The sequence below is a fragment of the Flavobacterium sp. N1719 genome (assembly GCF_025947045.1).
Classification (GTDB): Bacteria; Bacteroidota; Bacteroidia; order Flavobacteriales; family Flavobacteriaceae; genus Flavobacterium; species Flavobacterium stagni.
The window spans coordinates 2,191,514-2,249,184 of the sequence record NZ_CP109993.1 but is presented as its reverse complement, the minus strand read 5'-3'; the positions used below and the strand labels follow the sequence as shown (position 1 = coordinate 2,249,184).

Annotated in this window: 47 protein-coding genes (2 of these 47 running past the window's edge); 27 read left to right on the top strand and 20 right to left on the bottom strand. The window is 39.1% G+C overall.

The features are described from left to right. Positions 1 to 2,398 carry the 3' portion of an outer membrane beta-barrel family protein gene (locus OLM45_RS09550; RefSeq protein WP_264509736.1) on the top strand. The gene continues 89 nt to the left of window position 1, outside the view, so the window shows 2,398 of its 2,487 coding nt (coding positions 90-2,487); its start codon lies beyond the left edge, outside the window; the stop codon is at positions 2,396 to 2,398. Positions 2,399 to 2,464: 66 nt separating this feature from the next. On the opposite strand, the gene OLM45_RS09545 is transcribed toward OLM45_RS09550, so the two are convergent. Further along, entirely contained in the window at positions 2,465 to 2,632 is a 168-nt protein-coding gene (locus tag OLM45_RS09545; RefSeq protein WP_164974904.1) for a hypothetical protein, read from the bottom strand. Between the two features lie 96 nt (positions 2,633 to 2,728). Then, a complete protein-coding gene (gene corA / locus OLM45_RS09540; RefSeq protein WP_264509735.1) occupies positions 2,729 to 3,799 on the bottom strand; it encodes a magnesium/cobalt transporter CorA in 1,071 nt (356 codons plus the stop codon). A gap of 69 nt (positions 3,800 to 3,868) precedes the next feature. Between corA and hutI the strand changes: the two genes are divergently transcribed. Beyond that, positions 3,869 to 5,107: an imidazolonepropionase gene (gene hutI / locus OLM45_RS09535; RefSeq protein WP_264509734.1), complete on the top strand. Its 1,239-nt coding sequence runs from the start codon at positions 3,869 to 3,871 to the stop codon at positions 5,105 to 5,107. Between the two features lie 46 nt (positions 5,108 to 5,153). Here hutI and OLM45_RS09530 read toward each other — a convergent pair whose 3' ends face one another. Continuing rightward, complete coding sequence (locus OLM45_RS09530; protein WP_264509733.1) at positions 5,154 to 6,038, bottom strand: hypothetical protein; 885 nt, start codon at positions 6,036 to 6,038, stop codon at positions 5,154 to 5,156. A gap of 94 nt (positions 6,039 to 6,132) precedes the next feature. Here OLM45_RS09530 and OLM45_RS09525 point away from each other — a divergent pair, with 94 nt between their 5' ends. Then, positions 6,133 to 7,170, top strand: a complete 1,038-nt coding sequence (locus OLM45_RS09525) for a formimidoylglutamase (protein WP_264509732.1) — start codon at positions 6,133 to 6,135, stop codon at positions 7,168 to 7,170. A gap of 49 nt (positions 7,171 to 7,219) precedes the next feature. Then, positions 7,220 to 8,479, top strand: coding sequence for a DEAD/DEAH box helicase (locus OLM45_RS09520; RefSeq protein ID WP_264509731.1), 1,260 nt, complete (start codon positions 7,220 to 7,222; stop codon positions 8,477 to 8,479). On the opposite strand, the gene OLM45_RS09515 is transcribed toward OLM45_RS09520, so the two are convergent. The 5 genes from OLM45_RS09515 to holA all read right to left on the bottom strand — a co-directional run bounded on the left by OLM45_RS09515 (position 8,480) and on the right by holA (position 14,294). Further along, a complete protein-coding gene (locus tag OLM45_RS09515) occupies positions 8,480 to 10,657 on the bottom strand; it encodes an ATP-binding protein (protein WP_264509730.1) in 2,178 nt (725 codons plus the stop codon). A 56-nt stretch (positions 10,658 to 10,713) separates the two neighbouring features. Then, on the bottom strand, positions 10,714 to 12,408 hold the full coding sequence (ettA, locus tag OLM45_RS09510) for an energy-dependent translational throttle protein EttA (protein ID WP_129461259.1): 1,695 nt from the start codon (positions 12,406 to 12,408) through the stop codon (positions 10,714 to 10,716). Between the two features lie 130 nt (positions 12,409 to 12,538). Continuing rightward, positions 12,539 to 12,715, bottom strand: a complete 177-nt coding sequence (locus OLM45_RS09505) for a CAL67264 family membrane protein (protein ID WP_129461260.1) — start codon at positions 12,713 to 12,715, stop codon at positions 12,539 to 12,541. A 47-nt stretch (positions 12,716 to 12,762) separates the two neighbouring features. Continuing rightward, positions 12,763 to 13,290, bottom strand: a complete 528-nt coding sequence (locus tag OLM45_RS09500; RefSeq protein WP_264509729.1) for a hypothetical protein — start codon at positions 13,288 to 13,290, stop codon at positions 12,763 to 12,765. After that, on the bottom strand, positions 13,290 to 14,294 hold the full coding sequence (gene holA, locus OLM45_RS09495; RefSeq protein ID WP_264509728.1) for a DNA polymerase III subunit delta: 1,005 nt from the start codon (positions 14,292 to 14,294) through the stop codon (positions 13,290 to 13,292). The genes OLM45_RS09500 and holA overlap by 1 nt, the downstream gene beginning before the upstream one ends. Positions 14,295 to 14,341: 47 nt before the next feature. Between holA and OLM45_RS09490 the strand changes: the two genes are divergently transcribed. The 3 genes from OLM45_RS09490 (at position 14,342) to OLM45_RS09480 (ending at position 16,694) form a co-directional block, all read left to right on the top strand. Beyond that, positions 14,342 to 14,788 carry a type I restriction enzyme HsdR N-terminal domain-containing protein gene (locus OLM45_RS09490; protein ID WP_129461263.1) on the top strand — a complete coding sequence of 149 codons (447 nt, stop codon included), beginning with the start codon at positions 14,342 to 14,344 and terminating at the stop codon, positions 14,786 to 14,788. Beyond that, complete coding sequence (locus tag OLM45_RS09485; RefSeq protein ID WP_264509727.1) at positions 14,781 to 15,785, top strand: glycosyltransferase; 1,005 nt, start codon at positions 14,781 to 14,783, stop codon at positions 15,783 to 15,785. The genes OLM45_RS09490 and OLM45_RS09485 overlap by 8 nt, the downstream gene beginning before the upstream one ends. 75 nt (positions 15,786 to 15,860) lie before the next feature. Next, positions 15,861 to 16,694 (top strand): flagellar motor protein MotB, encoded by an 834-nt coding sequence (locus OLM45_RS09480; RefSeq protein WP_129461265.1) that lies wholly within the window; start codon positions 15,861 to 15,863, stop codon positions 16,692 to 16,694. Between the two features lie 57 nt (positions 16,695 to 16,751). Here the strand turns inward: OLM45_RS09480 and OLM45_RS09475 are convergent, their stop codons facing one another. From OLM45_RS09475 to OLM45_RS09465, 3 genes are all read right to left on the bottom strand, one after another. Continuing rightward, a complete protein-coding gene (locus tag OLM45_RS09475) occupies positions 16,752 to 17,372 on the bottom strand; it encodes an L-threonylcarbamoyladenylate synthase (protein WP_264509726.1) in 621 nt (206 codons plus the stop codon). Between the two features lie 29 nt (positions 17,373 to 17,401). Next, positions 17,402 to 19,744 (bottom strand): ATP-dependent helicase, encoded by a 2,343-nt coding sequence (locus tag OLM45_RS09470; protein ID WP_264509725.1) that lies wholly within the window; start codon positions 19,742 to 19,744, stop codon positions 17,402 to 17,404. A gap of 108 nt (positions 19,745 to 19,852) precedes the next feature. After that, positions 19,853 to 20,374 (bottom strand): hypothetical protein, encoded by a 522-nt coding sequence (locus OLM45_RS09465; protein WP_264509724.1) that lies wholly within the window; start codon positions 20,372 to 20,374, stop codon positions 19,853 to 19,855. 1,555 nt (positions 20,375 to 21,929) lie between these two features. Here OLM45_RS09465 and OLM45_RS09460 point away from each other — a divergent pair. From OLM45_RS09460 to OLM45_RS09405, 12 genes are all read left to right on the top strand, one after another. Continuing rightward, a complete protein-coding gene (locus OLM45_RS09460; protein WP_264509723.1) occupies positions 21,930 to 22,763 on the top strand; it encodes a macro domain-containing protein in 834 nt (277 codons plus the stop codon). A gap of 2 nt (positions 22,764 to 22,765) precedes the next feature. Further along, positions 22,766 to 23,341 (top strand): TIR domain-containing protein, encoded by a 576-nt coding sequence (locus tag OLM45_RS09455; protein ID WP_264509722.1) that lies wholly within the window; start codon positions 22,766 to 22,768, stop codon positions 23,339 to 23,341. A 167-nt stretch (positions 23,342 to 23,508) separates the two neighbouring features. Further along, positions 23,509 to 24,372 carry a macro domain-containing protein gene (locus tag OLM45_RS09450; RefSeq protein WP_264509721.1) on the top strand — a complete coding sequence of 288 codons (864 nt, stop codon included), beginning with the start codon at positions 23,509 to 23,511 and terminating at the stop codon, positions 24,370 to 24,372. Between the two features lie 374 nt (positions 24,373 to 24,746). After that, entirely contained in the window at positions 24,747 to 27,329 is a 2,583-nt protein-coding gene (locus OLM45_RS09445) for an NB-ARC domain-containing protein (protein WP_264509720.1), read from the top strand. 47 nt (positions 27,330 to 27,376) lie between these two features. Continuing rightward, the gene (locus tag OLM45_RS09440) at positions 27,377 to 28,402 is read left to right on the top strand and encodes a hypothetical protein (protein WP_264509719.1); all 1,026 of its coding nucleotides are present in this window, start codon (positions 27,377 to 27,379) and stop codon (positions 28,400 to 28,402) included. A gap of 113 nt (positions 28,403 to 28,515) precedes the next feature. Then, the gene (locus OLM45_RS09435; protein WP_264509718.1) at positions 28,516 to 30,003 is read left to right on the top strand and encodes a hypothetical protein; all 1,488 of its coding nucleotides are present in this window, start codon (positions 28,516 to 28,518) and stop codon (positions 30,001 to 30,003) included. 262 nt (positions 30,004 to 30,265) lie between these two features. After that, entirely contained in the window at positions 30,266 to 31,021 is a 756-nt protein-coding gene (locus tag OLM45_RS09430; protein WP_264509717.1) for a hypothetical protein, read from the top strand. Between the two features lie 570 nt (positions 31,022 to 31,591). Then, a complete protein-coding gene (locus OLM45_RS09425) occupies positions 31,592 to 32,338 on the top strand; it encodes a T9SS type A sorting domain-containing protein (RefSeq protein ID WP_264509716.1) in 747 nt (248 codons plus the stop codon). Between the two features lie 124 nt (positions 32,339 to 32,462). Further along, complete coding sequence (locus tag OLM45_RS09420; protein WP_264509715.1) at positions 32,463 to 33,482, top strand: DUF6438 domain-containing protein; 1,020 nt, start codon at positions 32,463 to 32,465, stop codon at positions 33,480 to 33,482. Between the two features lie 139 nt (positions 33,483 to 33,621). Then, positions 33,622 to 34,152 (top strand): hypothetical protein, encoded by a 531-nt coding sequence (locus OLM45_RS09415; protein ID WP_264509714.1) that lies wholly within the window; start codon positions 33,622 to 33,624, stop codon positions 34,150 to 34,152. A 74-nt stretch (positions 34,153 to 34,226) separates the two neighbouring features. Further along, on the top strand, positions 34,227 to 34,556 hold the full coding sequence (locus OLM45_RS09410; protein WP_264509713.1) for a hypothetical protein: 330 nt from the start codon (positions 34,227 to 34,229) through the stop codon (positions 34,554 to 34,556). Positions 34,557 to 34,670: 114 nt separating this feature from the next. Continuing rightward, complete coding sequence (locus tag OLM45_RS09405; RefSeq protein ID WP_264509712.1) at positions 34,671 to 35,087, top strand: hypothetical protein; 417 nt, start codon at positions 34,671 to 34,673, stop codon at positions 35,085 to 35,087. Between the two features lie 500 nt (positions 35,088 to 35,587). On the opposite strand, the gene OLM45_RS09400 is transcribed toward OLM45_RS09405, so the two are convergent. Then, positions 35,588 to 37,354, bottom strand: a complete 1,767-nt coding sequence (locus OLM45_RS09400) for a M1 family metallopeptidase (protein WP_413614199.1) — start codon at positions 37,352 to 37,354, stop codon at positions 35,588 to 35,590. Then, complete coding sequence (locus OLM45_RS09395) at positions 37,270 to 37,695, bottom strand: hypothetical protein (RefSeq protein WP_264509711.1); 426 nt, start codon at positions 37,693 to 37,695, stop codon at positions 37,270 to 37,272. Before OLM45_RS09395 ends, OLM45_RS09400 begins: the two co-directional genes overlap by 85 nt. Positions 37,696 to 37,776: 81 nt before the next feature. Here OLM45_RS09395 and recG point away from each other — a divergent pair, with 81 nt between their 5' ends. From recG to OLM45_RS09365, 6 genes are all read left to right on the top strand, one after another. Continuing rightward, a complete protein-coding gene (recG, locus tag OLM45_RS09390; RefSeq protein ID WP_264509710.1) occupies positions 37,777 to 39,882 on the top strand; it encodes an ATP-dependent DNA helicase RecG in 2,106 nt (701 codons plus the stop codon). Positions 39,883 to 40,079: 197 nt separating this feature from the next. Then, positions 40,080 to 41,144 carry an efflux RND transporter periplasmic adaptor subunit gene (locus OLM45_RS09385; protein WP_264509709.1) on the top strand — a complete coding sequence of 355 codons (1,065 nt, stop codon included), beginning with the start codon at positions 40,080 to 40,082 and terminating at the stop codon, positions 41,142 to 41,144. Between the two features lie 3 nt (positions 41,145 to 41,147). After that, on the top strand, positions 41,148 to 44,225 hold the full coding sequence (locus tag OLM45_RS09380; RefSeq protein WP_264509708.1) for an efflux RND transporter permease subunit: 3,078 nt from the start codon (positions 41,148 to 41,150) through the stop codon (positions 44,223 to 44,225). Positions 44,226 to 44,227: 2 nt separating this feature from the next. Continuing rightward, complete coding sequence (locus OLM45_RS09375) at positions 44,228 to 45,526, top strand: TolC family protein (protein WP_264509707.1); 1,299 nt, start codon at positions 44,228 to 44,230, stop codon at positions 45,524 to 45,526. 23 nt (positions 45,527 to 45,549) lie between these two features. After that, complete coding sequence (locus OLM45_RS09370; protein ID WP_264509706.1) at positions 45,550 to 46,413, top strand: bestrophin family protein; 864 nt, start codon at positions 45,550 to 45,552, stop codon at positions 46,411 to 46,413. Between the two features lie 83 nt (positions 46,414 to 46,496). Further along, the gene (locus OLM45_RS09365; protein WP_264509705.1) at positions 46,497 to 47,423 is read left to right on the top strand and encodes an AraC family transcriptional regulator; all 927 of its coding nucleotides are present in this window, start codon (positions 46,497 to 46,499) and stop codon (positions 47,421 to 47,423) included. Here the strand turns inward: OLM45_RS09365 and OLM45_RS09360 are convergent. Together OLM45_RS09360 and OLM45_RS09355 are read right to left on the bottom strand one after the other, a co-directional pair. Next, complete coding sequence (locus OLM45_RS09360; RefSeq protein WP_264509704.1) at positions 47,420 to 47,800, bottom strand: DUF779 domain-containing protein; 381 nt, start codon at positions 47,798 to 47,800, stop codon at positions 47,420 to 47,422. The two genes, OLM45_RS09365 and OLM45_RS09360, sit on opposite strands and share 4 nt — an antisense overlap. An 82-nt stretch (positions 47,801 to 47,882) precedes the next feature. After that, the gene (locus OLM45_RS09355; protein WP_129461299.1) at positions 47,883 to 49,388 is read right to left on the bottom strand and encodes an aldehyde dehydrogenase family protein; all 1,506 of its coding nucleotides are present in this window, start codon (positions 49,386 to 49,388) and stop codon (positions 47,883 to 47,885) included. A gap of 254 nt (positions 49,389 to 49,642) precedes the next feature. Here OLM45_RS09355 and pheT point away from each other — a divergent pair, with 254 nt between their 5' ends. Both pheT and OLM45_RS09345 read left to right on the top strand, forming a co-directional pair. Next, positions 49,643 to 52,066, top strand: coding sequence for a phenylalanine--tRNA ligase subunit beta (gene pheT, locus OLM45_RS09350; protein ID WP_264509703.1), 2,424 nt, complete (start codon positions 49,643 to 49,645; stop codon positions 52,064 to 52,066). Positions 52,067 to 52,189: 123 nt separating this feature from the next. Beyond that, entirely contained in the window at positions 52,190 to 52,903 is a 714-nt protein-coding gene (locus OLM45_RS09345) for a hypothetical protein (RefSeq protein WP_264509702.1), read from the top strand. A gap of 71 nt (positions 52,904 to 52,974) precedes the next feature. On the opposite strand, the gene OLM45_RS09340 is transcribed toward OLM45_RS09345, so the two are convergent. From OLM45_RS09340 to porQ, 5 genes are all read right to left on the bottom strand, one after another. Beyond that, on the bottom strand, positions 52,975 to 53,532 hold the full coding sequence (locus OLM45_RS09340; RefSeq protein WP_264509701.1) for a fasciclin domain-containing protein: 558 nt from the start codon (positions 53,530 to 53,532) through the stop codon (positions 52,975 to 52,977). 134 nt (positions 53,533 to 53,666) lie between these two features. After that, positions 53,667 to 55,430: a 30S ribosomal protein S1 gene (gene rpsA, locus OLM45_RS09335; RefSeq protein ID WP_129461303.1), complete on the bottom strand. Its 1,764-nt coding sequence runs from the start codon at positions 55,428 to 55,430 to the stop codon at positions 53,667 to 53,669. A gap of 222 nt (positions 55,431 to 55,652) precedes the next feature. Continuing rightward, on the bottom strand, positions 55,653 to 56,897 hold the full coding sequence (locus OLM45_RS09330) for a nucleoside permease (protein WP_264509700.1): 1,245 nt from the start codon (positions 56,895 to 56,897) through the stop codon (positions 55,653 to 55,655). Positions 56,898 to 56,962: 65 nt separating this feature from the next. Beyond that, complete coding sequence (gene cmk, locus OLM45_RS09325; RefSeq protein WP_264509699.1) at positions 56,963 to 57,655, bottom strand: (d)CMP kinase; 693 nt, start codon at positions 57,653 to 57,655, stop codon at positions 56,963 to 56,965. A gap of 12 nt (positions 57,656 to 57,667) precedes the next feature. Next, positions 57,668 to 57,671, bottom strand: partial view of a type IX secretion system protein PorQ gene (gene porQ / locus OLM45_RS09320; RefSeq protein WP_264509698.1) — the 3' portion only. It continues 1,025 nt past the right edge of the window; only the last 4 of its 1,029 coding nucleotides appear in the window; the start codon falls outside the window, past its right edge; its stop codon occupies positions 57,668 to 57,670.

Sequence of the window (57,671 nt, the reverse complement as noted above, 5' to 3'; positions counted from 1 at the left end):
TGGTAAAAAAGTAAAAATTACCGGAAAAGTAATTGCCAAATCCAACAATCAACCGCTTGAATACACGGAAGTACGGTTAATTAATGCCACTACCAATAAAGTGGTTACTGGTGGATTGACCGATGCTAAAGGGGAATTCAATATTGATGCACCTGCAGGAAATTACAATGTAAACGTAGAATTCCTTTCGTTTAAACCCTTAGAATTAAAAAACAAATCCTTTCAAGTTGATACAAATTTGGGGACTATATCCCTAGAAGACGAAGCGACTAAATTAGACGAGGTCGTCATTCGGAAAGAGAAAACTTCTGTAGAGATTAAATTGGATAAAAAAGTCTATAATGTCGGTCAAGACCTAATGGTTAAAGGCGGTACTGTTAGTGATGTATTAGATAATATCCCTTCTGTAGCCGTGGATGCTGACGGTACCATTAGTCTACGCGGAAACGATAATGTAAAAATATTAATCGATGGTCGCCCCTCGAATGCCATCAACATTTCAGATGCCTTGCGTATGATTCCTGCTGATGCCATTGATAAAGTGGAAGTGGTGACCAATCCTTCTGCGCGTTATGATGCTGAAGGTGGTGGAGGTATTCTGAATATTTTATTGAAAAAAGGAAAGAATAACGGCGTTAATGGTACGATTATGGGTACCACAGGAACGCCTGCCAACCATGGATTAAGCGCCACATTGAATGTAAAATCCGATGAATTTAATTTCTTTACCAACCAAGGTTACAACTACCGAAACAACCCCGGTAAAGCACAAATGGATAGTCGTTATTTAAACGCGGATAATTCGACTCGAAATTACATTAATGAAAGTCGTGACTCCGATCGATATAGCAAAGGATACAACGGTAACTTTGGATTTGACTGGTACCTTACCAAAAATACAACTTGGACAAATTCTGTAAATTATCGCAAAAACAATGGAACTACAGAAGAAAATGTAGACCAAATCAATTTGGATCAATTTGCCAATTACACAAAAACGGTTTTCCGGGACAATAACGAAGCAACCAAAAGTGAAAACGTCGAATTTGCCTCTAATTTATTGCACAAATTCAAAACAGACGGACATAAATTAACGGTTGATTTTTCGGTATCCAAAAACAAAGACGATAACGACGCTACGATTACCAACGCGGATACACAAAACAGTCCGGTAGTGATTAATGACACCTACAACATCCAACGACAAAATCGAATTTTACTGCAATCCGATTATGTTTTGCCTTTTGGAAAAAACAAAGAAAGTCAGTTTGAAGCCGGTTATCGAGGTAATTTCCTTGACTTACTTACGGACTATTCGGTTTTCACCAACGGCGTGTTGGACACCTATTTTTCCAATGTTTTAAATTACAAGGAAAATGTAAATGCTTTGTATTCACAATTGGGAACAAAAATCAAAAAGTTTTCTTTTCTAGCCGGTTTACGTTATGAGAATTCGAACATCATCGTCGACCAACAAACGAGTCAGATCTACAAAACAAAGAATTACGATAATTTCTTCCCCTCAGCTACTGTGGCCTATGAGATCAATGAAACATCAAACATTGCCATTAACTACAGTAAGCGCATCAACCGTCCGCGGGGAAGAGAAATCAATCCATTCAGCAGCTACTCCAGTAACATCAATATTTTTCAAGGGAATCCTGATTTGAACCCCTCAAAAACAGATGCGATTGATTTTGGCTTCTTGAAAAAATGGACAAAATTAACGTTTAATACGTCAATGTATTTCAATCGAACGGTAGACAATGTTCAATACGTTCGTCGTGAAAGTGGCGAATTTGTAGGCACTACTCCAGTGATTATTACCACTCCGGTAAACTTATCCAAAGAATACCGTACCGGTTTTGAATTCACTTTCAACTATACACCTTACAAATGGTGGAAAATAAACACCAATTTTAATTTCTTCCGTGTGGAAACAGTGGGTAAATATACCTATGTATTGCCATCAACAAGCACTGAAAAAACAACAGATTTTGCCAATGTGGCTACCACATGGTCGTCGCGTATTACTTCTAAAATTACGCTTCCTGGAAAAATTGATTGGCAAACCAATGCCAATTACAACGGTCCCCAAAACACGGCACAAGGAAGAAATTTAGGCGTGTTTGGTATGAACCTCGGGTTTAGTAAAGATGTCTTTAAAGATAAAGCGACTTTGGCCTTGAATGTTAATGACGTATTCAACTCACGTAAACGTCGCTTTGAAACCTTTATTCCTGGACAAGTAGATGCCAATTCAATGATGCAATGGCGTGTGCGTCAGGTGACACTTTCGTTCACTTACCGTTTCAACAAAACGAAAAACGATAAAGAACAAAACCGTCCGAAACGCAACGGTGGTGATGATAACGATGGCGGGGATTATCCTGGATAATTACTTCGATTATAAACACAAAAAAAGTCCCGAATTATCGGGACTTTTTTATTAAAACAGCGTTCGTTACGCCTGCTCTAATGCTTTTTTCTCTTTTCTTTCTTGTAACAACTCTTTGGTTGCACCGAACACCCAGTAAAATACAAAGTGAACTAAGAAAATCATCAACCAGAAACCAGCTGTGAAAATCATTAAGAAAAGAAGAAAACCTAGGTACTGTTGAAATTCAAACATTGTTTTCGCGAATAATTTGTGAATTCTCCCCAAAAGTACTGCAATAAATCGATTTGACCAATAATTCAGAAAGAATTATTAACCGCTTTATAAACATTAATACCACTTTTTCTTTTTGAAATAATAGATCATTCCCAAAAGCAAAACGAGCATTACCGCAAGAATTATAAAGTAACCGTATTGCCAATGCAATTCAGGCATGTTGTCAAAATTCATCCCATACACCCCCACAATAAACGTTAGTGGCATAAAAAACACTGAAACCACGGTAAGTGTTTTCATCACTTCATTCATCTTGTGACTTTGTAAAGCAAAATAATAATTCGAGGCACTTTCCAACGTGGTCATGTCATAATCAATTTGCTCTAAGAGTTCCAACGACTTTTGATGCAAACGTTCAAAAAAAGTAAAGTTTTGCGCTTCAATCGAATTGAAAACATTGTCGTCTTTAATGGATTTAATGGCATACAACGAATCCCGTAACGGAATAATGGAGCGCTTTAAAAAGTTATAATTATCCCGATGTTTTTCAATTTGTTCCAATATTTTTGGATTGGAATTTAACTTCGATTGATTAATCAACTCTTCAACCTTATCTTCTTCGTTTTCAATGGTAATATAAAAATTTTCCATTATGGCGTCCAACATTAAAAATAACAAATAATCAGCGCCTTTTTCACGAACAATCCCCGAATGGGTGCGCAACCGCTCCCGCAAATGCGTAAAGAAATCCGAGCGTTTTTCTTGAAACGAAACCAACATGTTCTTTTTCAGTAAAAAACTAATTTGCTCGGCTGCAATATTATCCGAATGTTCGACGGGCAATAACGATTTTATACTAAAAAATAATACTTCATGGTATTCATCCAATTTGGTGCGTTTGGTCGTATTCAAAATGTCTGCCATCATGAAATTGTCCACACTTAAAAAAGCACCTATTTTCTGTATGGTGGAAACCGAATTCAATCCGTGAACATTGAGCCAATTGATGCGCGACCAATCCACATTACTCGCCAAAGCATCCACTTCAAAGTCTTCACACTCCGTTAATTCATGATTGTCATACACAAACAATTGGGTTTCAGTCTTTGTATGGGTATGGGTGCCCGTATATTCTAAAAGTGTGGGCTGCACTTTTCGCCCCTTCTTGTATTTTATTTTTCGCACGGTATCGGAATTTGGATTAAAGTTAGAAATTATTCGTTTTAAAAAGTATTTTTACGAAAAATATCCAACATGATTACGCTCATCACGAATATAAAGGAATTGTTGCAAGTGCGCGAACCCGGAGTGCAGAAAGTAGCGGGTGCCGATATGGCGCATCTTCCTGCGATTCAAAATGCTTATCTTCTCATTGAAAACGATACGATTTCCGATTTCGGGCCAATGACCGAATGTCCGAAAATCAACGCGGATACCGAGATTGATGCTACAGGCCGAACAGTGCTTCCGTCGTGGATTGATAGCCATACCCACATCGTTTATGCCGGTAATCGGGTGCAAGAATTTGTGGACCGTATCAACGGACTCACCTATGAGGAAATAGCTAATCGTGGTGGCGGTATCCTTAATTCGGCCAAACGGCTTAATGAAACTTCCGAAGAGCAATTGTACGAAGAATCCAAAGTGCGATTGGAAGAAGTGATCCGACAAGGAACCGGAGCGGTAGAAATTAAATCCGGATACGGTTTGACGGTTGAGGGCGAACTCAAAATGTTGCGCGTGATTCAGCGCTTGCGCGAAAATTACCCGATTACCATTAAAGCTACATTTTTGGGCGCTCACGCTTTCCCGAATGCGTTCAAAGAAAACCATGAAGGTTATTTGAAGGTGATTATCGATGAAATGCTCCCAAAAATTGCAGAAGAAAACTTAGCCGATTACATCGATGTGTTCTGTGAAACCGGCTATTTCTCGGTGGAAGAAACCGAACGAATTATGGAAGCCGGCAAACGATTCGGACTCATTCCCAAGATTCATGTTAATCAATTTACCGCTATTGAAGGTATAGCCGCTTGTGTCAAACACGGGGCGTTATCCGTTGACCATCTCGAAATTGTCTCCGATGAAGATATCGAAGTGTTGAAAAATTCTGGTACCATGCCTGTAGCACTTCCCTCCTGTTCCTATTTCATCAGTATTCCGTATACACCGGCACGTAGGATGATTCAGGCCGGATTGCCCCTTGCTTTGGCATCCGACTTTAATCCAGGGACGACACCGTCCGGGAATATGAATTTTGTGGTGGCCACCGCTTGCATTAAAATGAAAATGACCCCCGAAGAAGCCATCAACGCCGCTACCATCAATGGCGCGTATGCCTTGGGAATTGCTGAAACCCACGGCAGCATTACAAAAGGTAAAAAAGCGAATGTATTGATCACCGAACCTTTGCATTGTTATTACGAACTTCCTTATGCTTTTGGTTCCAACCGAATTGCTACGGTTTTATTGAATGGTAAAAAAGTACAATAAAAAAGCCCGGATTAACCGGGCTTTTGTTTTTTATAGTATTTCCGAATTAACGTAAGGTGAAACTTGTTTTAGAAACCAATTCCCCTTTGTCAAAAATGTTTACGAAATAAGAACCTTTTTCAAAGCTTTTACCGGGTAAATCTTGGGAAACATTCACTGTTTTGTTCTCGTATTTCACCTTCGCTTGGAAACTGTACGTTAGGGATTGTGAACCAAATGTAGCGGTTTCTTTATCACCCAACACATTGTTTTTCGCGTCAATTACTTGAACATAGTACACTTTATCACCCGATTTTGCAACCGCATTTTCAGCAATCGTAAAACTGATTTTTAAAATGTCAGCGCGGCTCGCTTTGTCCGTTTCAATTTGTTTTCCTGAACTGCGTTGTTTGTACGCAGCTGTTTTTAAATTAAGAATCGATAGTTTGGAAGCTTTTTCTACAGTTTTAGTGAGCTCTTCATTTTGCCCCACTAAAACTTGGTTGTAGTTTTTCGAATCTTGTAATACAACTTTCGTACTGTCTAGATTCTTGTTTAGTTTTTGATTCTCACCTTTTAAAACTTCCACTTCTTGCATCAACGATTTCATTTTGACTTCAAGCGATTTGTATTGCTCTTTGTACTTGCGTAATGCGTTGGCATCGCCTTTGGATTTTTCCAATTGTGCCATGAGTTGTACCACTTTTTCGCGTTCAGCAATTAATTCATCCGACATGGATGTGTTTTCTGCAATTGCCGCATCGTACGTCGCTTTTAACTCTTGAAGATCTTTTAAAATGTTGTCTTTTTCCGTGGAAACTGCGGTTACTTTGGTTTCTAGCGTTTGTGTATCTGTAGTTAATTTAAAAATGTAGAATAAACTACCTAACAGTAACAAAGCCAGGACTAAAATTATCGCCTTTAAGGAAGAATTGTTTTTTTGATTTTCCATAACAAAAGTATTTGTAGTAAAGCAAATTTAATAATTATAATTTCTATAACGTCAGTTTTGGGAATTATATTATTTTTGACTGTTAACTTTTTTTATGGAACATCTTGTACGCTATACCCAATCCGAGTTGTCTAAAGTAACTAACCATCGAAGCGGTGAAGTTAAGTTTGGTGAAAAAATGCAACTGATTTCCGAAGGTGAAAATGTAGTAAACTTTCTTAAAAATTCGGAAGCCAAATTTGTCCTATTCGGTATCCCTGAGGACATTGGCGTTCGCGCAAACAATGGACGTCCAGGTACAGCCACCGCTTGGGAAAGTGCCATAAAAAGTATCGCCAACATCCAGCACAACCGCTTTTGTAAAGGTTCCAACATTATTGTTTTAGGGACATTAGACACTGCCGCTTTTAATAAAGAAGCCGAAGGATTAGAATTCAACAGTACACCGGATCGCAAAAAGTTTAGCGAAATTGTATCCAAAATTGATAAAGAAGTCTCTCACATTATCAGCACCATTGTGAAATGCGGAAAAATTCCCTTGATTATCGGCGGCGGGCATAACAACGCCTATGGCAATATCAAAGGAACGGCTTTGGCCAAAGGAAAACCCATTAATGCTGTCAATCTCGATGCACACTCTGATTTCCGAATTATGGAAGGTCGTCACAGCGGCAATGGATTTTCGTACGCCTTTGAAGAAGGTTTTTTGAAAAAGTATTTCATTTTTGGATTGCACGAAAGTTATACATCCAAAAATGTCTTGGACCAATTAAAATCAATGAAAGACAAAATCCAGTACAATACCTATGATGCGATAAAAGTCCGGGGAGAAAAAGAATTCCGTTTAGAAATGCAAATTGCCTATGATTTCATAAAATCCGATGCCTACGGTATTGAAATCGATATGGATGCCCTACCGCTTGTACCCAGTAGTGCGATGACCCCAAGTGGATTTTCCGTAGAGGAAGTGCGACAGTTTATTTATTTCTTTGGAAAACACTCCAATGCGGCTTATTTGCACATTTGTGAAGGCGCTCCATCTTTGGATACCGAAACTAACAACCACATGGTGGGTAAATTAATCGGGTACCTTTTAACCGATTTTATCAAAGCAAAAAACAGTTTAGACTAAAAAGCGGTTATCTTTGCAGCCCATTTCACTACGAAATGGCGCCTATATTATGACCTTTAACGACTTAAAACTCATCCGAAATATACAGCAAGCGCTTGCTGAAGAAGGCTATGAAGCCCCAACACCTATCCAACAACAAGCCATTCCTATTATCATGGAAGGCACGGATTTAGTGGGTTGTGCGCAAACGGGTACCGGAAAAACAGCCGCGTTTGCCATTCCGATTATTCATCAAATACACCCTATAGTGGGTTCGGCCAAGAAACGTAAAAGTATTCGTGCGCTAGTAATTACTCCTACCCGCGAATTGGCTATCCAAATTCAAGAAAGTTTTGAAACCTACGGCCGGTACACCAATATTGTGTCGACAGTAATTTATGGTGGTGTGAATCAAGTACCCCAAGTAGACCAACTCAAACGCGGTGTAGATGTATTAATTGCAACTCCTGGCCGCTTATTGGATTTACACAAACAAGGGCATGTGAATTTGGACCATTTGCACCATTTGGTATTGGATGAAGCCGATTTAATGCTGGACATGGGCTTTATCAATGATGTGAAGAAAATCATCAAACTCACTCCCGATAACCGTCAAACGCTTTTATTTTCGGCCACGATGCCCCTGCCTATTCGTGAATTAGCTGAGAGTTTTTTAACAAAACCCCAATATGTTACGGTGACTCCCGTGGCTTCAACCGCTGAAAAAATCAAGCAATGGGTGTACAAAGTCGAAAAAGAAGAAAAACGCAAGTTGTTGCTTCAAATCTTGAGCGAATATCCTGGAGAACAAATCTTAATTTTTACCCGAACCAAACACGGTGCTGATAACGTAGTGAAGTTTTTGAAAAAAAATAACTTCACTGCTGAAGCCATTCACGGCGACAAATCGCAATCGGCGCGTCAACGAGCATTAGACCATTTTAAAAACAAAGAAGTGCAATTACTTGCCGCAACGGATATTGCTGCCCGAGGAATTGACATCGAAAGCTTGCCGTTTGTAATTAATTTTGATATTCCGAATATTTCAGATACTTACGTGCACCGTATCGGTCGTACCGGTCGTGCAGGCAATGAAGGTTTGGCGATTTCTTTATGTGGCAAAGACGAATGGACGTATTGGCAAGATATCGAGAAATTAATCCGCATGAAGATTAAAGTCATTGAAAACCATGACTTTGGTTGGAAAGACACTGCAAATCAAGCGCCTGCCATTAAAGCCGACGGTACGCCCCAAAAGAAAGACTTCCGCAATAAGAAAAAAGGAAATGGTGGAAAGAAGTTTTTTGGCAATAAAAACAAAAAGAAATAATTATTGCTCAATCAAATTACTGATCACTTGAAATAATTTGGAGGGTTCGAAAGGCTTGATAATAATATCATTGATTCCTACGGAAATAGCCTGCTCCATAATCTCTTGTTTGTCAAAAGCCGTTAACGCAATGACTGGGGTTTGAATTCCTTTTTTACGGATTAATTTAGTGGTTTCAAACCCGTTGATAATCGGCATATTGATATCCATTAATACAATATCATAATGTTCACTTTCCAAAGCATCAATAGCAGCATACCCATCATCTAAAATGGTGCATTTGAAATGATTGGTTTCTAAGATTTTCTTGGTAACCACCTGGTTAATCTTATTGTCTTCCACGACCAAAATACGGTACACTTGCACCGTTGACAAGTCGACATCAATGTTGTGAAGAATCTCGTTGCGTTTGGTTTCATCGGCTTCAAAGCCCATGGTAAACGAAAACGTAGTTCCTTTACCTAATTCACTTTCCAATTCAATCGTACTGCCAAAGAGTTCGACCAATCGCTGTACAATCGATAAGCCCAATCCGGTTCCTTGGTAATCGCCATCTTTGCGTTCAATTTGCACAAACTTTTCAAATATTTTCTTTTGGTCTTCTGGTGCAATTCCGACACCAGTATCGGCAACCGCAAATTGAATAAAATATTGTGAACCTTCAATACGGTCTAATTTAGCCGAAACTTTAACCGTTCCATCTTTGGTGAATTTTAACGCATTACTCACCAAATTCATGAATACCTGAGAAAGGCGCAACTTATCCCCAATTAAAAACTCGGGAATCGCAGGATCCAACTCCGTTTGCAATTTGTTGTTGTTTTTAATCGCAATAAATTCCAACGAGTCCACGATGGTACTGATTTCATCAGGAATGTTGAAAATCATGTGCTCCAGCGTAATTTTATTCTCCTCGATTTTATTGATTTGCAACAAATCGTTGACCAAGGACAACAAATAACGGGCAGAGAATTTTAAGGAATTCAGGTGCGGACTGTGAGCCAACTCTTTGTGTTCGTCCAAGATGATATTGGTAATCCCCACCACGCCATATAAGGGTGTACGCAACTCGTGACTGATCGTTGAAACGAACTGGGTTTTCAATTGTGAAGCTTCCTCTGCCTTTTCTTTCGCCAATTGCAATTCAGCATAGGCATCTTTTAATTCAGTGAAGGTCTTTTCGCGGAAAGCGTTGTTTTTGTACAAAGAAAATAACAACAACAACAGGATAAACAAAATGATGACAAACAGTAAGACAATCAACTTCGATTCCTTTAGGAATTGACTTTGTTTGGTTTTTTCCCCTTCTATTTTATCGATTTGCCGTTGGTATTCGTCTATTTCAATCTGACTTCCTGCTATTTTTGCTTTTTTACTGCGTTCTTCGTTATAGACTTTTTCTTTAAGGTCTTTGTAAAGTGTTAAGTAATTAAGCGCCTTTTCATATTGTCCATTGCGCTTGTAATGATCGGAAAAATCATTGTAAACGTCTATCAAATAGGCATCCAATAAATTGTCTTTGTTCTTTTTTCCTAATTCTATGGCCTTTTCATAATGAAATTCTGCTTTTAAATACTGCCCCAAATGACTGTAATAAGAACCTAATAATGCATGGTAATGCAACTTAGGTTCGTCATCTTGCGAACGGTTGACATCCGCTTCGGTCGACTTTAAAAAAACATATCCTTCTTGAAAGCGATTCGCACCAAAATAGGCTCCCGCTATACTGAGTTTGGCATACATCACTTCGACCCAATCGTTGATTTTTTCAGCATTGCGCAAACCTTCTTTGTAATAGGGAATACTTTTTTGGAAATCATTTTTTCGGTACGAATACCAATTCCCTAAATTGTTGTTCACCCAAATTTTAACCGAATCATTTTGTGATAACTTTGCGTGTTCTAGCGCTTTTTGATAGTACTTGAGGGCTTTATTCGGATCATAAAATTCTTCAATGTTTAATCCAATAAGATTGTACGCTTTGGACATTAACACATCGTTTTTTAGCGCATAGGCCTGACTCAAGGCTTTGTGTGAAAGTTGTAGCGATTTCTCACCATCTAAATTGTAGAAGGCAGTCCCCGCTTGTTGAAGCGATTGTTCAGCTGATTTCAAAGCAGGTTGCGCCAAAGTCATTAATGACCCCAGTAACCATAACCCGCAAAACAATGTTTTCAACTTCACTTTATACTAAAAAAAGAGTCCCAACGTGTATTGGGACTCTTCAAAGATATTTAATTTCTGATTAACTTTTTGTATTTAATTCGGGTTGGTGTAATTTCTGTACCCAATCGTTTTCTTCTGTTTTCTTCGTAATCGGAGAAGCCTCCTTCAAAGAAATACACTTGAGAATCGCCTTCAAACGCGAGAATGTGCGTACACACACGGTCTAAGAACCAACGGTCGTGGGAAATAATAACCGCACAGCCTGCAAAATTCTCTAAACCTTCTTCCAAAGCACGAAGGGTATTGATGTCCAAATCGTTCGTTGGCTCATCCAAAAGTAGTACGTTTCCTTCCTCTTTCAAGGTCATGGCCAAGTGCAAACGGTTGCGCTCACCTCCCGATAATGTATTGACCTTTTTGTTTTGGTCACTGCCTCCAAAATTGAAACGCGACAAATAGGCTCTCGAATTCACCTGACGGCCACCCATCATAATCAATTCTTGTCCATCACAGAAGTTTTCCCAAATCGATTTGTTCGGATCAATATTGGAGTGCGTCTGATCCACATACGCAATCTTCACTGTATCACCAATGGCAAACTCTCCCCCATCCGGTTGCTGTTCGCCCATAATCATTTTGAAAATGGTGGATTTACCGGCACCGTTCGGACCAATAATGCCCACAATACCGGCTTGAGGTAAGGTGAAGTTCAAATCTTCGTACAATATTTTATCACCAAAAGCTTTGGAAACATGGTTGGCATTGATCACATTCGTTCCTAAACGGGGCCCGTTCGGAATGTAGATCTCCAATTTCTCTTCCAAGGCTTTTTGGTCCTCGTTCAATAACTTATCGTAGTTCTGTAAACGTGCTTTCTGTTTGGTTTGGCGACCTTTGGCCCCTTGACGAACCCAGTCCAACTCGCGCTCTAAGGTCTTGCGACGCTTCGAAGCCACTTTTTCTTCTTGGTCCAAACGCTTTCCTTTTTGATCCAACCAGGACGAATAATTTCCTTTCCACGGAATTCCTTCCCCACGGTCCAATTCCAAAATCCATCCGGCTACATTATCCAAGAAATAACGGTCGTGGGTTACGGCAATCACCGTACCCGCATACTGTTGTAAATGTTGCTCCAACCACAAAACCGACTCGGCATCCAAGTGGTTGGTCGGCTCGTCCAATAACAAGACATCGGGTTGTTGCAATAACAAACGACATAGAGCCACGCGGCGTTTTTCTCCTCCCGACAATACACTAATCGGTGTATCGGCTTCGGGTGTACGCAACGCATCCATCGCAATTTCTAGTTTGGTATCCAATTCCCACGCGCCCACTGCATCGATTTTATCTTGCAGTTCGGCTTGACGGTCCATGAGTTTTTGCATCTTATCCGCATCCTCATAAACTTCGGGTAACCCAAACATATCGTTGATTTTGTTGAACTCATCCAATACAGCTACAATCTCAGCCACACCTTCGCGTACGACTTCAATGACCGTTTTGGTCTCGTCCAATTGCGGTTCTTGTTCCAAATACCCTACGGTATACCCCGGAGCAAACACCACATCACCTTGGTAGTTCTTTTCTACCCCAGCAATGATTTTTAAAAGGGTCGACTTACCCGAACCGTTTAAACCCAAGATACCAATCTTTGCGCCATAGAAAAAGCTCAAATAGATATCTTTTAATACTTGTTTATTTGTGCTGGAGTAAACTTTGTTTACCCGTGACATGGAAAATATGACTTTCTTATCGTCTGACATACGAGTTTAGAATTTAGAATTTAGAATTTAGATTTTAGAATTTAGAATTTAGTCCGTTGACGTTATCTATTGCGATTTGGAATTTTATTATTGGAATTTAAAATTTATAATAACCCAATTCAAAATAACATTACACTCTTCCTTTCAACGAATTAAACACCCAGGCATTGGCTAAAAACCCGACGCCTACAGCGCCAAAGCCCCAACCGGCAATATCATTGTAGCGAAAAGCGCCTAATCCAATTAACAACAATCCCATGATAATCATGATCGTGGTGGCCCAAGCCAATACTGTATTTTTATTCATCGTACTGTTTTTAGAGTGAATTAAAATTGGATTGCAAATATCGTAAATCAATCGATATTTTTCATGCTTTTCATGATTTGTTTGATGAGATAAAACAAAATACTACCTACGCCATTAACACCAATATCTTTCCAATCTTCAGCGGAAAATGCAGTCAAAGGTTCACCACTTACCGCATTCTGAAAGAGCTCGTTGACGATTCCAATGCCGTTGAATAGAAGGAGCATACCAATTCCTGACACACGGATTTTCTGCCAACACAGTAGCAAACAATCCAAATACAGACAAAAGGTGAAGGCAAAAAGGGCATGCTCCATAATGTTATACCCTGCAATACCTTCCAAATAATACGGCACCCAATGATTCCGGACCAAAAGAACAAAAATCGGTAGGCTCAGTAAGGCTAAATTACTGAAACGCGAATAGCTTTGCCCTGTATACAACTTTTGGGCGTTGAGTAGTTCAAAGGCCAACCAAAATACAGCAATGTAAAAAGGAAGAGTGTTCAGCGGACTGTAAAAAGCAACTCCGAGTAAGGCAACAAATAGCAATCGGTAGTAGCTCAGCTGTTTCATTAGTTAAAAATCGTCACCAAAAGTTCTTTTAATAAATCGCCTTGCGTCATATTGTTCGCGCCTACTCCTTTGCTCTTCGCATCCACATCGCGCAATTTGGCCACAACTGCCGATACTTTCTTCATGGGAAAGTTTCGAGCCGCCAATTCGTAATCTTTCACAAAAAACGGACTCACGCGTAAGGTTTTCGCAACGTTGCCCTGACTCTTGTCTTTTAACCCATGGTATTGCAACAATTGGGTGAAAAAGGAAAATACCATCGCTGTGGTCACCACTATCGGATTGTCTTTTGGATTTTGTGCAAAGTAATCGGCGATGCGATACGCTTTCAATTGATTGCGTTCGCCAATGGCAGTGCGCAATTCGAAATTGTTATAATCTTTACTGATTCCAATATTGACTTCAATATCTTTGGCCGTAACGGTATGCCCTTTCGGGAAAATGATTTTGAGCTTGTCCAATTCGTTGCTAATCCGACTCAAGTCATTTCCCAAGAACTCAACCAACATGGCTGCAGCCTTGGGTTCGATCCCTAAGCCCTTTCCTTGAATAACACGGGTAATCCATGTCGCGACCTGATTTTCATAGAGTTTTTTACTTTCAAAAACCAGTCCGTTTTTCTCCAATGCCTTGGTCACTTTCTTGCGTTTGTCCAAAGTTTTGTATTTGTACGCCATCACCAAAACCGTTGTGGGCTGCGGATTCTCTGCGTAAGCATCCAATTTGTCAATATGGCGCGACAATTCTTGCGCCTCACGAACAATTACCACTTGACGCTCCGCCATCATCGGATAGCGTTTGGCATGGCCTATCACATCTTCAACCGTAACATCCCGTCCGTACAGCACCATTTGATTGAACCCTTTCTCGTCTTCCGATAAAAGGTTGTTTTCAATATATTCCGTAATGATGTCAATGTAATAAGGTTCGTCCCCCATCAAAAAATAAATGGGTTTGATATTTCCTGCCTTGATATCGTTGACGATTTTTACCGCTTCATCCATAGTGTATTCGCAATTGGTAGCTACTAAAAATTGACTATTTTTGCGCCATGCAAGAACTCAATTTTCCGCGCTTTACCTTTCGCTTCAAAAATAGTGAAAATAAAACGGCAATCTTTGACGAAATCCGGAAAAAATTTGTGGTACTCACTCCTGAAGAATGGGTGCGCCAACATACCGTAAAGTTCTTGATGGAGTTTAAAAAAGCCTCCAAATCCTTTCTCAATGTGGAGAAATCCATTGCCCAAAATGGTTTAACTAAGCGCTATGACATTGTTGTATTTCAGCAAGATGGCGGTATCAAACTCTTGGTAGAGTGCAAAGCCCCTGAAGTGAAAATCACCCAAGCGGTGTTTGATCAAATTGCCCGGTACAATCTCGAATTGCGGGCCGATTATTTGATGGTAACCAACGGACTCCAACACTACTTTTGCCAGATGGATTTTGAACAACAAACCTATGTTTTTCTAACTGATTTACCTGAACTCAATGGCTGATATCACTCCCAAAACCATTGCCGTTGTCATCCTGAACTGGAACGGTAAAGCCCTGCTTGAGCAGTTTCTCCCTTCGGTGGTGGCCCACTCAGAAAAGGCGCATCTCTACCTCGCTGACAATGCTTCTACCGATGATTCGGTGGCGTTTGTGCAAGCGAACTATCCGCAAATTACCGTTATTCAAAACCAAGGGAATTACGGCTTTGCCAAAGGGTATAACGAGGCGTTGCAACAGGTCAGCGAACCTATATACGCCCTCGTGAATTCCGATATCGAAGTGACTGCGGGTTGGCTGGATCCGTTCCTAGATCATTTTGCGACCCATCCCAATACGGCCATTGCCCAACCCAAATTGATGGATTTTAAAAACAAATCCTATTTTGAATATGCCGGCGCTGCGGGTGGGTTTATTGACCAATACGGTTTCCCTTACTGCCGCGGACGGGTGTTTGATACCTTGGAAGAAGATCACGGGCAATACAATACGCCTGCTAAAATCTTTTGGGCGACGGGCGCCTGTTTCTTTATTCGAAAGGAAGTGTATTGGGAACTCGGCGGTTTAGACGGTGATTTCTTTGCCCACCAAGAAGAAATTGATTTGTGTTGGCGCAATTTCAATGCGGGATACGATTGTTATTACCTGCCCGAGGCTACGGTATACCATGTGGGTGGTGCGACCTTGAAAACGGGAACGCCACGTAAGACGTTCTTAAACTTCCGGAATTCCTTGTTGATGTTGTTGAAGAACTTGCCCCAAGGAAAACGCTTCTCCATTATCTTCATCCGTTTGTGTTTGGATGGCATTGCTGGGGTCCAATTTCTTTTTAAGGGAAATTTAAGACATACGCTAGCAATATTGAAAGCGCACTTTTCGTTCTATGGACAAATCGCCCCTACCATGAGCAAACGCAGCACTTCACAACGCAAAGACTACTTTACCGTAAAGAGTATTGTATGGAATTATTTTGTTCGAAAGCAAAAGCATTTTGAACGCTAATTAACAATTCTTAACCTTTTTACTTTCATTTACATTTTAACATATTGTACTTTTGTACCGAAAAATAGAAACATTATGAAAAAAGCCCTTTTAATTTCATTCGCCGCTTTGAGCTTAGCCTCGTGTGGAGCTAAGAAGAAAATTGCCGAATTAGAGCAAAAAAATAAAGAATGTCAAGACTTGTTGAATTCGACTACCATGAAGTTGAATTTGTGCTTGACGGAAAAAGACGCTTTGTCCCAACAAAATGAATATTTAAAGAAAAACAACAGCGACCTGATCAACAGTTCGAAAGAATTGACGGTATTGACGACTAAAGGCGCAGAAAACTTAGAGCGTTCCTTAGAAAGCTTGAAAGAAAAAGACCTTAAAATCAGTCGCCTACAAGATGCTATCACCAAAAAAGACTCGGTGACTTTGGCCTTGGTAACTAGCTTGAAGAAAAACGTGGGTCTTGACGACCAAGACGTAAACATCAGCGTGGATAAAGGCGTGGTTTTCATCAATATCTCGGATAAAATGTTGTTCAAAAGCGGTAGCTATGTCGTAACTGATAAAGCGAAAACCGTATTGGAGAAAGTAGCCAAAGTGATCAACGACAAGCCGGATTTTGAATGTATGGTCGAAGGGCATACCGATAACGTGCCTTTTACAGGTAATGCCATCTTATTGGACAACTGGGATTTGAGTGTGAAACGCGCTACGGCTATCGTTCGTGTGTTAACGAAAGACTTGGGTGTGAATCCGAAGCAGATTATTGCTGCTGGGCGTAGCGAATACATTCCGTTGGTGGATAATAAAACGGCTGAAAACCGTGCGACCAACCGTAGAACACGCATCGTGATTCTTCCGAAGATCGATCAATTCTATGACATGATTGAAAAAGAAATGAAAACCATGAGCAAATAAGGTTTTCTCTCCTTTATACAAAAAACGTCCTAAGTAATTCAGGACGTTTTTTTTTATTTAAAAGATATCGATATCGCCTTTTCCTTCGCGAATGACGACCGGTTCATAGCCCGATAAATCAATCACAGTTGAGGGTGTATTGTCACCATAACCACCATCGATGACTAAATCAACCAGATTCTGCCATTTCTCGAAAATCAATTCGGGATCGGTAGAATATTCCAATACTTCGTCTTCATCGTGAATGGAGGTTGAAATGATGGGATTGCCCAATTCGTTGACTATCGCCCGAATGATGTTGTTATCCGGTACGCGAATCCCCACCGTTTTTTTGTTTTTAAAGACTTTCGGCAAATCGTTATTCCCTGGCAAGATAAAGGTATACGGACCCGGCAAGGTGCGTTTCAACAGCTTAAACGTGGACGTGTCGATTTGTTTGACATAGTCGGAGATATGACTTAAATCGTAGCAAATGAACGATAAATTGGCTTTCTCCAACTTGATGCCCTTCAGCTTGGCCACGCGTTCTAAGGCCTTAGTATTCGTAATATCACAACCCAAACCGTAAACCGTATCGGTAGGATAAATGATGATGCCGCCGTTAAGCAATACATCCACCACTTTTTTGACCGCAGCTTCGTTGGGATTATCGTTATAGATTTTGACAAATTGTGCCATAATGCATGGGGAATTAAACTCCCTTAAAGTTAGCCAATAATATCGAGTTTGGCAAAGCGCAACAAGAGTTTTTTAATACCGCCTACTGCAAATTTAATTTCGGCCTTACGGTCTCCCCCAACGCCTTCTAAATTCAGCACCTCGCCTTTGCCAAAACGTTCATGCATTACAATATTCCCGATGGCCAGTTTGGAGTCGCCCGGACTGTAGGGCGCTGACGGACTCGGTTGGGTATTCACAGGTTTTAAACGGCGAATGTTGGCTGAAGCCGGTGGTGCATCGTCGTCAAAGCGGCGCGGTGGCGTTCCCGATACGGGTTTGCTGGTACGCAATTTCGATTTATCGACATCGCCAAAAATATCCATATCAATCATCGGCTTGTAGCGGTATCCACTAGTCTCGGCCGGATTGACGTATTCTAAATATTGGGCATCAATTTCTTCAATAAAGCGCGACGGCTCGGCATCGGTGAGTTTCCCCCAACGGTAGCGGGACTGTGCATAGGTCAGATAGGCTTGATGCTCGGCACGGGTTAATGCCACATAAAACAAACGGCGTTCTTCTTCGAGTTCGCTGCGGGTATTCAAACTCAGCGCACTCGGGAACAGGTCTTCTTCCATCCCCACGATGAATACGTAGGGGAATTCCAAACCTTTCGCCAAGTGAATGGTCATTAAGGCTACGCGATCGTCGTCGCCAGTATCTTTATCCAGGTCGGTCGCCAAGGCCACATCTTCCAAGAACTCGGTCAAGGCACCGCGGGCGCCGTCGATTTCTTTCTGCCCTTCGGTAAAGTCCTTGATTCCGTTCATCAATTCCTCGATGTTCTCCACGCGAGCGACTCCCTCCGGCGTACCGTCTTTTTTCAACTCTTGAATCAAGCCCGTTTTCTTGGTCACGTGTTCGGTGACGTAAAACGCATCTTGGTTCTCGTTGATGATTTGGAAACTCTTGATCATGTTCACAAAATCGTGAATCTTGTTCTTGGTTCCCGAATTTAATTTCAAGTCAATCTTGTCAATATGCTCCATCACTTCAAAGATGGAACGCTTGTAATGGTTGGCGGCTATGGTCAATTTCTCTACCGTAGTGTCGCCGATACCGCGGTGCGGATAGTTGATCACGCGCACCAAGGCTTCTTCGTCTTTTGGGTTGATAATCAAGCGCAAATAGCACAACACATCTTTGATCTCTTTTCGTTGGTAAAACGACAAACCGCCATAAATACGGTACGGAATATCGCGTTTGCGCAAGGCATCCTCCATCGCCCGGGATTGGGCATTGGTTCGGTATAAAATCGCAAACTTCCCATTGGTGAGTTGGTTGCGCATCTTGAGTTCGAAGATCTCCCCTGCCACATAACGGCCTTCTTCCCCATCGGTGAGACTGCGGTGGACCTTTACTTTGGGACCCAACTCGTTGGCGGTCCATACGACTTTGTCCAACTTCGTCTTATTCTTTTCAATGATGGTGTTGGCGGCTTCTACGATGTTCTTGGTCGAACGGTAGTTTTGCTCCAAACGGAAGGTTTGCACATTGTCGTAATCCTTCTGGAAATTGAGGATGTTGTTGATGTTGGCCCCCCGAAACGCATAGATACTTTGGGCGTCGTCGCCTACCACACAGATGTTTTGGTAGCGGTCGGATAAGGCGCGCACAATCAAGTATTGTGAATGGTTGGTATCTTGGTACTCGTCCACCATGATGTAGCGGAAACGGTCTTGGTACTTCGCCAACACATCCGGGTAAAGATTCAAGAGTTCGTTGGTTTTCAACAGCAAATCGTCAAAGTCCATGGCACCGGCTTTAAAACAGCGGTCGACATAGGCTTGGTAGATTTCCCCCATGCGTGGGCGTTTGCTCATGGCATCGGCCTCTTGGAGTTCGGGGTTGTTGAAATAGGCTTTTACCGTAATCAACGAGTTTTTATAGGACGAAATACGTCCGATGATTTGTTTGGGTTTGTAGATGTCTTTGTCCAACTGCATTTCCTTGACAATGGCGGAGATGAGGCGCACGGAGTCTTGGGTGTCGTAGATGGTAAAGTTGGACGGATACCCCAGCTTATCGGCTTCAATGCGCAAGATTTTAGCGAATACTGAGTGAAAGGTTCCCATCCATAGGTTTTTGGCCTCGTTGCTTCCCACAATAGCGGCGATACGCGATTTCATTTCGCGGGCGGCTTTGTTGGTAAAGGTGAGCGACAAGATATTGAACGCATCGACCCCTTGGCTCATCAGGTAGGCGATACGCATGGTGAGTACGCGTGTCTTCCCCGACCCTGCTCCGGCGATCACCATCATGGGTCCGTCCTTCTGCAACACCGGCGCCCGCTGGGCTTCATTCAATTGGTTGATGTATTGTTCGAGCATTTTTTTTATAGCTTCTGAGCCGTTAAAATTTAGATTTTAGATTTTAGATTTTAGATTTTAGAATTTAGATTTTAGAATTTAGAATTTAGAATTTATAATTTAGAATAATCAAATAAACTCCTTGATTTCACTTTTCAAAAACTCCAGGGCGAGTTGTGCGGCGGATTCTGTTTCAAAGAGGGCGCTGAGGACTTTCATGCGGTATTGGTCGGCATCTTTGATTTCGGTATCGGCGGCAACGTTACGGAGGTTTTGGATGATGGCATTTTTGGCGTTCACGACCATGACCCAAGCTTCATCGGAGATGTAGATTTGTTGGGTGACGTTGTGTTCGTATTCTTGTTCGATATTTTGAATCAACAGGTTCATGTAATCGCTTTTATCGTCGCTGATAGGCGCCACGCGAATCATGAGTTTGATAGGATTGATGCGTTCGAGGAACAAGGCCATGCGTTCGTAGGCTTGGAGACGAATGGGCAGGGCTTGTTTTTGGTTCTCCCGAAGCAATTGAAACTTACGACGGTTCTCGTCGAGGTTGACAAATTTCTGCATCATGAGATAGGCCACACCGCCTGTGATAACCGCGGGTACAGCGTATAAGGCGAGTTCGATCCACTTTTCCGTTTCCATAGGGTAATTGGTTTATTTTTTAGTGATACAAAGAAAATGAAAATCTGAGGTTTGACAAAATAAGTTGCAGGTTTAAAGTTTCAAGTTGGGTTTAGAAGTGTATGGGGTTTAAAAGTGGAATTGGAGCACAAGGTTACACAAGGTTGGGCACAAGGTTTCTCAAGGTTGAATTTCATAAAGCAAAAACTATGAAAACTATGTCACTATGTGGTTGTTTTTTTTTAACCACATAGGTACATAGTAAGACATAGTTTTCTTGTGTGGTTTGAATTGGGGTATTTTTTTAGCTAGCTAAAAACGCTTATGCGCAAACTTGTCATTTCGACGGTAGGAGAAATCCCATCCCAATTTTCACGTGTAGAAGTTTCAAGTTTCAGGTTTCAAGTTGGTTTCGATGTAAAGTGGTGTTTCGTTTGAAAATGTGGTGGGTTTAGAAGTGTATGGGGTTTAAAAGTGGAATTGGAGCACAAGGTTTCACAAGGTTGGGCACAAGGTTGCACAAGGTTGGATTTCATAAAGCAAAAACTATGAAAACTATGTCACTATGTGGTTGGTTTTTTTAACCACATAGGCACATAGTAAGACATAGTATTTTTATGTGGTTTGGATTGGGGTATTTTTTTAGCTGGCTAAAAACATTTATGCGCAAACTTGTCATTTCGACGGTAGGAGAAATCCCATCCCAATTTTCACGCAAAGAGGTTTCAAGTTTCAAGTTTAAGGTTACAGGTTGTATTCCTGTACACTCCTGTTAGGAATTACTCAGTAGCTCAGCGGCTCAGCTTCTCAGTGGCTTCCTCCCAATTTGAAGCCATTCCTGTTACCTTTTACAAAAGGTTTAGTGGCACAACTGTGGCACAACCGTGGCAGAATACCGAAGCAAACCGCAAGAAGACCCGAAGAAGACTGGGAGAAGTTATGAAATATGAGTTATGAATTATGAGTTATGAATTATGAGTACGTGTTGACTAATGACTTACGACTTATAACTTACGCCTTTACTTTCCTCAAACTTCACATCTACAAGCTTCCCTCATTCCTAATTCATCACTCCTAACTCATAATTTTAAAAACCTTTAGAACGAGTTATGGTAAAGGTATCCTAAAGGTATAGTAAAGGTATACATTAGGTAACCACGACGATGATACGGGGATGATGCGAGGTTGATGCGAGGTTAGTCCGAAGTAATAGGAAGGAAAGAATTATGAATTATGAGTTATGAATTATGAGTTATGAGTACGTGTTGACTTATGACTTACGACTTTTTCGACTTACGACTTCATCGACTTACACCTACCCTTTCCACCTACTCCCCTTCCCCCAGCACCCTTAATTCATAACCCATAACTCATAACTCAAAACTCCTTCGAGTCTTTCTGCCTTAGTGGCCCAAAACTCAATGTTGATAAATAATAGTAAAAATACTCCTAACAATTAGGAAAAAACCTATTGTGAATTGTAGAATTAATTTTAATTTGCGGATGGATTGGGTGAGTTATTTAAACTTATCAATCTGTTATATGCAAATTGTTAAGACCTGACAATAGAATGACAATGAGAAAAAAAATAATTACAGGAATACGCAGACACCCAAAAAGGTTTTTATTGGCAATAGTTTTTGGCTACACCGTTCTTTGGACATTTTTTGAACCTCTTTTTTCAATCTTGGAGATTAAACCGACTGGATATAATTGCTGGTTTTTACTTGCCTATGTTATTGCAAGTTTAATTATTTCATTTATTGTGGTTTATCCGGAAAAGATGGTGAAATTCAATCTTACAAATACTAATACTAAAGTTGAGATTGTATTTGGAGATTTGTTCACAGCAGATGGACACAAAGTAATTTCGGTAAGTGAGTTTTTTGACAGTAAAATTGGCAAACCCGTTTCGCCAAAAAGTTTGCAAGGAATTTTCATCACTAAAATTCTTGGCGGACACACGAATATTTTTGACGATGCGGTGAATGCGCAACTTGCAGGTCAAGAAATCGAAACAGTACAGAGAGTTGATGGAAAATCAATAAAATATGAACTCGGTACTACAATTACAATTAATCACAATCAATCGCTATATTTTCTGTTCGCTTTGACAAATACCGACAATGACTGCAATGCGAACAGCACTCCTTCTTTGATGTTAAAAGCACTTGAAGGTCTTTGGAACAAAGTAAGAATCGAGGGAAATGGTATTGACATTAATTTGCCATTGATTGGCAATGGACTTTCTAGAGTTGGTTTACCTCCAAGTCAGTTACTTCAGTTGACTTTGATATCACTCCTTAAATCAGCTAAGGAAATAGACTTGAGTTCAACAATAAGGATTGTCTTGACGGAGGATATGTTTGATAAAATTGATTTAGAAATTATAAAAAACAACTGGGAGTAATTATGGCAAACAGAACTGGAAACTACTGTGCGTTTTATGTAAAGACGCCTTTCAAAGAATCAAATTTAGGTGCAAATGCAGCAAAAGATTTTGTGTATTACAATATGCTTAGAGCTTGGAAAGGAAAAGATTCATCATTTCCTTTTGTTGATTCACATGACAAAAATTATAATGTCCGTGACAACAGTGATTGGGAAACAACATTAAAACCAAGATTGAGAGACAGATTGAGTAAATCTAAAAATATCATTCTGTTTTTAAGTTCTGAAACTGTGAGTTCAAGAGCATTAAGAGAAGAAATTGATTATGGAATTAACACGAAAGGTTTACCAGTAATTGTAATCTATCCAGAATATTCTGAAAAAAGTGATATTATTAATTGTGAAGCAAAGACAATAAAGCAAAAGATAAAAAATCTTTGGGATAATTTACCTATTTTCAGGGATTCCATGGACAAAGTTCCGACCTTACATATTCCTCTCGACAAAACACTAATTGAAAAAGCACTAAAAAACACAGATTTTATGGTGGCAACAAAAGGTGACGCAGGTGGAAGTCATTATCCTTGTAAAAAATGAAGTGTAAACAATCTGCATATAACAGCACTTACCCAAAAGTGGCTGAACAGTAGTTAAATCAAGCTTTGTCTCCCATCTAAATTTGTGCTTGGTTGACAGTGTAGAACATAAAAATCGCCTCTTTCAGTTAGATATAAAACGTTGGTAAAAATTAATAAGCAACCTTTATGCAAAAAATCAAATATATCTTTTGGGTCAACTTTAAAGAATTCATTACATTTTTTTTAGCTTCATTTGGAACAATTTGGCTTTTCATTGAATTTCTAAGTGCCATTTTTTCAGTTGTCAAAACTTGGATTGAAACATATAATTGGATAGTTCTAATAATTACCTTACTAGCTTCTATTGGCTTTGGTATTATAAGAGCTTGGCCATTTTCACAAATGAGTAAAAAATTCAAAGCATCAAATACAGAAATTTGTATAAAAGTTGGAGATTTATTCTCCCAACAAAACAACATTGTAGTAACAAGTAGCGATTATTTTGATACAACAATTCCTCAGGGAGCAAAAGTCTCATTAAAAAGTCAAATGATTGATAAATTCTTTAGTGGAAACATTCAAACATTAGACAATCTTATAGACAAGAGCCTAACTGACCAAGGAAAATCGGGAACATATAATGCATTCAAAAATGGGAAAAAGTATTGTTATCCAGTAGGTACAATTGCAGTTGTTCCTACATCACAAAACAAACTTTTTATTACAATATTAGCTACTTTATCATTCACAAATAATATTAAACAAACTTCTTCTGATCCAGATAAATTAAATATTGTTTTAAATGAATTATGGAAACAAATTAGAATTGAAGGTAGAATGAAAGAAGTTTCAGTTCCTATTTTAGGATCAGGATTATCTGGAATAAATTTATCTAATCTTATGATCATAGAATCAATAATTTTATCCTATGCAACTCATTCAAAATCAAGCAGAATAAGTGATAAACTAACTATAATTATTCCTGAAAACAAATATGATCCAAAAGATTTTTATGAAATATGTAGATTTTTACAAGCAATACAAATTTAACCCCCCCCCGCTGCGCGAAGTCTTCTGACTTTACGTCACCTTATTCATCACAACCCCAACCTACTCAACTCGCTTTGTGAGTAGACATAGGATTAATGAAATTCGACTTACGACTTTATCGACTTACGACTTTTATAGGAAAAATACTCTTAACAAATAGGAAAAACCCTATTGTGAATTGTAGAATTAATTTTAATTTGCGGGTGGTAAACAAAAACCACGCGAAGGGAATCACGCGACAGTGGGGTCAGTACGAAATTCAAGTTCAGTTTCTCGATTGAACTTTTGTGCAAAATTGAACATTTGTGCTTTGATTTCCCCACTTCGCCAAACTGCAATCTATTAGCGGATATTAAAAAAAAGAAAGCCACAATATGACATTTAAACCATTTGAACAGATGAACAACCGGTTAGAATCATCAAAGAGTGATTCCGACTTAGCATATTTTTATGATCTACTTTTATATGGTGAGCTATTGACTAAAACTATTAATCTGTTTTTAGTATCCTCTATTAATGACGACAACGACAGAACAAAATACAGACAAGAGTATAACTTAGTAAGAGCGAATGCAATTGGTGATTTCGCAAAATCAATTGACGAAGTTTTAACAGGGCCTCCTGCCCAACTTCTTGCATCAGAAATTAGAGACTTTGAATTAAAGGAATTAATTCAACGTGCAGCTGACGGTGATTGGCAATATGATTCTCAAAAGCTACTAAACGAAACACTTAGTGCTTTTAATATTGAGCACAATCAATTAGCAATTAAATCACCCTTAAGAAATTGGTTTGGAAACTTTACATATTTACGAAATAAAACCAAAGGACATGGTGCGACAACTTTAGAGCCTTGCTCAATAGCATGTCCCTTATTGGAAAAATCTATTAATCTCATTATTGAAAACTTTACTGCATTCAAAAGACCTTGGGCATACTTACATCGCAACTACTCTGGGAAATATCGAATTTCTCATTTAACTGAAAAGACTAATGATTTTGATTTCCTTAAATCCGAAACATATCATTCATTAGAAAATGGAATTTATTGCTTCTTAGATAAACCGAGAAAAATAAATCTGATGTATTCCAATCCCGAACTTACTGATTTCTATCATACAAATGGAAATCTAAAGAATGATACTTTTGAATGCATTTCATATCTAAGCGATGAAAGGCAATCTTGCATTGCAAAAGATTATTTACTCCCTATCACTCAATTACCTAGTAGCCATACAGAAGGAAATAAGGAACTAGATGTAATTGGTAACTGCTTTACTAATTTACCAGAGTCAATTGATGAATATGTAAAGCGACCTACTTTAGAAGATGAATTAGTCAAAGTTTTGAATGAAACCGAAAGATTTCCAATAATTACCCTGCTCGGTAAAGGTGGTGTTGGAAAGACTTCTCTGGCACTTAATGTGATAAAAAATCTTGCCGCTCAAGACAGATTTGACCTTATTATTTGGTTTAGTGCAAGAGATATAGATTTATTAATGGATGGGCCCAAACAGGTTCAAACAAAGGTTTTGAATCAGAAGGATATTGCATCAGAGTATTGTAAACTCGTACACCCAAATCAAGAAATAAAGGATAAACTTGATTTCTTCTCAAAGGAACTTACTAAAAATACATATGGTAATGCTCTTTATGTATTTGACAATTTTGAAACTGTCACAAATCCAATTGAAGTTTTTGAATGGATAAACACTTATGTTAGAAACCCTAATAAAGTTCTAATTACTTCAAGAATAAGCCGAAATTTTAAAGCAGATTACCCTATTGAAGTACAAGGGATGAATGAAAACGAATGTAAAAGTCTGATTGATATAGTATCTGCAAAATTAAACATTACAGAGCTTCTTAATCCTAACTTCATTGAAGAATTAATTACAGAGTCGGACGGACATCCTTATATCATTAAAATTCTTTTGGGTGAAGTAGCAAAATCAGGTAAGACTGGAAAGGTTCAAAGGATAGTCGCTGAACAAGAAAAAATTCTAACTGCATTATTTAAAAGGACTTTTAACACATTATCACCAGCAGCAAAAAGAGTATTCTTAACACTTTCAAGTTGGAATTCAATTGTTCCTGTAATTGCTGTAGAAGCAGTACTTTGGAGACCTGAAAACGAAAGAATTGATGTTCAGGGTGCAATCGAAGAGCTTCGAAAAAGCTCATTCATTGACATCATTAATGAAGATAAAGATGCCTTAATAAATGTTCCTCTTGCAGCTTCAATTTTTGGGAAGGGTGAATTGGAAGTTTATCCTGAGAAAATAAAAATATATGATGACCGAAAGTTACTTATGGAATTCGGAGCGTCATCAAATTCTACAGTCAGTGTAGGTTTGACTTCAAAAATTGAGAGAAAATTTTCGGAAGTTGCTAAAAGAATTGATTCACTGGAAGAGTTCAAAAAAGAACTACCGACCTTAGAATATGTCGCATCAAAATTCCCAAAAGCTTATGAATATTTAGTAGACATATTTGAAGAGTTTTCGGATTATGATTCTGTAAAATATTATTTGAGAGAGTATCTTAAGACTTCAATGCCTTCAACACATAAAGCAAGACTGTGGCTAAAACTAGCTGACATTTGTAAGCTAACAAAAGACTGGGACGGTGAAAGTCATTCATTATCAGAGTTAGTATTAATCCCAAACATTGATTTCAGTTATATTAGTGAAGCATCTAATAGAATTAACAACTACTTCTTCTTTCACCCAGAAGCAAGGTCTGTTGAGTATAAAAAACTACTTCTAGACAAAGTAATAGAAATTATGTCAAGACGAATCAAGGAAGGCGGGGCGACAGACTATTCTAGACTTGCATGGTTACAAATTAACAATAACCAAGAAGACCTAGCTAAAGAAACTGTAGAGAAAGGACTGGAAATAGACCAAGACAACCATCATTGCCAAAGATTATATGCAAAGATTAATATACGCTAACAAACTTTAGTGGTAATAATAAACAACCTACAGAAAAACATACTCATTTGACATACATTTTTAAAAATACAGAAATCAATAATGAAAAGGCTTCAGTTTTTGAAACCAAATCTTTGTTGTATTTGATTGGGAAAAGAAATGACAGCAAAGAAATTGAATATGTCACATTTGATTGTTTTAATGACGTAAGCGGAATTAACAAGAGACATAATAAAATATGGGATATTCAATCGAAGAATGAAGCAACACTTTCACCAAAAAAAATTGGAACATACTTCTTCACTCTTTTTGACAACTTCTTATCCACATTCTCTTTTAAAGAGTTTATATTTTTCTGTCCTATTTTAAAAGAAAAATACAAAATAGATTCAAAACTTAGGAATTTCAAGTTTACCAATTTTGAAGAAAAAACCCAAACACGAATAATAGCGGGTCTAACAGAAGAAGTCATTAGAGTTAAAAATGACTCTATTGACTATAGTACAAAAATTAAAGAGTTCTTAAAGATCATTACAATTGTTGAAGATGAAAATACTGAAAATGAGTATATAAAAGCTGTAACAAAGTTTAAAAAAACAGAAATCAAATCTGATGAATTTTATAAAAGTGTATTTGTTGAATTACGTAATATTCAATCATCAAAGAAAAATAGTTACATAGAAAATAAGACAATTTCTGAAATTAGAGAGGTTCTTTCCTTCAGAAGACACTTATCCGTTAAGGACATAGAATTATTGATTGTAAGTAGGATTATTGGTGTTGAAATCTTCAAAAATATATTTTATTATCCTATTTATTTTTCAATATTTATAGACCATTTAAATATTGAAGACAAGAAAGATATTTTACAGGAATGTAACTCAAACTTATCTAGAGCATTTTTTAATAAAAATAATAATAAAGTATTTTGGAAAATATGTGAAGAAATAATTACTTATTTTTCAATTAACAAAAATAAAGACGTTGAATCAGTGTACAACTCCGTTTTGAGCACCTATACTCCGAAGGTTTCTTACTTAAATGAAACAACTTTAAAATACTTAATTTCCATAATACTAGAAGGATTAGAATGATAATAAAGAAAATTGCTTTTGGGAACAAGAATGAAGCTTTCATTGAAAGTCGATTCAATGACTATACTAATATCATTTTTAGTAATGATAATAATAGGGGGAAAACATTACTTATGCAAAGTATTGTATACTCTATTGGATATGAATCAATATTTCCAAGTGGTTTTAATTCTAAATCATATTACTTTTATTCAAAAATTTATTTGAATAATAAGGATATCGAATTCCTTCGCAAAGGAAACTCAATACTTGTTCTAAACAATCAAAAATTATTTGTTTTCAATAGCATTAGCGAATTCAAGTATTATTTTGACAAAGAATTGTTCAAGTTACCTAAAATTGATAAAGAAGGGGAATTAAAACTTGTAGACCTAAGTTTGCTTTATGAAACTTTTTTTCTTGGACAAGACAGACGAAACACTTCAAATCTTATCATTAAGGGGTTGAATAATAAAGTAGATTTTCTAAATATGATTTATTCTCTAATGGGGGTTACCATAACAACTGAGAATAAATATGATATAGAGAACTTAAAGAAGGAGAAAGCAACTTTAGAATCAAAAATAAATTCAGAAACTAAGAAAATATCAATTATAAAAAAAAACCCTGAAATTGCTTCTTTTATAAGCTCCGCTTCAAATAACATAGAATTTAAGAATACTTCAAACCAATTAAGCGAAATTCATCAAAAAATTGCCGAACTTAAGAAAAACAGAAACCGAGAGGAAAACAGAAAAATTAAACTTGAAGCATTAATAAGCGAATTAAATTCATTAAATAGAAGTTTAAATGAGGGAAAAGTTAAATGTTCAGATTGCGGTAGTGATAAAATAATTTTTTCTAATGAAGATTTTGAATTCGAAGTAAGTAACAATTTTGTAAGACAAAATATTATTCAATCAATTAAAGAAAACATAAGTTTAAAGTCTGAAATGATTTTTGAGTTTAACAATGAAATAATTAAGGAGCAAGAACAACTAAATAAATTGTTGGATTCAACAACACCGGAAACAAAAAACTATATACTTTTTAAAGATGACTTCGCGGACTCGAAAGAAATAGATAAAATAGTTATTTCGCTTCAAAAAGAATTAAAAATAATTGAAAATAAATTAGAAACTAACGAAAAGAAAATAGTTTCAAATAGAGATTTGCAAAAAAAGATATTATCCGACATTCTTAGCGAGATGAAAAGATATTATAAGAAAATTGATCCTGAAGGCCTGCTCAAATTTGAAGATTTATTTACAAAAAGTGGAGAAACATATTCAGGGAGTGAAGGGCAAGAGTATTACTTTTGTAAGTTATTAGCTTTAAACAATATTCTTAAACATAATTTTCCTATTATTATAGACTCTTTTAGAGAAGGTGAGCTTTCTACGTCCAAGGAGGAACAAATGATTGTAGAATTTATAAGAATTAAAAAACAGGTTATATTAACTTCAACTCTAAAAAAAGAAGAATATGATTCAGATAAATATTTCAGAATTGAAGGCTTAAATGTTATTGATTATTCAGATTTACAAGATAGTAAAATATTGCAACAGAAATATGTTGAACCTTTTTTAAAATTAATTGAGCCATTTGGGATAAGAGAATAAACTAAAAGAATGCTCAGAAAAATAACTACGACCAACAACCGTTAACTGCTATTGGTGGATTTTCGTGGCTTTACGTCTGTTTTTCACCAAAAACTATTATCTTACCCTACTGCGCAAAGTCTCCTGACTTTGCGCTCCCTACTATTAAAACCCTACCTACTAACCTATTCACCCCCAAATCTTTGGAACGGTTTTTGGTTTTGGTTTTTCGTCGTTGTGGGGTGTGTTCCCAACGGTAAGTAACATTTAAATTCTATCAGCCATGGCAAAGTTATTGGGCGGTTTGCGCTTGAAAGGCAATTTGGAGGGGTTAACGTTTTACGCGTTGAACGGGGACATTATTGTGCGGCGGAGTTCGGGCTTTACGCGGGAGAATTTGAAGGAGGGGGCCAATTATGCGCGGTGCCGCCAAACCAGTGCGGAGTTTGCCCATTGCGGGCGGATGAGTACCTACCTCCGGCAGGGCTTGCAACCGCAACTGTCCAAAACCCTCTACGCCAAACCGCATAACCAGTTGGTGAAGGTCTTCCAACAAATTCTTACCCACGACACTGCAAATGCTCCAGGAGCGCGTACCGTGCCACGCGGCCTGCAAACTGCAGCGGGGCGTTCCCTGCTCACCCACTTCGAATTTGATTCCGAGCAGCCCTTTGCTTCTGTCGTTCCCTGGGAACCCCAATGGGAGGCCGCTACCGCTACCTTCACCCTTACGCCTATGCCCCACGCCAAGGGGCGCGTCCCCAAAGGTGCTACCCATGTCGGTGTACAGGTTCGCCACCTGGGCCTAGACGCCTCCCTAGCACAACCGGTAGCCGTAGCCGAAACCCCAGAACAGTATTATTCCCTTAGCGCCCAACATTTGGCAGCGCCTATCTCACTCCCCGTGCCTGCTGTGGCGGGTGAGCTACAATGGGTGGTGCTGTTCGTGGCGTACTACCAAGAAAAAGAAGGCACGTGGTGTCCGCTGCCGGGGTTGTATATTCGGTTTGTGGGTGTTGGGATGGATGGGATGGGGTGAGGATTTGGTTACACTTGATTTGAAAATGAGAAAATTTGAAGATTTGAAAATTAGAAAATTTGAAGATTTGAAAATGGTCGTCGATTCACGCTGGGTATTACACTCTTAAACCCTTTCCACTCATACACTTGATTTGAAAATGAGAAAATTTGAAAATAAGAAAATTTGAAAATTAGAAAATTTGAAGATTTGAAAATGGGGGCTCGATTTTTAAACCTTTTCCACTCTTAAACACCCCAACACTGAAAACTGCGACTGCGACTGAAAACTGAAACAAAACCCTTCCACTTTTACACTTCAATTGAAAATGGGCGTTGCTTCACGCAGGTACTACACCCCCCGCTGCGCAAACATTTCCTAACTTTAAACCACACCTCACCGAAACTAGATAAAACAGGAAAGCAATACGTTTTATGATAAAATCCCTTTGTTGGATTGACGAGTTATTGACCCCTTCCCTTTATTAAAATGCCTCGGGATGGAATTGATTGCTATGAATTTCAATTCGTGATGCAAGGTGGGAACCACTATATTTTGTTATTTTTACGATTCATAAAAATCAATCAAAAGATGAAAAGATTTGTTTATTTATTTGTCCTACTTGGAAATGTGGCCTATTCCCAAATTTCTATTTCGTTAGAACATAGTTATGTCGTGAATGCGAATGTGAATAATGAAGGATATGGCAGTGCTTATCCCTTTCCTACTCAACAAGGTCTTTTTTATTATACCCGAGAATATATAGCGAATTCTACCAAAGTCAAAATTTATAATCAGAACCATGTATTTCATAAAGAACTTGTGTTTAATGGACTAATTACTTTTCAATTGATCTCGGATAAATTGTTCAATGACGACGATCTTATCGAATTTTTATATGTTGATGGTATTCATACAAAGCTAATGAATGAAGATGGCCAACTTCTCTACACTTGGAACGACCGTTGGGATCCAATGATAATGAAGGATAACAATAACAATTTTAAACTCATCCTTTACAATAGAGGAATTACCACAATTGCCACCACAGACATTTATGCATTAAGTGGCTATTTATCATTGGAACAACAAGACTACCATTTGAACAAATCCTTTATCGCTTATCCTAATCCGACGCAGGAAAGTATTCAAATATCCAATGGCAAAGTTGTTGGGGAAGCTACGACCCTTGAAGTATTTACAACAGATGGGATGAAAGTATTCGAAAAAAAGATTGCCAAAGGCACTTCTATCATCACCTTGGATACTACTGGTTTCCGTTCGGGAATGTATATCTATAAAATAAATGGCGAGTCCCATTCGTTTATTAAAAAATAACTATTGAACCCGTTAGATTCATTTTGGGGCAAAATAATTCTATATAAAATACCCGCTCTACAGTATTTAACACTACAGTCATGAAAGAGACCCATCCAGCATTCACTAATACACTTTCCACACCATGAAATCAATATATACCTTTCTCCTTTCATTGCTGTTTGTGTCCTGCCACAACTCACCCGATTTTGTCAAAGCACCCCTTCGTTTATCGGCTATCGATTCGATGCAAACCAGGGAAGAAATTGAACAACTCATTGGCGCAACAGATACTTTATATAAAAAATTCAAATTGCAACGAATTCAGGATTTTACCACTGATTTTTTTAATAATGAAGCAATCAAAAAAGTGGCACAACGTGAAAAGATTGATTTTGATTATGCGAAAGCCGATTTTGACAATAATGGCTTGACGGATTTACTTGTCATTGGAACGAATAAAACGGTAACATTAGCAAATAATCAACTGAATTCAAAGGTTGAATTATCCAAAGAATACAATACTTTGGTTTTGATGAATTTTGGGAAAGCAAACTATCAATTAATTGACATCAGTGAAGATAAATTCTACTTTATTGTACCTCAAATAATGTTGGTGAATGATCAGCCGTTTTTAAAAATAAATAAGCCAATAATTATCAATGCGGAAGGGAAGTTATTACGTGCTGCACGTTCTTTGCAATTAACCTATAAGTTTGGCAACTTTATCGAATACAATGCACAGCCCAAAACCTATGCTATTGAAAAAATAACCTTTCAGTCCCAAGGATGTCCCGGAAATTGTCCGGTCTATACAATTGAAATTACGGGAGATCGCAAAGCCCAATTTTCGGCTCAAAGCAACAATTACAGCAAGGAAGCGGGGGAAGGAACGTATTTAGAAGGTGCGTTTCAGGGAACAATAGACGAAAATGCGTACCACCAACTCAACAGCTTATTGTGCTATTTGGATTTCCCGACTTTGAAAGATAATTATCGGTTGGTCACCAATCATCATCCTAAATGTACCTTGTCCATCACGTACACTAATGGAAAAGTAAAGACCATCAAAGATTTTGGCAGGGTGGGCACTTATGGTTTGAAACGGGTTTATGCCTTGATTGACGAACTGCGTTTTAACCAAAAATGGAATAAGCAGGGATAAATAACTGAAACATTGTCTTGTAATTGTTTGTGAAAATTGTTTATTTTAGACAAAGAATATTTGCCAATTACATTCACAACCCTAGGAAAGAATAAATTTTAATGGTTAGCCCTGTTACACTTCCCAAAAAAACGATAATATGCTACACGCCTTTTTTAAAAAATATGGTTTTACCCTAATCTACTTATTGGTAATTGCTTTACTCCTCTTTTTATTTGTCCCCAATGAGAAAAAACATTACTTCGCTGGGGATGTCAAAGCGTTTCATGATAGCTATTACTGGAAAATCATGAGCAGTATGGCTGTGGGCTGCTATTTACTCTTCTTTTATTATCTAAAAATCTACCGCAATTCTTGGAAAGAAATCGTAAAAAGTACTCTCGCATTTGCCGTTGTCTGTTTATTTTTTTCTTTTCTATTTCAAAACATTTTTATGGCATTTCTCCTTCGCATCAATCGGACCAATACTTGTGAACTTATACTGGAAAACTATGTGATTTCCCATGATGACCCCCACTATTTGATTGCGAAAGAGTTAAAAACGAATGCGTATATCATCGATAAAGATTTTTTTGAAGTGTATGGAAAACTAGGAAAGAAAAGCCTTCATGTTAATGATACACTACAAATTACATCGAAGAAAGGACTGTTGGGAATTAAGTTTCACTAACTTTGGATCAAACAGGCCTATACTATTGCTTTAGAGCACAGCCTAACAAAATAAATGATTTTAAAACGAAACGAATGAAAAACACTTCTTCAACAACCTTTCAACTTTATGTATCCGGACTTTTAATAGTTAAACTTCCAATATTACTATTGATGTTAATTAGTTTTGTCTGCCTAATTTCGTTTACTTCTTTGGACAGCTCTAAAACGATGATTATTAGTTTGATCATCGGTTGGACGTATTGGGAATTCAGTTCGCGCTTTTGGATCAAATGGGCTTTGAAACGAAACTTTGAGAAAGACGAACTTTACAAAATCGGTAGTCGAAGTCTCATTTTATGGCCTAGAGACAAAAAGAAAATTGATAAAATCGCCGCCCAACTTTCGAATAAAAACAATTTGTAAATGCGTGTTTTTTTGAAACAATATAAATTCCTTTTCGGTCTATTCTTTTGTTGGTTTCTAACCTCTTGTTCCTTTCATTCAGAGGTCCAACCCCAATTCAAGGAATTCTATTTCATGAATTTCAATGAGTCGCATTGTATTGCCTTAAAATATGACGGTAAGGATACGGTGTATCAAAAGATTGAACAATCTACGGACACAACCGGACTCTACTTTCATGTTCTTTCTTCTGAGGAAAAAGATAGTTTAATCCAAATGATTAATCGGTTTCCCTTACACCGGTACCGCTCAAAAGAAATCAATATCTACGCTGATACCCCAACGTATTTTTTCATTGCTAGACATGCAAAAAGTACGGACATGGCTTGTGTCAGAGGAAAACGACTCACCCCTGAATTGCAACAATTTGGAGATCGTCTTAAAGCCTTTTGTGCTTCAAAGCCGTTTCATAAATCCACAACTCCGGTTACTTTTTGGGGAAACATTTCCCCAGTACCGCCGCCGCCACCGCCGCCAATAATTAATTTGTAAAGTACTAATCCATTAGCTCATGAGTTGGACTTTAGAACACGATTTCTAATTCATTTGAAAATGAGAAAATTTGAAGATTTGAAAATGGGCGTCCATTCACGCGGATTGTTACACTCTTAAACCTTTTCCACTCATACACTTGATTTGAAAATGAGAAAATTTGAAGATTTGAAAATGGGCGTCCATTCACGTGGATTGTTACACTCTTACACTTGATTTGAAAATGAGAAAATTTGAAGATTTGAAGATGGGCGTCCATTCACGTGGATTGTTACACTCTTACACTTGATTTGAAAATGAGAAAATTTGAAGATTTGAAGATGGGCGTCCATTCACGTGGATTGTTACACTCTTACACTTGATTTGAAAATGAGAAAATTTGAAGATTTGAAGATGGACGTCCATTCACACGGATTGCTACACTCTTAAACCTTTTCCACTCATACACCCCAAAAATGATCAGTGACCACAGCACGACGATCACTGTCCAGTGATTACTACTACTGCATCAACCGCTTTAATTCGGCTTGTTCTTCCGGGCTGAGATCGGGTAAAATTTGATTGAATAATATTCGGTATTTCTCGGTTTTCACATACTTCCGAATCATGTCTCGTCCGTATTTCACCATTTGCCATTTGGGATGGTGGGTGGCATTGACTAAATTCTTCAAGAGTTGGACCTCTTCCGGAAAGGAAGTCAGGGCATTTTGAAAGGCAGGGATACGCGTTACACTCTCATAATTGGGTCCGGTGTAGCCAATTAATTCGTTTTTATAAGTAGAATACAACGGCGCCGTTTCAGGCATTGCATTGAGGTAAGCGGTTAATACAAGGATGCGCACTTCCTTATCATTCGCACCTTGCCAATCTTTTACGATTTCAAAATAACGTTCCTTTTCCTCGGGAAAGGAATGTAAGAGATTTAAAAAGGCATTGGCGCGCACTTCATAGGAGGCTACCGAAAGCAATTGTTCGTACTCCGCTTTAAAGGAAGCAGGGACTTTGGTTAAGAGTTCGCTCACCGTCTTCACTACCTTGCTATCGCCTTGTTGCAGCGCCAAGCGGTAGAGTGGTTCACATTCTTCAAAGGGTTCGTTTTTGAGTTGGTAGATTACTTCCGACTTCAACGGCCAGAACTTCTGGGATTGTAGGAGTTGGCGGAATTGATCTAACTTATCCCGTAAAGGTTTGGAACGGTCCTTTTGTAAGGCAATAAGTTCTTGTACAAAGGCACTTTTTTGCAAACAGGCATTGATTTCTTTTTCGGGGTAAGCCGCACTTTCTAACCACGTTTTTTGAAACGTTTCGGTATCAAAGTCGGCATACTTTCGCACAAACGCTAAGAAATCAGCCGTCTCTACATTTTTATATTGGTAGTGTTTCAAATAGGCTTTCACGGTTTTGTCAAATGCCTTCTTTCCAATTTGCTCGCGTAGGTAATGCAAGGCCCACGCGCCTTTTTGGTAGAAGGACAACGAACTGGCTTTTTCATTCATTACGGGTATGGTGTCCGACTTGGCCGCCACCTTAATTCGGTTGGCATAACTGTACAATTGTTGGTAGAAGTAATCGTCGCCAAAGATTTCTTTTTCAGCTAATAAGGCATAATAAGTAGCGAATCCTTCCTGCAGCCAATGGTGCTTTCCAGACTTAGCTGTAATCAAATCGCCAAACCAATGGTGGGCCAATTCGTGGGCATTCACATTGACGTAATTGCGGTCGTTGTTCGCAATAGAATCCACAACAAAATCTTGATCAAATAGAGTGGACGTGGTGTTCTCCATTCCGGCGTATAAAAAGTCGCGCACCGGAACTTGACGGTAGATTTTCCAGGGATATTTGACTCCTATTTCTTTTTCTAAAAAATCAAAAATACGATCGGAATGCATGTAGGTATAGTCCATTTTGGTCGCATCTTTGGGTTGGATATAACGTTCCAACGGAATCCCAGAAGCACTGTGATGGGTTTGAAAAACAAATTCCCCAATGGCCAACATCACCAAATAAGACGCCATTGGTTTTTTCATTTGGTAGTTCCAAGTTGTATAGATTTTACCCGCTTGAATGGCGCTATAGGTTTCTTTCTGCACCAATTCACCATTGCTGATAGCTGTTAATGAAGTTGTTGCAGCTTCTTCTTTTTCAAGGGTTGTCACGCTTATGGAAAAAGTCAGCTTTTCATTCACATCATCAAAACTGGGCAACCAATGGCTGGTATAACGCCCTTGGCCTTGGGTCCAAATCTGATAATTTTGAGCCGTTCCAATGTAATACAGCGCCTGTTTGGGTTGGGCATAATAGTCAAAATCCAATTGGTTTTTCCCTTTTTGAATCCGGTATACAGGAGCAACTCCTTACCGTTGTTTTTGTATTCGACGGCTTTTCCATTGATAAGCATACCACTAAAGCGCATGGCTTTGGCATCGATGCGAATTGTGTCCGTAGGTGCGTTCACTTTGAATACAAAATGACAATGTCCGTTCACGTCTTTTTTCTCAAAATTGGGCAGTACTGTGGCGTTCAAGGTTATAAAATCAACCTTTGGTAGCGTTTGCGCCCAAGTAATGCAGGAGTATAAAAAGAGGAGGTAACCGATTCGAATTCGCATGAGAAAAAGCTTTTCACAAAGATAACGGAAGATTTCAAAATTCGGGTTTTTGAAGTATCTTAGCCTTTCATTTTTATTTGCATGTCCAACGTACTTGAAACGCCAATCGAATTCCTCAAAGGTGTGGGTCCCCAGCGGGGCGCATTGCTTCGCAGTGAATTGGAAATTCACAAGTACGGTGATTTGTTGCAATTGTTTCCCAACCGCCATATCGACCGCACCCGTTATTACAAGATCAACGAATTGGTCAACAGCAACGCCGAAGTACAAGTGGTGGGTCGCATTATCCACATCAAAACCGTACAAATGGGGAAAACCAAGAGTCGGTTGGTCGCCACTTTTATCGATGATACAGGCGAGATGGAATTGGTGTGGTTCCAAGGGCACAAATGGATTCGGGAGAGTTTGAAGCTCAATACAACCTATGTTGTTTTTGGCAAAATCAACCAATACGGCGCGACGTTTTCGATGGCGCATCCTGAGATGGAATTGTTGGAAGAGCACAAAGCGAGTCTGCGTTCGGCCATGCAACCCGTCTATCCAAGCACGGAAAAACTTGCCAACAAAGGCATTTCCAATCGGGCAGTGGTGAAAATGATGCAGCAGTTGTTTATAGAAACAGGCACTAATTTTGGGGAAACCCTTCCCGCCTATTTGTTGGACGAACTCAAACTCATCCCGAAAAACGAGGCGCTATTTAACATCCATTTCCCAAAGAGTCAGGACCTGTTACTCAAAGCGCAATTTCGGTTAAAGTTTGAAGAACTCTTTTTCATCCAATTGCAATTGATTACCAAGAATTTGGTTCGCAAGCACAAAATCAAAGGCATGCCGTTTACGCAGGTAGGCGAAACCTTCAATACATTTTATACCCAACACCTCCCCTTTCCACTGACCAATGCCCAGAAGCGGGTGATTAAAGAAATTCGGAACGACTTGGGGAGTAATGCGCAAATGAACCGCTTGCTGCAAGGCGATGTGGGTTCGGGAAAAACGATTGTAGCGTTGATGTCGATTTTATTGGCCAAAGACAACGGCTACCAGAGTTGTTTGATGGCGCCTACAGAAATTCTAGCCATCCAACACTACAACAGCATCATGGAATTGGCGAAAAACAGCAACCTGAACATACAACTGCTCACGGGTTCGACCAAAACCGCCGACCGAAAAATCATTCACGAGCAATTGGAAGAAGGTCAGGTGGATGTATTAATCGGCACCCATGCTTTATTGGAAGACAAAGTGAAGTTTGCCAACCTCGGACTGGCGGTGATTGACGAGCAGCATAAATTTGGTGTAGAGCAACGCAGTAAGTTGTGGAAAAAGAACGATATTCCGCCGCATGTGTTGGTCATGACAGCCACGCCGATACCGCGAACGTTGGCGATGAGTTTGTATGGTGATTTGGACATTTCGGTGATTGATGAATTGCCTGCGGGACGAAAACCGATTCAGACGGTACATCGTTATGACAACAATCGTTTGAAGGTTTGGAAGTTTTTAAAAGATGAAATTGCCAAAGGACGGCAAGTCTATATTGTGTATCCGTTGATTCAAGAAAGTGAAAAAATGGATTACAAAGATTTGATGGACGGTTATGAAAGCATTTCTCGGGACTTTCCGCTGCCCCAGTATGCGCTTTCGATCGTGCATGGTAAAATGAAACCGGCGGATAAAGAGGCCGAAATGAAACGCTTTATAGAAGGTAAAACACAAATCATGGTCGCCACCACGGTGATTGAAGTGGGTGTAAATGTTCCGAATGCATCGGTGATGGTAATTGAAAGTGCAGAGCGTTTTGGTTTGTCGCAATTGCACCAATTGCGCGGACGTGTAGGTCGGGGTGCCGAACAGAGTTATTGTATTTTAATGACCGGACATAAACTGAGTCAGGAGAGCAAAACCCGTTTAGAAACGATGTGTGCGACCAACGACGGATTTGAAATCGCAGAAGTGGATTTGAAATTACGGGGTCCGGGTGACATTATGGGCACACAACAAAGCGGTGTGTTGAATCTACAAATTGCCGATTTGGTCAAAGACAAAGACATCTTGCAACTGGCGCGAAGTTATGCCATCCGCTTGTTAAAAAGCGATCCGGCGATGGAGCAACCCCAGCACCAAACGTTGAAACAGATTTTCTTTGAATTGAGTAGGAAGAAGAATATCTGGAATTATATTAGTTGAGGGGAAAATTGATTATAATACAACCTGATACCATTCCTTTCCAATTAATAAATAAATTAATCTATTGAAATTAAATTCTTTTACATATTGTGATTCCAACATTTGTACCTACATGTGTTAAATAAAAATTAAGGTTCCCGCCTATCTACAAGGGAAGCCGTAGTTTTGTGTCTCCTAATCTACAATACCATTTATAGATGAAATCCAAAACTCTTTTTTTTCTTGTCTTAGCCGTGGCACTGGGTGCTTTGGTCGTTTATCGTATTTCAAAAAATAGCGAAAAGGATCCAAAAGCAGGAGCGCCAGGCGACAAGAAACCACCTATTACTGCTGAAGCACGGATTGTCGAACCGCAAAACTTCTCCAATACCATTTCCTTATCGGGTTCGCTAGAGGCCAATGAAGAAGTGGCTATTCATCCAGAAGTTTCGGGTATTGCCGAGAAAATCCTATTCACAGAAGGAGCTCGCGTGACTAAAGGTCAAGTTTTGGTAAAAGTCAACGACTCCGAATTGCGTGCGCAGTTACTTCAAGCGATTACCAAAGAGAATTTAGCCTCAGAAAATGAACGTCGCGCCAAACTTTTATTGAAAAAAGAAGCCATCAGTCAGGAAGAATACGATATTGCCAGTGCCGATTACCGCACAGCCAAAGCTCAAAAGCAATTGATTCAGGTTCAAATTGGAAAAACTTCCATCAAAGCCCCGTTTTCGGGAACGATTGGTTTGCGTACTATTTCACCTGGAACGTATGTGACACCTGCTACGGCAATTGCCAATTTGGTGAACACCAATCCGTTGAAAATTACGTTTTCACTTCCTGAAAAATATGCCACGGAAATCACCAAAAATGGAACACTCCAATTTACCGTTGCGAATGAATCCAAAACCTACACGGCGAAGATTTATGCGATCGAACCCGCTATTGAAGCAACAACGCGCACTTTACGCGTTCGCGCTTATGCCGACAATGCAAACGGCACCTTGATACCGGGAACGTTTGCCAATGTGCAATTGCCTTTAAAGAATATACCAGACGCGATTTTGATTCCGTCGGAAGTGGTAATTCCTGTGAAAGACGGGAAGAAAGTTTACATCGCCCAAAACGGCAAAGCCAAATCGGTAATGATCGAAACCTTAACCCGTACGGGGAAAGATGTAGTGGTGACATCCGGATTAAAAGCAGGCGACACCCTTTTAGTTTCGGGCGTAATGGCACTCAAAGACGACGCCGATATTACAGTTAAATTACAAACCAAGTAAACTATGAGTCTCTCTACGTTAAGTATCAAGCGACCCGTGTTTACCATCGTGGTCAATTTGCTCATTATTCTCTTCGGAATTTTGGGTTACTCCTATTTGGGGGTGCGTGAATTCCCGTCGATTGACCCAGCCGTGATTACGGTTCAAACGAATTACACGGGTGCCAATTCAGACATTATCGAACAACAAATTACTGAACCGCTGGAGAAAGCGATTAACTCCGTTGACGGTATTCGGAATATTTCATCCAACTCCGCCCAAGGTTCGAGCACCATTAATGTCGAGTTCAAATTAGAAAAAAATCTAGAAGAGGCAGCCAATGATGTTCGGGACAAAGTATCCCAAGCCGTTCGTTCCTTGCCACAAGATATCGATGCACCACCTGTTGTTTCAAAGGCCGATGCCGATTCGGATCCCATCATCACTATGACGGTTCAAAGCGATACCCGCAATGTAATGGACTTGAGTGATTATGCGGAAAATGTGTTGGCCGAACGTTTGCAAACCATTTCAGGGGTAAGTAGCGTACAAATTTGGGGGCAAAAACGGTATGCGATGCGATTGTGGTTGGATCCTGTAAAAATGAATTCTTACGGATTGACCGTAAAAGATGTGATGACCGCTTTGGACAAACAAAATGTAGAATTGCCTTCCGGGAAAATTACAGGAAAAAACACCGAACTCACGGTGCGTACCATGGGGAATTTATCGGATGAAGAAGAATTCAACAACATCATTGTTTTAGCGGGAGAAGGCAAAACCATCCGTTTTAGCGATATCGGTCGGGCCGAATTAGCACCGCAAGTGTTGGAGTCCCAATTGACTGAATCGGGTAAACCGATGTTGGGATTGGCGATTATACCACAACCGGGGACCAATTACTTGGACATTGCTGATCAATTTTACAAACAATACGCCCAATTTGAAAAGGATTTACCGAAAGACATCCACTTGAATGTAGCGTTGGACAATACCTTATTCATTAAAAAATCAGTGACTGAAGTGGCGGAAACCCTATTGATTTCGATACTTCTTGTCATCCTGATCATTTATTTGTTCTTCCGTGATTGGTCGATTGCTTTCCGTCCGTTGTTGGATATTCCGGTATCGTTGATTGCCACCTTTTTCATCATGTATTTGTGTGGATTTTCAGTGAACGTGTTAACCTTATTGGCGATTGTATTGGCTACAGGTTTAGTGGTGGACGACGGAATTGTAGTTACTGAAAACATCTTCAAGAAAGTCGAAGAAGGCATGTCACCCATTGAAGCCGCAATTAAAGGTTCGAACGAAATCTTCTTTGCGGTAATCTCGATCTCCATTACGTTGGCAGCAGTATTTTTACCCATTATCTTTTTGGAAGGATTTGTCGGACGTTTGTTCCGGGAATTTGGGGTCGTCATTGGTGCGGCCGTTCTGGTCTCGGCCTTTGTATCGCTGACCTTAACGCCTATGTTGAATGCCTACTTAATGAAAGAAGGCGGACATAAACCAAGTCGTTTTTACGAGTTTACCGAACCCTATTTTGTGAGCCTCAACAAAGGCTATGCAGAGGCATTGCAAGGATTTCTGCGTAAAAAATGGCTGAGTTTCCCCATTTTAGCAGCTTGTATTGGATTGATTGTTTTATTTTTTACAATTCTCAAAAAAGAAACCGCTCCGTATGACGATCGCAATCTGGTCATCATGGGCGTTACCACGCCTGAGGGTGCGACCTACGATTACACGGATCAATTGATGCAAGATATTTCGAAGATGATCAACGATTCGATTCCCGAGAAAAAAGTAGGATTGATTGTGACTTCACCTTCCTTCTTTACTTCAGCGGTAAATACGGGAAGGGTACGCTTGGCTTTGGTTGATCCCGAAAAGCGTCAAAAGAGTCAGAAAGAAATTGCCGATAATTTAAGCAAATGGACCAAAAAATATACGGATGCAAAAGTAACCGTATCCGAACAACCTACGATTTCGGTGAACCGCCGCGGTGGGCTACCCATTCAATATGTGATTCAGGCCCAATCGTTTGAAAAATTGCGTGAAAAGATTCCGCAGTTTATGGAAGAAGCTACTAAAGACCCGACCTTCTCAATTGTGGATGTGAATTTGAAATTCAACAAACCCGAATTGAATATTTCGATAGATCGAGAGAAGGCAGAGAGTTTAGGCGTTTCCGTGATTGATGTGGCGCAAACGCTACAACTGTCATTGAGTGGTCAGCGTTTTGGGTATTTCATGCGCAATGGCAAACAATACCAAGTGATTGGCCAATTTGATGATAAAGATCGTGACGATCCGTTGGACTTAACCTCGATGTTTGTGAAAAATAACAAAGGGGAACTGATTCAAATGGACAATTTGGTGCAAGTGGAAGAACAAAGTAATCCGCCCCAATTGTACCACAACAACCGCTACATGTCGGCAACAGTTTCGGCTGGTTTAGCCCCGGGTAAAAGTATCGGCGACGGTATTGAAGCGATGAATGCGATTGGTAAGAAAGTCCTCGACGATTCGTTCACCACCGATTTAAGTGGCGAGTCCCGTGACTTTACCGAAAGTAGTTCGAATACGTCTTTTGCCTTTGGTTTGGCATTATTACTCATCTATTTGATTTTAGCTGCCCAATTTGAAAGTTTTATCGATCCGTTCATTATCATTTTAACCGTTCCCATGGCGGTAGCCGGAGCCTTATTGTCGCTTTGGTTATTTGGCCAAACTTGGAATATTTTCAGTCAGATTGGTACCGTAATGTTGATTGGATTGGTGACTAAAAATGGTATTTTGATTGTCGAATTTGCGAATCAGTTGCGGGAACAAGGTCGCACAAAATACGAAGCCATTGTAGAAGCTTCAGAAGCGCGATTGCGTCCCATTCTGATGACGAGTTTGGCAATTGCCTTGGGAGCATTACCGATTGCAATGTCGTTGGGCGCTGCGTCAACGAGTCGCATCGGGATGGGAGTTGTCATTGTAGGGGGAACATTATTCGCTTTACTCCTCACCCTTTTTGTAATTCCTGCCATCTATTTAATGTGGTCCAAAGCGCGCAAGCACCGACCCGAATTTGATAACTTAGTCGATTAATTATGCAACGCTATACGGTATTTTTATTTGTGTTGTTCGGACTTCAACTGAGTTCGGCGCAACAGCTATTAACCTTAGAAGAGGCTATTAAAATAGCACTTGAGAACAATTTTGATATACAATTGGCTAAGAACAATTTAAAAATTGACGAAACCAATAATTATATCGGAAATGCAGGGATGTTACCCAATGTTTCGGCCAACATTACCGACACCAATTCGAGAACCAATACGACCCAAGTTCAAGGCGGTACAGAACGCACATTGAATGGTGCCAAAAACTTGAATTTGAATTATGGTGTTTCGTTAGATTGGACTGTATTTGATGGCTTAAAAATGTTTGCCCGTAAAGAACAATTGAACAAATTGGAGCAACAGGGTCAGGCCGAATTGAAGAGTGCTATTTTATCCAAAATCAGTGCGGTGTACCTCGCCTATTTTGATTTGGTGCAACAGCAACAACAAATCAAGGCATTGGATACCACGATTGTCATCTCTAAAGAACGTTTACAAACGGCACAAAACCGCTACAGTATTGGAAAAGCAGCCAAATTGGAAGTTTTAAATGCGCAAGTGGATTTGAATACGGATGAGAGTTTGTTGATCCAACAAAAAGAACAATTCAAAGCTTCTCAGATTCAATTAAACACCTTATTGGCTCGGGATGTAGCAATGGAATTTAGTGTTTTAGATGCTTTAGAAGTGGATGATCGATTGGTTTTAGACGATTTAAAAAACTTAGCCAAGTCACAAAATCCGCAACTGCAGGCCCAAGTCTTGAACAAGAACATTGCCGAATTGCAATTGAAGCAAGTCAAAGCAGGGCGCTATCCTACTGTAAAAGTAAATACAGGATATACAGTAGGCCGCACAGAAGCTTCGTTGGGTTTCATCACCCAGTCACAAAGTCGGGGCTTAACGTATGGTTTCTCGGCTTCTGTGCCTATCTTTCAAGGAAGTCAAATCAGTCGAAACGAAAAGATAGCCAAACTTCAAGTAACCAATGCTGAAATCACTATAAAACAGCAAGAGTTACTGTTGGAAAGTCAGTTGCAAAGCGCTTATGCGAGTTATCTTTCCAACAAGAAATTGGTGGAAATGGAAGCGAAAAACGTATCGATAGCCGAACAAAATTTGGACATCACTTTGGCTAAATTCAAAATTGGCACCATTACTCCGGTTGAATTTCGCACCGCGCAACAAGGATTTATTGAAGCCAAAGTACGTTACAGCAATGCTTTGTACCAAACCAAAATTTACGAAATCAGCTTAAAAGAATTGGCTGGAAGTCTGACGTTTTAGTTATTTTTGGCAAAAACACGAGCATGGTACAATACAATCCCAAAGACTGGATTATTTTTATTTTTCGTTTTCACAAATCGGATACCTTTCGCCAACTGTTCCCCATGATGGTTTTGATAGGGTTGTATACGGCGGGAATATGTTATTTGGAAATGGCCGTTTGGCAACTTTCGGAAAGCAGTCATGTCAAAAACATTCCGATCATGCATGGTTTGGTAGGATTTGTAATTTCTTTGTTGCTTGCTTACCGCACGAATACGGCTTATGATCGCTGGTGGGAAGGGCGAAAATTATGGGGATCACTGGTGAATAACAGTCGGAACCTAGCCTTGAAACTAGCGGTCATGTTGAAAGACGACCGGGACAAATTGTATTTTCGACGTATAATTCCCGTGTATGCTTCGGTGTTGCAAAAACATTTGGCGGATGAAGAAACTTCCAAAACGTTATTTGATGATTTGGATTTAGAAATGGATCATCACAAACACCGTCCGAATCAAGTTGCACGTGGTTTGTATCAAAAAGCGAATGATTTATACGTTTCGGGAAAAATTACGGGCGATCAATTGATTGTGATAAACAGCGAATTGCAATCGTTTACTGATGTTTGCGGGGCTTGTGAACGGATTAAAAACACGCCTATTCCCTATTCGTACAGTGCTTTTATCAAAAAGTTTATCTTTATTTACGTGATGACTTTACCCTTTGGTTATGTCTTTAGTTTGGGCTATTACACGATTCCGGTGGTCATTTTTATCTTCTATGTTTTGGCGAGTTTGGAATTAATTGCTGAAGAAATCGAAGACCCGTTTGGGAACGATGTTAACGATTTGCCGACCCAAAAGATAGCCTCCAATATCAAAAAACATATTGAGGAAATACTCTAACTATAGCAATTCAGCAATTTTTAAGGAAACGTTTTCATTCCTATTTTTATTTATTTGTATCTTAGTGAAACAAATGAATCTTTATGGCTGTTAAAGCGCTACTCAATAAACCTGCACTCACGCATGAAAAATCGTTAAAAACGTTGGTAGAAAACCGAACGATTTTCTCGTTGGATCATTGTGAATTGAACATTTTTGAAACCTATCAAAAATCGGAATTGGTACCGTTGAAGTTCAACGACTTGGTGGTGACTAGCATGTTGCGCGGGAAGAAAGTCATGCATTTGTTTGAAGATCCGAGTTTTGATTACCTTCCGGGCGAAACGGTAATCGTTCCTGGTAATGCTGAAATGAAAATTGATTTCCCAGAAGCTTCCCAAGACAATCCAACCCAATGTATTGCTTTAGCTATAGATCAGCCTATTATTAAAAGTACCTTGGATTTCCTCAATGAAAAATACCCCAAAGAAGGACGGAATAATTTGTGGAAATTGGATCATGAAAACTATTTCTTTTACAATAATGTCGAATTGGCGGGTACGATTAACAAGCTCATTAAAGAATGTATGGGCGATTCGTTAACCAAAGATGCGATTGCCGATTTGACCTTACAAGAACTGATAATTCGCATTATTCAAACCCAGACTGCCAAACGTTATGAGGATGATCAATTCATCAATATCTCAAGTCCGATTGCACCCGTTGTCGAATTCATCAAAACCAACATTCACAACACCATCAACCTCAAAGACCTAAGCGATAAAGCGTGCATGAGTCCGACGAGTTTCTACCGCTACTTCAAACGAGAGCTGGGAATGAGTCCGATCGAATTTATTCTCAACGAAAAAATCAAATACGCCAAAAAATTATTGAGCAATCCCAAAATCAATGTCAACGAAGTATCGTATGCGACCGGTTTTGAAGATTGCAATTACTTTATTCGTTTATTCAAAAAATACGAAGGCGTCACACCCAAGCAATACCAATTGATGAATTTCACGATGCCTTAATCGTAGCTGTTGTAGCGCACGGGTTCTAATTGTTCCAACTCTTCCGACTCAAACAACCGGTATTTTACTTGAAAGGTTTTGCCGTAGGGTGTTTCTAATGAGAATCCGCCTGGTCCATGGCCATTGGTAACATCCAAGGTAAAATGGGCATGTTTCCAGTATTCAAATAAATCTTTATCCAACCAAAAATCAAATCCGTTAATTTGACCGATGCAGACATCGCCTGAACGGAGCATAAAACCGCCTTTTTCAAAGCATTGGGGCTGGGTTCCTTCGCAACACCCACCCGCTTGGTAGAACATCAAGGGACCGAATTTTTCTTCCAGCATCACAATTACTTCTAGGGCTTCTGGGGTAACATCTAAACGTGACAGCATATTTTTTTGTTTTAAATAGAAACCGCAAATTGGCTGATAAAAAACCAATTTGCGGTTAAAGGAATACTAATTAAACGAACTATTAAAAGAATCCTAATTTATTTTTGTTGTACGAAATCAACATGTTTTTAGTTTGACGGTAGTGATCCAACATCATTTTGTGGTTTTCACGTCCGATTCCCGATTGTTTGTATCCACCAAACGGAGCTCCTGCGGGATACGCATGGTATTGGTTCACCCACACACGACCGGCTTTGATGGCACGAGGTACTTGGTACAACTCATGGGCATCGCGAGTCCAAACACCGGCACCTAAACCGTACATGGTATCGTTGGCAATTTCGATGGCTTCTTCGGTAGATTTAAAGGTTGTTACAGCTAATACCGGTCCGAAGATTTCCTCTTGAAAGATACGCATTTTGTTATGGCCTTTGAAAACGGTCGGTTGAATATAATAACCACCTTCCAAATCACCACCTAAATGGTTCACTTCGCCTCCACATAACAACTCTGCTCCTTCTTCTTTACCCAATTGGATGTACGAAAGGATTTTATCTTTTTGGATTTGAGATGCTTGCGCGCCCATCATTACGGTTGGATCAAAGGGATTACCCAATTTCACTGCCGCTACACGTTCCAATACTTTTTCCATGAATTTGTCATAGATGGATTCATGTACCAAAAGTCGGGACGGACAGGTACACACTTCTCCTTGGTTCAAGCAGAACAATACCACACCTTCTAATGCTTTATCGAAGAATTCGTCGTCGGCATCCATCACTGAGGGGAAGAAAATATTAGGCGACTTCCCTCCTAGTTCCAACGTTACTGGGATGATATTTTCTGTAGCATATTGCATTACCATGCGACCTGTAGCGGTAGAACCGGTGAAAGCGGCTTTGGCTACTTTGGGATTAGTTACTAAAGTACGACCCAACTCTGCACCAAATCCGTTTACGATATTAATTACACCGGCAGGAATTAGATCAGCAATAAGTTCCATAAGCACCATAATAGAAATTGGCGTACTTTCAGCGGGTTTTAACACTACACAGTTTCCAGCAGCAAGTGCAGGCGCCAATTTCCAAACCGCCATAAGAATGGGGAAATTCCAAGGGATAATTTGTGCAACTACACCAATCGGTTCATGAACGATAATGGAAACCGTATCTTTATCCAATTCACTGATCGAACCTTCTTCGGCACGAATCACACTGGCAAAATAACGGAAATGGTCGATCGCCAAAGGTAGATCGGCGGCCATTGTTTCGCGAATGGCTTTTCCATTGTCTAGAGTTTCAACAGCAGCAAGATGTGCTAAGTTGGCTTCTAATCGGTCAGCTACCTTATTTAAGATAATGCTGCGTTCTGTTTTGGAAGTCTGACTCCACGATTCAAAAGCGGCATGGGCAGCATTCACTGCATTTTCAATATCCATTTTAGCGGAATGTGCCGCTTTGGCCATGATTTTGCCGTCAACTGGTGAAATTACATCGAAATATTGTCCCGTAGAAGGCGCCGTCCATTTCCCATTAATGTAATTATCATATTTCTCTTTCAGTTGCGGTCTTTGTACTAAATTACTCATCGTCTTTAAGATTTTTTGTTTGCAGAATCAAAATTAGAAGCTACATCGATTGAGGAATAGCACTTTTATTTCAAACTATAGCACAAATTTGTTAACCTCGAAATTTTAACTTAAAATATTTACACATCTTTCAATTTTATTATCAAATAATTAACAGATTCACAGCGTCAATTAAAACTGTAATCCTTAAAAATATTTTTTAGTTTACGTCCCGATATCCTTATCTTTGCACCCGTTAAAAAACCATTACCACCATGCGTATTTCCTATAATTGGCTTAAGCAATTTTTAAAAATCGATTTACCTTCAGATGAAACGGCTGCACTTTTAACCGACCTCGGTTTGGAAGTGGAAGTGGTTGAAAAATACCAATCGGTGAAGGGCGGACTTTTGGGCGTGGTTGTAGGTGAAGTGAAAACGTGTGAAAAACATCCCGATGCTGATCGTTTGAAAGTAACTACGGTTGATTTGGGCGATGGAAATCCTCCCGTGCAAATTGTATGTGGCGCTCCGAATGTTGCTGCAGGTCAGAAAGTTCCTGTGGCAACAGTTGGGACTAAATTATTTGATAAAGACGGCAACGAATTTGAAATTAAAAAAGGGAAAATTCGCGGTCAAGAAAGTCACGGAATGATTTGCGCGGAAGATGAATTGGGCTTAGGTGACAACCATGATGGCATCATGATTTTGGATGCCAAATTGAAACCTGGCACACCATTAGCCGAAGTGTTGAAAATTGAAAACGACGAAGTTTTTGAAATTGGCTTAACTCCCAACCGTGCTGACGCTATGTCGCATATGGGTGTTGCAAGAGATTTACGTGCGGGATTATTATTACGCAATAAAAATATTGAATTGATCACGCCTTCGGTTTCTGCTTTCAAAGTAGACAAACGAACACTTAAAATCCCGGTTGACGTAGTAGACAGTAAATTGGCGCCTCGTTATTGTGGGGTAACCATTTCTGGAATTAAAGTAAAACCATCCCCTGAATGGTTGCAAAACCGACTAAAAGCGATTGGTTTAACACCCAAAAACAATATAGTAGACGTTACGAATTATATATTACACGAATTGGGGCAACCGTTACACGCGTTTGATGCTGCTAAAATCAACGGTAAATTAACCGTCAAAACGGTGGCTTCAGGAACCAAGTTTGTGACGTTGGACGATGTGGAGCGTACGTTACACGAAGACGATTTGATGATTTGTGATGATAACGGGCCGTTGTGTATGGCTGGTGTTTTCGGCGGAAAATCTTCGGGTGTGACAGAAACGACAACGTCTATCTTTTTAGAAAGTGCCTATTTCAATCCGGTGACCATTCGTAAAACCGCAAAACGTCACGGTTTAAGTACGGATGCTTCTTTCCGTTTTGAAAGAGGAATTGATCCGAATATCACAGAATATGCTTTGAAACGCGCTTCGATGTTACTATTAGAAGTGGCCGGTGGCGAAATGACTTCCGATGTGGTGGACTTGTATCCAAAAAAAGTGGAAGATTTCTCGGTGTTTTTGAATTTTGACAAAGCCTTCAAATTGATTGGGCAAGAAATTCCGAAAGAAACCATCAAGAAAATCTTAGCTTCTTTGGATATTAAAGTAAACAGTATAACCGATGCCGGTTTAGGATTAATTATTCCGGCGTATCGTGTTGATGTGCAACGAGAAATCGATGTGATTGAAGATATTTTACGCGTTTACGGGTATAACAATGTCAATTTCACTAAAAAAATCAACGCTACGGTTGCGAATTCACCGCGAACAGAAGATTATAAAATTCAAAATATTGTAGCCAATCAATTGAATTCTCTAGGTTTTCATGAAATGATGGCCAATTCGTTGACTTCAGGTGATTATGTGAAATTATCACCCCAATTGAAAGAGGACAACAATGTGACGATGCTGAATCCGTTAAGTAACGATTTGGCAACTATGCGTCAGTCGATGTTGTTTTCCGGACTTGAAGCGGTTTCGTATAATATCAACCGTAAGAATAGTGATTTAAAATTATTCGAAATTGGAAAAACCTACCATAAGTTATTGTCGGGATTCAGTGAGAAAAAACACTTGACCGTATTCATGACGGGAAATCGTTCTGCGGAGAGTTGGACGGGACCACAAAAGGCTACGGATTTCTTTGTATTCAAAGGAATCATCAAATCGATTTTTGACCGTTTAGGCTATACCAAAGTACAGGACAAACCCGTGCATAATGATGTTTTTGCCGAGGGAATTGCATTGAGTTTAGGGAATGATGTTTTGGTTGAATTTGGAACCGTTAAAAAACACATTTTAAAGCACTTTGATATCAAACAAGACGTTTTTTATGCCGACTTTAATTGGGATTTAATTATTAAAATGATTTCGAATAAAATCAAATTCCAAGACATACCAAAGTATCCCGAAGTGCGACGCGATTTAGCATTACTCGTCGACCAATCGGTGAGTTTTGAATCGGTATATAATTTGGCCCGTCAATCTGAAAAGAGCTTGTTGAAACAAATCAACTTGTTTGATGTGTATGAGGGCAAAAATTTACCTGAGGGTAAAAAATCGTATGCGGTAAGTTTTGTATTGCAAGATACTTCTAAAACATTGACCGATACGCAAATTGACAAAATCATGAGCAAATTGCAACAACAATTTGAAACTGAACTGGGAGCGCAATTGCGATAAACCAATAGAACCAATACAAAAGCCGTCTTCGTGACGGTTTTTTTTATGAAAAAAATTAACGAAAGTTCAATTTACTTCTTGGGGATTTTCAAGTAATTTAGTGTTTCTAATTGTACTATGATCATGGCTATGAAAGTATTAGAACCCATTTCGCTAGATAAAACCCTTTTAAAAATCCGGAATCGCGACTTAAAAAGTGAAAATATAGCTCATTCGGTTTGTTCTAGGGTTCAAACCGGAACTGATTTAGAAAATCTTATTGGTCAAGATAATGGAAAAACAAAAAATCAGTTTGATATCGATTTGTTAGAGAGCGACCGCATCTTTCATCGCAAACACATTCAAGAATTGTGTGTGAATTACCGACTTCGGTTTTTATCGGTGAAACTATTTAAATACGGACTTCCAGAAGAGGCATTATCGGCATGGGAAGAATTAGAACAACTACACCAAACTTCAATTGAAGATTTAATGATAGCGGCGCCTTCAAAATCTTTTCATTTGAAAACGTATGATGATCCCCTATTATTTGCTCCTATGGGCAATGACTATTATTATATGATTCATAAATGGGGCAATGATGTTTCCCCTTTACGCCGATTGAAGTATTGGCCATTAAAAAATGTGATTACATTCTTGCTCTTTTGTTTGGCTGTGAGCGGGTTACTTACTTGGATTACACCCGTGAACAAATTGGGCACTACCCTACTTTGGGCGCCATTTATTGTATTTCTGTTTATGTTTAAATCGATTGTAGGTACGGTTGCCTACTATTTTTTCATGATGGGGAAAAACTTCAATAGCGAAATTTGGGACCGCCCTTTTAAAGAAAATTAATAAAAATAAAAAGACCGATTCAAACTACTGAATCGGTCTTTTCGATTAACCTAACAAACAAATTATTATTTTTATGGAAGTACAACGGTGTCTACCACATGGATTACACCATTGGATTGGAATACATTGGATATAGTAATGGTAGCAACGTTTCCTTTACTATCGCTCACCATCAACTTGTCGCCTTTTTGAGTTACGGTCAAAGCACCACCGGCAACGGTTTTCAATTCAGCTTTCCCTTTCCCCTTTTTCACCATATCCATTAAATCCTGAGCTGAGAATTTACCAGCAACGACATGGTATTTCAAAACCGTTTGTAATTTTTCTAAATTTTCAGGCTTTAAAAGGTATTCTACTGTTCCAGCAGGCAACTTATCGAAAGCTGCATTGGTTGGAGCAAATACGGTAAAAGGTCCGGCAGTTTGCAACACATCTACCAATCCAGCAGCTTTTACAGCGGCAACTAAAGTAGTGTGGTCTTTTGAGTTGACTGCATTTTGTACGATATTTTTAGACGGATACATCGGAGCTCCACCTACGTTTACTGTTTTTTCATTTTGAGCAAAAGCAACTCCTGTAAATAACAATCCGGCTAAAACGAATTGTACCATTTGATTTCTTGTTTTCATAGCAATTTTTTTTAAAGAATTAATTTCTTGTTTGTTTAGCCATATACGACAAGAATTCGAAGTTGGTTTTTTTCGTACAAAAAAAAAATCCCGAACCTAAGTCCGGGATTTCAAAATATGTGTTAATCAACTGATTATTTTTCACCTTTTTCCATTTTAGCTTTTAATTCAGCTAAGATGTCATTGTTATCCCCTAAAGTAGAAGCAGGAGCGTTATTAGTTGAAGATGTTTCTACAGCTTTAACGTTTTTCTCTTCTTCTTCTCTGAAGATAGCGGTATGAGAAGCTACTACACGTTTGAATTCTTTGTTGAATTCAATTACTTTAAATTCTGCAGATTCTCCTTTTTTCAATTTTTTACCGTCTTCTTTTTCTAAGTGACGTGCAGGAATGAACGCTACTACATCATCTCCGAAATCAACTGTTGCACCTTTGTCAACGATTTCAGCGATTGTTCCATTGTGAACAGTACCTACAGCGTAAGCTGCTTCATGTTTATCCCATGGATTTTCAGTAGTTTGTTTGTGACCTAAAGAAAGTTTTCTTCCGTCTACGTCTAATTCTAAAACCACTACGTCTAATTTATCACCTACGTTTACAAACTCAGATGGGTGCTTGATTTTTTTCGTCCAAGACAAATCAGAGATATAAACTAATCCGTCGATTCCTTCTTCTAACTCTACGAAAATACCGAAGTTAGTGAAGTTACGAACGATACCGGTGTGTTTCGAACCTACTGGGTATTTAGAAGTAATGTCAGTCCAAGGATCTTGCGATAATTGTTTGATACCTAAAGACATTTTACGCTCATCGCGGTCTAATGTTAAGATAACAGCTTCAACTTCATCACCAACTTTTACGAAATCTTGAGCCGAACGTAAGTGTGTAGACCAAGACATTTCAGAAACGTGGATCAAACCTTCTACACCTTCAGCTACTTCGATGAAAGCACCGTAGTCAGCGATAACTACTACTTTACCTTTTACTTTATCACCTACAGATAATTCAGCTCCAAGAGCATCCCATGGGTGAGCGTGTAATTGTTTTAAACCTAATTGGATACGTGTTTTCTCATCATCAAAGTCTAAGATAACTACGTTTAATTTTTGGTCTAATTCCAATACTTCGCTTGGGTGGTTGATACGTGACCAAGATAAGTCAGTGATGTGGATTAATCCGTCAACACCTCCTAAATCGATGAATACACCGTATGAAGTGATGTTTTTAACCACACCTTCTAATACTTGACCTTTTTCTAATTGACCGATGATTTCTTTTTTCTGAACTTCGATATCTGCTTCGATCAATGCTTTGTGAGATACTACAACGTTTTTGAATTCGTGGTTGATTTTCACCACTTTGAATTCCATCATTTTGTTAACGTATACATCGTAATCACGGATAGGTTTCACGTCGATTTGAGAACCTGGTAAGAATGCCTCGATTCCGAATACGTCAACGATCATACCCCCTTTGGTTCTACATTTCACAAAACCGTTAACGATTTCTCCCGTTTCGTGAGCAGCGATAACGCGATCCCATGATTTGATTGTTCTAGCTTTACGGTGAGAAAGTACTAATTGTCCTGTTTTGTCTTCACGTACATCGATTAATACTTCTACTTTGTCCCCAACTTTCAAGTTTGGGTTGTAACGGAATTCGTTCAATGAAATAACACCTTCCGATTTTGCATTAATATCAACGATAGCGTCACGGTCAGTAATACGTACTACAACTCCTTCAACAACTTCTTCGTTGTCTGTAGAAATGAAAGTCTTAGCTACTAAGTCTTCAAATTCTCTTAAATTGTTTTCGTCTACTGCGTCGATTCCTTCGGCATAGTTATGCCAGTTAAATTCATTTAAAAACGCTACTTGATCTTTGTTTAATTCAGCCATGCTGATAATTCCATTTGTATGCTGTGCTTTTCGAGTTTCATGAGCGAGTAAAATACACAACAGTGTTTTACGTAAATGATTCAATACCAATTGGAAACTCTTCTTCGCCAAAAGGTGTGCAAAAGTACGTTTTTATTCTTAACCTCAAAACATTTTATGCAGAAAATTAAGCATTTAGACATAAAAAAACCCTCTCCGAAGAAAGGGTAATGCTTATTTTTATTAATGACTCACTTGAGCGACATCTTCGGGATTGTGTTTGTGTTTGAAGAAAATTGCAAATAAAACGGCAATTACTAGGGAATAGGCCGCAAATGCCAACCAGATGTTGTGCCAATCACGCACCCCATTATGGGTAAAATACTGTTCAATAGCCCAACCGGAAGTAAAACTTCCTAATATGGCTCCAAATCCATTGGTCATCATCATAAACAATCCTTGTGCGGATGAACGAATATGAGCAGACGTTGAAGTTTCTACAAATAAAGAACCTGAGATATTGAAAAAATCGAAAGCCATACCGTAAACGATACAAGACAAAATGATCATCCATAATCCATCGGTTGGATTTCCATAGGCAAAAAGTCCAAAACGGAGTACCCATGCCAACATAGAAATCAACATGACTTGTTTGATTCCAAATCGTTTTAGGAAGAACGGAATCGCTAAGATGAAAAGTGTTTCTGAAATTTGCGAAATTGACATGATAATGGTCGAATATTTCACTACAAAAGAGCTTTTATATTCTGCCACATTTTTGAATTCATCCAAGAATACGTCTCCGTAGGCATTTGTTAATTGTAGTGCACCTCCTAAGAACATTGAGAAAATGAAGAACAAAGCCATTTTATAATCGCCAAACAACTTGAACGACTCCAATCCAAGTGAACGCTTCTCTTCTTTGTTTTGTTGGGGCGGACATTTGGGTAAGGAGAACGAATACAATCCCAGCACGATAGCGCCAATTCCGGCGATATAAAACTGATACTCTGTGGCTTTACTTCCAGTCAGATTAGTCAGCCACATGGCCACAATAAATCCTATTGTCCCAAATACACGAATCGGCGGGAAATCTTTGACCACATCACTATTCGGACTGTTTTTTAGAGCGGTGTAAGAAATCGAATTAGATAACGCAATGGTTGGCATGTAAAAACTCATCGCCAATAACATCACATAAATAAAAGTTGAAGGATCTCCAACTTGAGGCAGATAAAACAAAACGCCCGCATATAATAAATGTAAAATTCCGTATAATCGTTCGGCATTAATAAATCGATCGGCCATGATACCGGTTAAAGTTGGCATATACAATGAGGCAATTCCCATTGTTCCAAATACCAAACCAAATTGAGTTCCATCCCAATGACGCGTTCCGAACCAATAATTAGCAATTGTAATCAACCATGCACCCCACACAAAAAATTGCATGAAATTCATGAAAATTAATCTGTATTTTACACTCATAATCGTTATTCGTTTAGGTTAATCTAGCCCGTAAATCTACGAGAATAATTGAGATTTGCAAAGAATTATAACGATTTCGCATGTTCGTTTACCAAGTCTAAAACTACCTGCAATTGTTCCTCTCGAGTTAAATGGGAATTGTCAATTTCTATAGCGTCCTCAGCTTTAACCAAGGGAGAATCGGCACGATGGGTATCAATATAATCGCGTTCGGTTACATTTTTTAAGACTTCTTCGTAGGTAACCGAATCGCCTTTGGCTTGCAATTCGTCAAAACGGCGTTGGGCGCGTGTAGCTGCGCTGGCGTTCATATACAATTTCAATTCAGCGTCTGGAAAAACTACGGTACCAATGTCGCGACCGTCCATAACAATACCTTTTTCTTTGCCCATGGCTTGTTGTTGTTCGACCAATTTGGCTCTCACTTCAGAGATTTCAGCTACTTTACTCACTAAGGAAGAAACTTCAAGGGTACGAATTTCTTTTTCCACATTATTCCCATTCAAATACATCTCTCCAAATCCCAATTCTGGGTTAAAAACAAAATGCAACTGAATTTGTGCCAATTGGGCAATCAATCCATCGCGATCCAAATGATTGGGCGAAACCCAATTATTTTGCATGGCAAATAAAGTAACCGCACGATACATGGCTCCGGTGTCCACATAAACATAGCCCAATTCCTTGGCCAATTGTTTGGCTAAAGTACTTTTACCTGTGGAAGAAAATCCGTCAATAGCGATAGTAATTTTTTTCAAATGCTGTATTTTTTAA

Excerpts from the sequence above, each read along its gene's own strand:
- OLM45_RS09545 (WP_164974904.1), bottom strand. The coding sequence starts at position 2,632 with ATGTTTGAATTTCAACAGTACCTAGGTTTTCTTCTTTTCTTAATGATT.
- hutI (WP_264509734.1), top strand. The coding sequence starts at position 3,869 with ATGATTACGCTCATCACGAATATAAAGGAATTGTTGCAAGTGCGCGAA.
- OLM45_RS09530 (WP_264509733.1), bottom strand. The coding sequence starts at position 6,038 with ATGGAAAATCAAAAAAACAATTCTTCCTTAAAGGCGATAATTTTAGTC.
- OLM45_RS09525 (WP_264509732.1), top strand. The coding sequence starts at position 6,133 with ATGGAACATCTTGTACGCTATACCCAATCCGAGTTGTCTAAAGTAACT.
- OLM45_RS09520 (WP_264509731.1), top strand. The coding sequence starts at position 7,220 with ATGACCTTTAACGACTTAAAACTCATCCGAAATATACAGCAAGCGCTT.
- ettA (WP_129461259.1), bottom strand. The coding sequence starts at position 12,408 with ATGTCAGACGATAAGAAAGTCATATTTTCCATGTCACGGGTAAACAAA.
- OLM45_RS09505 (WP_129461260.1), bottom strand. The coding sequence starts at position 12,715 with ATGAATAAAAATACAGTATTGGCTTGGGCCACCACGATCATGATTATC.
- OLM45_RS09500 (WP_264509729.1), bottom strand. The coding sequence starts at position 13,290 with ATGAAACAGCTGAGCTACTACCGATTGCTATTTGTTGCCTTACTCGGA.
- holA (WP_264509728.1), bottom strand. The coding sequence starts at position 14,294 with ATGGATGAAGCGGTAAAAATCGTCAACGATATCAAGGCAGGAAATATC.
- OLM45_RS09490 (WP_129461263.1), top strand. The coding sequence starts at position 14,342 with ATGCAAGAACTCAATTTTCCGCGCTTTACCTTTCGCTTCAAAAATAGT.
- OLM45_RS09485 (WP_264509727.1), top strand. The coding sequence starts at position 14,781 with ATGGCTGATATCACTCCCAAAACCATTGCCGTTGTCATCCTGAACTGG.
- OLM45_RS09480 (WP_129461265.1), top strand. The coding sequence starts at position 15,861 with ATGAAAAAAGCCCTTTTAATTTCATTCGCCGCTTTGAGCTTAGCCTCG.
- OLM45_RS09475 (WP_264509726.1), bottom strand. The coding sequence starts at position 17,372 with ATGGCACAATTTGTCAAAATCTATAACGATAATCCCAACGAAGCTGCG.
- OLM45_RS09470 (WP_264509725.1), bottom strand. The coding sequence starts at position 19,744 with ATGCTCGAACAATACATCAACCAATTGAATGAAGCCCAGCGGGCGCCG.
- OLM45_RS09465 (WP_264509724.1), bottom strand. The coding sequence starts at position 20,374 with ATGGAAACGGAAAAGTGGATCGAACTCGCCTTATACGCTGTACCCGCG.
- OLM45_RS09460 (WP_264509723.1), top strand. The coding sequence starts at position 21,930 with ATGAGAAAAAAAATAATTACAGGAATACGCAGACACCCAAAAAGGTTT.
- OLM45_RS09455 (WP_264509722.1), top strand. The coding sequence starts at position 22,766 with ATGGCAAACAGAACTGGAAACTACTGTGCGTTTTATGTAAAGACGCCT.
- OLM45_RS09450 (WP_264509721.1), top strand. The coding sequence starts at position 23,509 with ATGCAAAAAATCAAATATATCTTTTGGGTCAACTTTAAAGAATTCATT.
- OLM45_RS09445 (WP_264509720.1), top strand. The coding sequence starts at position 24,747 with ATGACATTTAAACCATTTGAACAGATGAACAACCGGTTAGAATCATCA.
- OLM45_RS09435 (WP_264509718.1), top strand. The coding sequence starts at position 28,516 with ATGCAAAGTATTGTATACTCTATTGGATATGAATCAATATTTCCAAGT.
- OLM45_RS09430 (WP_264509717.1), top strand. The coding sequence starts at position 30,266 with ATGGCAAAGTTATTGGGCGGTTTGCGCTTGAAAGGCAATTTGGAGGGG.
- OLM45_RS09425 (WP_264509716.1), top strand. The coding sequence starts at position 31,592 with ATGAAAAGATTTGTTTATTTATTTGTCCTACTTGGAAATGTGGCCTAT.
- OLM45_RS09420 (WP_264509715.1), top strand. The coding sequence starts at position 32,463 with ATGAAATCAATATATACCTTTCTCCTTTCATTGCTGTTTGTGTCCTGC.
- OLM45_RS09415 (WP_264509714.1), top strand. The coding sequence starts at position 33,622 with ATGCTACACGCCTTTTTTAAAAAATATGGTTTTACCCTAATCTACTTA.
- OLM45_RS09410 (WP_264509713.1), top strand. The coding sequence starts at position 34,227 with ATGAAAAACACTTCTTCAACAACCTTTCAACTTTATGTATCCGGACTT.
- OLM45_RS09405 (WP_264509712.1), top strand. The coding sequence starts at position 34,671 with ATGAATTTCAATGAGTCGCATTGTATTGCCTTAAAATATGACGGTAAG.
- OLM45_RS09395 (WP_264509711.1), bottom strand. The coding sequence starts at position 37,695 with ATGCGAATTCGAATCGGTTACCTCCTCTTTTTATACTCCTGCATTACT.
- recG (WP_264509710.1), top strand. The coding sequence starts at position 37,777 with ATGTCCAACGTACTTGAAACGCCAATCGAATTCCTCAAAGGTGTGGGT.
- OLM45_RS09385 (WP_264509709.1), top strand. The coding sequence starts at position 40,080 with ATGAAATCCAAAACTCTTTTTTTTCTTGTCTTAGCCGTGGCACTGGGT.
- OLM45_RS09380 (WP_264509708.1), top strand. The coding sequence starts at position 41,148 with ATGAGTCTCTCTACGTTAAGTATCAAGCGACCCGTGTTTACCATCGTG.
- OLM45_RS09375 (WP_264509707.1), top strand. The coding sequence starts at position 44,228 with ATGCAACGCTATACGGTATTTTTATTTGTGTTGTTCGGACTTCAACTG.
- OLM45_RS09370 (WP_264509706.1), top strand. The coding sequence starts at position 45,550 with ATGGTACAATACAATCCCAAAGACTGGATTATTTTTATTTTTCGTTTT.
- OLM45_RS09365 (WP_264509705.1), top strand. The coding sequence starts at position 46,497 with ATGGCTGTTAAAGCGCTACTCAATAAACCTGCACTCACGCATGAAAAA.
- OLM45_RS09360 (WP_264509704.1), bottom strand. The coding sequence starts at position 47,800 with ATGCTGTCACGTTTAGATGTTACCCCAGAAGCCCTAGAAGTAATTGTG.
- OLM45_RS09355 (WP_129461299.1), bottom strand. The coding sequence starts at position 49,388 with ATGAGTAATTTAGTACAAAGACCGCAACTGAAAGAGAAATATGATAAT.
- pheT (WP_264509703.1), top strand. The coding sequence starts at position 49,643 with ATGCGTATTTCCTATAATTGGCTTAAGCAATTTTTAAAAATCGATTTA.
- OLM45_RS09345 (WP_264509702.1), top strand. The coding sequence starts at position 52,190 with ATGGCTATGAAAGTATTAGAACCCATTTCGCTAGATAAAACCCTTTTA.
- OLM45_RS09340 (WP_264509701.1), bottom strand. The coding sequence starts at position 53,532 with ATGAAAACAAGAAATCAAATGGTACAATTCGTTTTAGCCGGATTGTTA.
- rpsA (WP_129461303.1), bottom strand. The coding sequence starts at position 55,430 with ATGGCTGAATTAAACAAAGATCAAGTAGCGTTTTTAAATGAATTTAAC.
- OLM45_RS09330 (WP_264509700.1), bottom strand. The coding sequence starts at position 56,897 with ATGAGTGTAAAATACAGATTAATTTTCATGAATTTCATGCAATTTTTT.